Genomic DNA, 57303 nt, shown 5'->3' on the forward strand with positions numbered 1-57303 from the left:
TCGATGGGCGCGATCGGCGCCGCCTCGGCGAGCGGCGTGCCGGCGATCGGAATCAGCATGTTGATCGGAACGCTTTCCGGCGGCTCGGCGAGGTTCGCAAGCGTGACCAGCATTTCGACGCGGTCGGTTTCTTCCTCGCCCATGCCGAGGATGCCGCCGCAACACACTTTCATGCCGGATTGCCTCACATTCTCCAGCGTGTCGAGACGATCGGCAAACGTTCGCGTCGAGGTGACCCGCGGGTAATAGCGCGCCGACGTATCGATATTGTGATTGTAGTAGTCAAGCCCCGCCGCGCCGAGGCGATCCGACTGATCGCGGTCCAGCATGCCCAGCGTCATGCAGGTCTCGAGCCCGAGCGCTTTCACTGCGCCGACCATTTCAACGATGGCATCCATGTCTCTCGGCTTCGGATTGCGCCACGCCGCGCCCATGCAGTAGCGCGTTGCGCCGCCGGCTTTGGCTTTGCGTGCCTCGGCGACGACCTTTTCGACGTCCATCAGCTTCGAGGCGGCGAGCCCCGTCGAATGATGCGAGGACTGGCTGCAATAGCCGCAATCTTCCGGGCATCCGCCGGTCTTGATGTTGAGCAGCTTGCTGAGCTGCACGCGGTTGGGATCGAAATGCCGGCGGTGAATCGATTGCGCCTTGAACAGCAGATCGTTGAACGGCAGCCGGTAGAGCGACCAGGCCGCCTCGCTCGTCCACTCCACGGCGTCCGCAAGCGGCGCCGTCACAGCCAATTCATCTCGCACTTCGAGCATCCTTCAATTCTCCCGATCCTGATTGCCCCGCGCGGCCGTCATCGCATGCTGGCGAAGCGACCACCAGCGCCCCGCGCGTGCTTGCAAAAAATTGATCGCCGGCATTGACCGCGCAGCGCGCGTCGTATCACTCTCGACCCTATCCAAGAAAAAGAAACCAGGCGGGAACCGAACATGCATGTCAAAGGCAAGGTTTGTGTCGTCACGGGAGCTGCGAGCGGCATCGGCGAGGCGGTGGCGCGCGCCTATGCGGAGGCCGGTGCGCGCGGCGTCGTCATCGCCGACCTCAAGACCTCGCGCGACAGACTGGCAAAGGTCGCTGGCGACATCGACGGCTTGCCGATCACGGCCGACGTCGGGCTGGAGGAAGACATCAAGGCGCTGATCGCCGCGGCCGAAGACAAGTATGGCCCGGTCGACGTGTTCTTTTCCAACGCCGGCCTCTCACGCAAGGGACAAGAGACCGCCTCCGATGCCGATTGGGACGTGAGCTGGCGTGTCCACGTCATGAGCCATGTGTTCGCGGCGCGTGCGCTGGTGCCGGGCATGCTCGCGCGCCGCTCCGGCTATCTCCTCAACACCGCTTCCGCGGCCGGCCTGTTGGCTTCGCTTAACGCGATGCCTTACGGCGTGACGAAAAATGCGGCGGTCGCACTCGCCGAACATCTCGCCATTCAATATGGCGACCGCGGCATCCGCGTGTCCGTGCTCTGCCCGCAATCGGTGCAAACCGGCATGACGACGCCCGGCCCGAGCGCCGCGCGGGTCGACGGCGTGCTGCAGCCGCCGGAAGTGGCGCGCATGGTGATGGAGGCGATGGAGGAAGAACGCTTTCTCATTCTGTCGCACCCGCAAGTCGCCGAATACATGCAGCGCAAGGCGTCCAGCCGCGACCGCTGGCTCACCGGCATGCGGCGGCTGCGCGACAAGATCTATGGCGCGCCGCAATCAGCCTGAGGCTTTTGGCGCGAACGACGCCAATATGCCGTCGTATTTTTTCGCGCCGGGTGACGCGTAAGAGCCACGCCTGGACGTCGTGAGCTTGAGTCCAGCCAGCGCCTCAGCCTGCTTCACCGCGGCCGCCACGCCATCGACGACGGGAACGTCGAATTTACGCGACAGTTTCTGCGCAAGATCGGCCATGCCCGCGCAGCCCAGCACGATCGCTTCCGCACCCTTGTCGAGCGCGCGGGAAATCTCGGCTTCCAGCTTCGCTTCCGCACCCGAGCCGGGCTTGTCGAGATCGAGCACCGCGACGTCGCAGGCGGTGACCTGCGCCCTTTCGGCAAAGCCGTAGCGGCGCACCAGCTCTTCGAGCGGCACGATCGAGCGCGGCAGCGTGGTGACGACTGCGATGCGCTTTGCGATCTGGCCAGCCGTCACCAGCGCGGCCTCGCAGATGCCGACCACCGGAAAACGCGCGGCGGTCCGCGCAGCGTCGAGGCCGGTATCGTCGAAACATGCAACAATCGCCGCGTCGGCGTCCGGCGCATTCATCAGCACCTGGATCAGGCCCGGCACGGCGAACGCCTCGTCGTAATATCCCTCGATCGAGACAGGCCCCATCGCTGACGTCACTGCGGATATTTCGGTGCCAGGCGCAGCGACGGCGCGGGCGGCGGCGCCAATCGTTTCGGTCATCGAGTTAGTCGTATTCGGATTGACGATCAGGATTTTTGTCATGAGTGCATCGTAGCCGGGATGCAACGAAGCGCAACTCCATCTATCGTCCCAGCCTAGTGCGCAATTGCGCACTAGGCTGGGACGACGCCTGAGCTAGCCTACGATCCCATCCACCCACCCCACGAACGCATCCAGCGCCTCATCCATCACCTCGCGATCACTCCGTCCCGAGCTCTTCAGCACATGGAAGGAATGATCAGCGCCATCCAGCAAACGGAGCGTCGCCCGCGATCCCAGGCCTTTGACGACCGGCTCGAGCAGACTCAACTCCGCCAGTGCGTCGCGCGTGCCCTGTAGAAACAGCATGGGGATCTTGACATCGGCGAGATGTTTGGCGCGGTCGCTGGAAGGCTTTCCAGCCGGATGCAGGGGGAAACCGAGAAACGCCAGCCCTCGCACGCCAGGCAAGGGTGAAAGCGCCTGCGCCTGTGAGGTCATGCGTCCGCCGAACGATCGGCCGCCCGCGATCAGCGGCAGCGAGGGGCAGCAGCGTCCGGCTTCCGCCACCGCGGCGCGAACGGCGGCGTGCGCGACCGCGGGCGCATCGGGCCGCTTGCTGCCTTTTTCCATGTAGGGAAATTGAAAACGCAGCGTCGCAATGCCGCGGTGGCTGAGGCCGGCCGCAACCGTTTCCATCGACGCATGGGCCATGCCGGCGCCGGCCCCGTGTGCGAACACGTAACACGCGCGCGCCTGCGGCGGCTGGATCAGCCGCGCGGAGACCGCTTCATCGGGCCCAGTCTCGATTCGGATCGATTGCGCCTCGTCGGCACTCATGTGATCTACCCAATATTCAACTGCATGATCGAGACTCTATACTGGAAACAGCCTGGCGAAAGCCGAGCCGGCCGGAATCCTCCTGGTCCGGAAATCGGATTTATGGACAGGTGTTTAGCGCCACTATAAGATGGCATCATATTGAACCGCACGCCGAGGGTGATTCGCCTTCCGGCGTTTTTTGATAGCAGACGGATATTGCGCGCAACTGGCGCAGTTTTGGGAGGGGGCAGTCGATGCGTGGCAAGACGATTGTGAAAATTGTGGCCGTGCTGGCGATCGTCGCCATCGGTTACAGCGCCTTCAAGGACGATATCGCCAAGCTCTGGCAGGATTTTCACGTGAAGATCGTGGAGCATCCCACACCGAAGAAAACCGTCTGGCTGGACCAAGGCATCAGCAAGGACAAACTGAGCTGGTTCTATCATGCTGACCAGGGAACGCGAACCTTCGGTTTCCCCTATGATTGGTTCATGGCGCTGGAGCAGCCGACTATTTCGTGGGTGCCGTTCAGCAAGGTGGGTCTGTTCAGCGACCCCGCCTATCTCGACCGCTATGGCTTCATCCGCGATACCATCATTCCCGGCAAGGAGGAGCTTCCGATCGGGTTCGCGAAAGGCACCGCGATGCTCGATTCGACGGGCGCGGTATGGCGTAACCCGCGCAACAAGAAGGAGATGATCGGTATCGGTCTGACCTGCGCGGCCTGCCACACCGGCAGCTTCACCTACAAGGACACAGCCGTCGTCATCGACGGCGGACCGGCGCTCACCAATCTCTTCACGATGAAGCAGGGCATGGGCATCTCGCTCTTTCTGACGCGCTACTGGCCCGGCCGGTTCGACCGCTTCGCCGACCGCATCCTGGGATCGGACTCGAGCATCGACGACCGCGCAACGCTGAAGAACCAACTCGACCAGGTTCTTGCTCAGTACAAGCAGGTCAAGATGCTGGAGGAACGCGTCGCCTCCCAGAGTATCCTGGAAGGTTATGGACGGCTCGACGCCCTGAACCGGATCGGCAACCAGGTGTTTTCAATCGACCTCAAGAAGCCGGAAAACTACGCAGGCTCCTCCGCGCCGGTGCATTTTCCCCGGATCTGGAACACGCCGTGGTTCGATTGGGTGCAGTACAACGGCTCCATCATGCAGCCGATGGTCCGCAACGCCGGTGAATCGCTCGGCGTATCGGCGGAGCTCAACCTGACCGATCCGGTGAAGGGCCTCTACAAATCGAGCGTCGACGTGAAGTCGCTCGACGACATGGAGCAAATGATCAAAGGCATGAAACCGCCGAACGCGAAGGACGGGTTCTCGGGCCTGAAATCTCCGAAATGGCCAGGCGACATTCTGCCGCCGTACGACCAGAAACTCGCCGACAAGGGCGCCGAACTCTACAAGGCCCATTGTCAGGAATGTCACCGCCCGCCGGTGACGAGCGAGGCATTCTACGACTTCAGTAACGAGAAGTGGTGGACCAAGAACCAGGTCGGCGAAGCGATCCTCGTGGTCGAAAACGTCCCGATCTCGCATATCGGCACCGACCCCGCGCAAGCGGAAGACATGGCCAACCGGAAAGTTGCGCTCCCCGAAAATCTCGGAATCAAGGACAACAGGTTCGGATTCGCCCTCAAATACCTGGTCGAGAACACCGTCAATCTCATCTACAAGGAGCACAATCCGCCGTTGGACGACAAGGAACGACGGCGCATGGACGGAAACATGCCCAACGACATCCGGGCTGATCTTGCCTACAAGGTCCGTCCGCTCAACGGTGTCTGGGCGACACCGCCCTATCTCCACAATGGCTCGGTGCCGACCATAGAACATCTGCTCGGAGATCCCAAGGACCGACCGAAGAAATTCTATCTCGGCAACCGCGAGTACGATCCGGAGAAGCTCGGTTACAAATTCGACACGATCGAGAACGGCTTCGAATTTGACACCACGATCCGTGGCAACTGGAATACGGGCCACGAATTCAGGAAAGAATACAGCAAGGACAAGGAAATCAAGGGCGTGATCGGACCGGAGCTCTCGGAGGGAGATCGAAAGGCGCTGATCGAATATCTCAAGACGCTCTGAATTCTGACGTCCTCTGAATCGAGAACATTCTAAGCCCAAAGGGCAAGTTTTTCAGCAATCGCCAACAGGTCGAGTTTCGCTATTCTACTCGTATAATTAGGGACTGGCATGGGCCGTATTTTCATCTGCTATCGCCGGGAGGACAGCCAGTTCGTAACCGATCGCATTTTCGAGCACCTCATCCGCCGCTTCTCCCGCAAAGCCGTGTTCAAGGATGTCGACGACATTCCGCCCGGAGTCGACTTCCGCACTCACATCGACAATGCCATCAAGCGCTCCGCGGTGATGCTGGCAATCATCGGTCCGGGCTGGCTATCGGCGAAGAACGCCGCCGATCAACGCCGGCTCGACGACCCTGCCGATCCCGTGCACGTCGAGCTTTCATCCGCGCTTCGGCTGAAGCGGTCGATTGTCCCCGTGCTGGTCGGTGGTGCCGGCATGCCAACGGCGGACGAACTGCCGCCGGCACTCAAGCCTCTCGCCTACATCCATGCCGTTCAGGTGCGTCGCGATCCCGATTTCGCGGGCGACATTACACGGCTCCTCCGGACTTTGGAGCCGACCGTCGGCCGCCGGTACGGGCGCTGGATCGCTCGAATGGCCATCGCCGCGGTGGCTCTCGGTGCCGTCGTCTCGTACGCGGTTCCGATACTGCCCTGGGCAACAATCTTGTGGAGTCAACTTCGCGTCAAGATCGTGGAGTATCCGCAACCGAAGAAAACCGTCTGGCTCGACCAAGGCATCAGCAAGGAAAAACTGAGCTGGTTCTATCACGCCGATCAGGGCACGCGGACCTTCAGCATTCCCTACGAATGGTTCATGGCGCTGGAGCAGCCGACGATTCCGTGGCTGATTTTCAACAAGGTCGACGACTTTAGCGAGACCGCCTATCTCGACCGCTATGGCTTCATTCCGGACACCATCATCCCGGGCAAGAAGGCGCTTCCGATCGGCTTCGCCAAGGGCGGTCCGATGCTGGACCCCTCGGGCGCGCCGTGGAAGAACCCGCGCACCAAGGAGGCCATGACCGGAATAGGCCTGACCTGCGCAGCCTGTCATACCGGACGCTTCACCTACAAGGACACGGCGGTCGTCATCGACGGTGGACCGGCACTCACCCATCTCTTTGCGATGAAGCAGGGCATGGGCGTCTCCCTGCTGCTGACACGCTTCATCCCAACCCGATTCAACCGTTTCGCCGAGAATATCCTGGGACCGGATCCCACGTTCACCGATCAAGAGGTGCTCAAGGACCAGCTCAGCCAGGTCCTGAAGCAGTACGGCGAAGTCCAGGCGCTGGAAAATCGCGTCGCTTCGCAGAGCATCCTTGAAGGTTACGGACGGCTGGATGCGTTGAACCGGATCGGCAACCAGGTGTTTTCGATCGACCTCAAGAGGCCGGAAAACTACGCCGGCTCCTCGGCGCCGGTGCATTACCCCCGGATCTGGAACACGCCGTGGTTCGACTGGGTGCAGTATAACGGCTCCATCATGCAGCCCATGGTCCGTAACGCCGGCGAATCGCTCGGCGTGTCGGCCGAGCTCAACCTGACCGACCCGTCAAAGGGCCTCTACAAATCGAGCGTGAACGTGGAGTCGCTGTTCGAGATGGAGCAGATGATCAAGGGCAACACGCAGCCGAACGCGAAGGACGGATTCCCGGGCCTGAGGTCTCCGAAATGGCCGAACGATATTCTGCCGCCGATCGACCAGAAACTGGCGGACAAGGGTGCCGAACTCTACAAGACCCATTGTCAGGAATGTCACCGCCCGCCGGTGTCGAGCGCAGCGTTCTGGGATTTCAACAACAAGGACTGGTGGACGAAGAACGAGGCCGGTGAACCTATCCTGAAGGTCGAGAACGTTCCGATCTCGCATATCGGGACCGACCCCGCGCAGGCCGCCGACATGATCAGCCGGACGGTTGCGCTCCCCGCAAATCTCGGCATCGACAAGAGCGGCTTCGCCGACGCTCTCGGCGCTGTGGTCGCCAAGACGGTCAATTATGTCTTCGACCAGAAAAAGCCGCCGGTGGGCCCCGCCGAGCGGAAGCGGATCGACGGCTATATGCCGAACGAGCTTCGCGGCGAACTGGCCTACAAGGTTCGCCCGCTCAACGGTGTCTGGGCGACGCCGCCCTACCTGCACAACGGCTCGGTTCCGACCGTCGAGGCCCTGCTGGGCCCGCCCGAAGACCGTCCGAAGAAATTCTATCTCGGCAACCGCGAATACGATCCCGTGAACCTCGGTTACAAGTTCGACAAGATCGACAACGGGTTTGAATTCGACACCTCCATTCGCGGCAACTCGAACAGAGGCCACGAATTCAGGAAGGACTACAACAAGGACAAGGAAATCAAGGGCGTGATCGGGCCGGCGCTGTCGGCGGACGATCGAAAGGCGCTGATCGAATATCTCAAGACGCTCTAGGGATTTCCGCAGGCAACGATCCCGGCGCCCCGCGCGCATGTCAGGCCCGCGTAACCGCGGGGCCAGGATCGTGCCGGCACGATTGACCGCCAATACGCTTTACGCTGTTCTAGCAGGCATGATCGCGAGCCAATGAAAGCGCCGCCGGCAAAAGGAGCGGCGCGGGCGCGCGACTGGAAACGGTTCATTCTGGGAAACCCGCATGCCGCCTGCGACGCAAGACCAGCCGCAACGTGCGCCGGAAGCCGGCGCGGCCTTTGACGCCATCATTGTCGGTGCCGGCTTCGCCGGAATGTACATGCTGCACCGCCTTCGCGGACTCGGTTTCACCGCCCGGGTCTATGAGGCCGGTGGGGGCGTCGGCGGCACCTGGTACTGGAACCGCTATCCCGGCGCGCGCTGCGACGTCGAAAGCATGCAATATTCGTTCTCGTTCTCCGAAGAGATCGACCAGCAATGGGACTGGTCGGAAAAATACGCACCTCAGCCGGAGATTCTAGCTTACGCCAATCACGTCGCCGACCGCTTCGACCTGCGCCGGCATATCCTGTTCGACACGCGCGTCACGGCGGCGACCTTCGACGAGACCGGCAAATGCTGGCGCATCGAGACCGATCGCGGCGACAAGGTGTCGGCCAAATTCTGCATCATGGCCGTCGGATGTCTCTCGGCCGCCAACCACGTCCCTTTCAGGGGCCGCGAGGATTTTCAGGGCCCGATCTACCACACCGGCGAATGGCCGCATGAAGGGGTGGATTTCACCGGACTTCGCGTCGGCGTCATCGGCACCGGGTCGTCGGCGATCCAGTCGATCCCGATCATTGCCCAACAGGCATCTGCGCTGACAGTATTTCAGCGCACCGCGACCTACTCCGTGCCGGCCTGGAACACGAAGTTGACGCCGGAGTACCGCAACGCGATCAAGGCCGACTACCCGGCGCTGCGTGCCAAAGCCCGCGCACGGCCGACCGGCTTCTATTTCCCGTTCAACATGAAGCCCACGCTCGAAGCCGAACCTGAAGAACGCGCGCGGCAATATGAAGAAGCCTGGCAACGCGGCGGGCTGCCCTTCCTGGGTGCCTTTGGCGACCTGCTGTTCGAGAAAGCCGCCAACGACACCATCGCCGAATTCGCGCGCGACAAGATCCGCGCCATCGTCAAGGATCCAACCGCCGCCGAGCTGCTGTGCCCCCATAACGTGTTCGGCTGCAAGCGCCTGTGCGTCGATACCGGATATTTCGAGACCTACAATTTGCCTCATGTGAAGCTGGTCGATGTGTCGAAGACACCGATCGAGCGCTTCACATCCGACGGCATCGAAGTGAACGGCACGGAATATCCGTTCGACGCCATCGTCTGCGCGACCGGCTTTGCGGCGATGACGGGATCGTTCGACAGGATTGCGATCACGGGCCGCCACGGCAGGACGCTCGCGGAGAAATGGCGGGCCGGCCCCCGCACCTATCTCGGCGTGGCGACGGCGGGCTTTCCCAATCTCTTCACCATCACCGGGCCCGGCAGTCCGTCGGTGCTGGCGAGCATGATCCAGGCGATCGAACAGCATGTCGACTGGATGGCGGACTGCATGGCGCACATGCGCGACGTCGGCGCTGTGACCGTCGAACCGTTGCAGGCCTACGAAGATGAATGGGTCGAGCATGTCAACGAGGTATCGAAGATCTCGCTGCGCTCGACCTGTAGCTCGTGGTATGTCGGCGCCAATATCCCCGGACGCCCGCGCGTCTTCATGCCCTATATCGGCGGCTTCCCGATCTATGTTCAGAAGTGCAACGAGGTCATGACCAACGGCTTCGAGGGCTTCGTCATGGAAGGCGCCGATACCGGCAACGAAGCGCCGCGCGTGCGGCTCACCGAGCGATGGCGCGTACCGCTCGACATCGAGGTGATCTCGCCCGCCGCAGTCACCGCGCGGCGCGTGCCTGTCGTGTGAAGGCTTTGGTCTGGTTACCGGCTGGCGACCAGCCGCAAATGCGGCTTGATCGTCTCTTCCAGTTCGACCTTGAGCTGCTGCACGCGCGGATCGTCCGAGCGCGCCGCGCACACCGAATATTGGTTGACCGAGCATGCCAGCGCGTGCCGCTCTTCGGGCGTCCGCGTCACTTCCGGGCTGGACAGCCTCAACACCATTCCGCCGAGCTGCACCAGTATTTCGTCGAGCGCCCGATCCACTCTGGCTAACTGATTCATGGCACCACTCCCTCAGGAAGTAGTAATGAGCGGCGCGCCCGCCCGTTCCCCATGCACGCCTGCTTAGGGATAACGAGAAGTAAACGGAGCACGCTTCTATCAACGCGTGGCCGGCGCATCTGCTTGCAGGACTCATTATCAATTGAAGGAAATCGGTCGGTCTGCCCTGCAAATTGGCGCGATTGCGGCGGCCCCGCCCGTTACCTATGCTGCCATCTTGTTCCGGAATGAGGCACCCCGCATGATCACGCCGCTCGATCCCGTCGTCGCCCAGATCATTCCGCTGCTGCCGCTGCGCGATGCCACGACGATGACGCCGCAGAGCGCGCGCGAGGCACTACGCGCGCTGGCGGCTTCGCGCGCGGCCGTCCCGCCACCACCGGTGATGAGCGCGGAAGACGTCAAGGTGAAAGGCGCCGCCGGCTTCCTGAACGCGCGGGCCTACCGGAACGCGAGCGAGAAATCGCCGACGGTGGTGTTCTTCCACGGCGGCGGCTGGGTCGCCGGCGATCTCGACACCCATGACCGGCAGGCGCGCTGGCTTGCGATCGAGACCGGCGCGGTCGTCGTCTCGGTTGACTATCGCCGCCCGCCCGAAGTGCGCTTTCCCGGCGCCTTCGAGGATGCCTTTGCGGCGACAAAGGACATCATCGTCCGCATCGCCGAATTCGGCGGCGATGAGAAGCGCGTCGGCGTGGCCGGCGACAGCGCCGGCGGCAATCTGGCGGCCACCACCGCGATCGCCTGCCGCGACGCCGGCATAAGACTGACGGCGCAACTGCTGGTCTATCCCGTCACCGACGTCTTCGGCAATTTCGCGGATGCCAAAGAAAACGCGCGCTTTCCCTCGCGCAGCGAGAACGCGGAAGGTTATTTCCTGACCCGCGCCACCATGGAATGGTTTTGCGGCCATTATCTCGCCGACAAGACCCATGGCACTGATTGGCGCGTATCGCCGCTACGCGCCAAAGACCTCGCTGGCGTAGCACCGGCGATCGTCGCGACCGCCTGGTTCGATCCGCTCCGCGACGAGGGCAAGGCCTACGCCGACGCGCTTGCCGCCGCCGGCGTTCCGACCAGCTATTACGACGGCCCAGGCCTCATCCACGGTTATTTCGGCCTCGGCGAGGCGTCGGAAACTGCAAAGCGCGAAGCGCAACGCGCGCGGGCGGATTTCAGGGCGCTGCTGGAAAAGGGCGCGTAGGCTGCGACATCGCGAGCCGCAGCAAGCGAAGCTGACGCATGCCGAAAACTATTTCGAAACCTGCCCGGCCGGGCTCCAGCCGCGAAGCCAAAGGGCGCCTGCGACAATGGCGGCGGAAACGATCGAGCCGGCGGCGCCTGCCATGAACAGCTCCCGCAATCCACCGCTGAGATCGACGACAATGATCCAGCCGATGCCGGCCGCGATGAACAGCCGAACGGTCCCACCGAGAACCGGCCACATCACGCGGCCCGCGCCCTGACCCGCGAAATACAGCAGCATCCCGAGACCTGATATTCCGTAGAACGGCGCCACGGTACGAAAATAGAGCGAGCCGGCGGCAAGAACCTCGGCATTGGTGCTGAACATCGTCAGCCAGGCGTGGGGAAACAGTGCCATGAAAAGCCCGAGGATCCCGGTGACACCGGCCGCGAAAAACGCGGCAACCCACGCGATGCGTTCCGCCCTCGTGACCTGGCCGGCCCCGATATTCACTCCGACCATGGTGAGCGCCGCGCTGCCAAGCGCGAACAGCAGCGGAATCTGGATGTAATCGAGTCGCGAAGCGATTCCGTATCCTGCGATGGCGTCCGTGCCGAACAGCCCCACCGCGCCCGTGACCAGCACCACCGTCAAATTGGCCTGAATGGTGCCGATGGCTGACAATCCGCCGACGCGAAGGATATCGCCGAGCAGCCGCCTCTTGATGAGCCGCGCGTCGAAGGGTAAATGCAACGAGGTTCTGGCCGAACGCATGTAGGCGATCAACACAATCGCGGCGACGAGATAATAGAAGACGACAGCGAGCCCGGCTCCCATAACTCCCAGTCGGGGGAAAGGGCCCCAGCCGAAAATCAGCGCCGGCGAAAGCGGAAGCAGCACGAACACGCCCAGCAGAATGACGGCCGCCGGCGCGACCGTGTTGCCCGCGCCGCGAAGGGCCGCCGCCAGCAGGCTGACGATCCAGACAAAGACCGCCCCGGAAAAGATGACGTGGCCATATGCGAGGGCCGCGCCGAGGGCTCCCGCCCGGCCACCGAGCAAGCCGTAAACAGCCTCGCCAAACAGCCATTCGGCGCCGGCAAAGATCACCCCGAAGACAATAGCAAGAGCCAGGGCGTTCAGCGCGAGCGCCTCGGCCTCCGCCACTTTGCCTGCGCCCATCGCGCGCGCGATCGACGATGCGACGCCGCCGCCGATGCCGCCGTTCGACATCATCTGCATCAGCATGAATACGGGAAACACCAGGCTGACCCCGGCCAAGGCCTCCGTTCCGAGAAAGCTGACGAAATAGGTCTCCGCCACCCCGACTAGTGTTTGCACGACCAGCACCACGACGGTCGGCAACGCGAGCTTCAGGAGCGTGGGCAGGATCGGGCCGCCGAGCATCGCGCTCTGTTTGATCGTGGTCGCTTGATTTCCCGGCGACGAGGATTGGGATGTCAGCGTCGTCATGAGCGGCTCGGCAGCGCTCGAATGAATTCGACGAGCGCGGCACTGACTTCGTTCGGCCGCTCCTGCTGGGTCCAGTGTCCGCAGCCGGGGAGCATCTGGATCTTGCGCAAGCCGGGAACGAAGGTCTTCAGGTTTGCGAGCAACTGGTCCATGCCGGGGAAGGACACCACAAAGTCGCGATCGCCCGCGACGTAGAGCGCCGGCACAGATACCTGCAGGCCGGCCATCGCGCCCGTGATTTCCCAGTTGCGATCGATGTTCCGGTAGTAGTTGAGCGCGCCGCGGAAGCCGCTGCGCTTGAATTCCTCGCCGTAAAAGTCGATGTCGCTTTCGCTGATCCATGACGGCAGGGTTTCGGGGGCGCCGGGGCCTTGCAGAAAGCCGCCGCCCCTCGGCACCATGCCAAGGTTAGGCGCGGGCCCGCCGGCAGCGATGGCCGCACGCGCCGCGGCGACGCCATCGCCGGACGCTCCGAACAGCATGTTGCGAATGGTCGCGCTTGGATCGCGCCCGAGTTCCGCCTCCGCCGGCCCCGGCTCCTGGAAATAGAGCTGATAGAATTGCGCATTCTCGTTACGGGGCATCAGGCTTGTCGGCGGCGCCTTGCTGCGCGGCCGGAACGGCACGCTGAGCGCTGCGACCGCGCTGAAACGGTCGGGCCGCATGAGCGCCGCCTGCCAGGCGACGCTGGCGCCCCAATCATGCCCGACGATGACCGCGGTCGCCGCGCCCAGCGCATCGAGAATGCCGACCATGTCGCCGACAAGATGCAGGATCGTGTACTGGTCGATTGCCTGCGGCGCATCGCTCTTGCCGTAGCCGCGCATGTCGGGAGCGACAACGCGGAAGCCGGCGGCAGCAAGCGCGTCGATCTGATGCCGCCACGAGAACCAGGATTCAGGAAAACCGTGCGCCAGCAGCACCAGCGGTCCCTCGCCCTGCTCGGCGATGTTGATGCGGATTCCGTTGCATTCGATGATGCGTTGCGTTGTCTTGCTCATCTTTCCATCCCGCTCCGAAGTTGCCGCAAATGCCTTTGATGAGAGCGCGTCAGGGGCAGCTCGCCATGCAAGCGGCGCCAGCGCAGCAGCCAATAGTTGGCGTCTGTTCATGATCTCCCATCCTTTACATCCGGTTTCAGTTTGGTACGATCCGGTACCGGATAAATCGAAATACGGTACTGATTGGTACCAAGTCAAGCGGAAAATCAGGCGATGAGTCCAAGGATGAAGGCGCGTGAGGAGGAACCCGGCGGGACCGAGGTTCGGAAGCGGATTCTCGGCGCGGCCCTTTCGGCGTTCATGGAGGGCGGCTATGCGCAGACCAGCACGCTGGAGATAGCGACGCGCGCGCGCGTTTCGAAACGCGAGCTTTACGCGCTGTTCGGCAACAAGGAAGCGATGCTCGTCGCCTGCATCACCGAGCGCGCCCAACGGTTGAAAGCACCGGCCGATCTCCCCGAACTGCGCGACAGGAAAATTCTGGCCGAGGTGCTTACCGCCTTTGGAACAAGGCTTCTGACGGAATCGACCGATCCGGTCGTCGTCGCGGTATTTCGCCTGGCAATATCCGAAACCGTGCACGCGCCAAAGGTCGCGCAAGCGCTGGAAACGATCGCGCGCAAGCCCACGCGCGATGCATTGCGCGCGATCATGGCGAATGCCAAATCAGCCGGGCTTGTCATTGGCGATCCCGACACGATGACCGAAAAATTCTTGGGGTTGCTCTCGGGCGACCTGATGACCAGCCTGTTGCTTCAGGTGGCCGATCGTCCGAGCGCCCGCGAAATCGCGCGACGGGCGCGGGACACAACGATGGCATTCCTGCAAATCTATCCGGAGCCGGGTTAGGGGCGGCCGTAGTTGGCTTTTGCCCGTGACGACCGAAGCCTTTCCCGAAGCCGATCCTGAGATCGCTGAGCTTCAAAAAAGCAAGCTGCTCGGGACGACCGATCCGGAACGCATGAACCAAATGCTCGAACTCGCCAAGCAAATCTACGGCTGAGACTGGCGACGGCGCCGGTGATTGTCTGCTGCGAAGGATCTATTGCGCCCTCTCCGCTTTTTCGACCACCGCCCAGGCGGCCCGCTGCGGAACCACGACAGTCACATTGTCCCCAACCTCGTGAATGCCAAACGGCGGCGCGTCGACGTTCAGACGACCATCGTCAGTTTGCACGACGATCGACCTGATCGGCCCGCGGAAGATTGTGTGCGCGATTCGTCCCGACCAAGTCAGCTCATCTGCGCCGGCTTTGGAGCCGGCCGGAGCGAGGCGAGCGTCCTCCGGGCGCGCCATGACCGTGACAGCCTGGCCCGGCTGTACCTCGCTTGCCGCCTCGCACGGCCCTCGCCATCCCCGCCCAACGACCTCCAGCCGAAAGCGACGCTCGTCCACGCGCGCACACGACTCGACGCTGGCCTCGAGCAGATTCGGCGTCCCGAAGAAGGCCGCCACGATCCGGTTAGCGGGGTATCGGTAGATGTCTTCGGGTGCTCCGATCTGCTGAATTCTGCCTCGGTCCATCACGACCACGCGATCCGATAGCGCCATCGCTTCAGACTGGTCATGCGTGACGTAGAGGCTCGTCATGCCCAACCGTTTCTGTATTGAGCGAAATTCGTCGCCCATCTGCAAGCGCAGCTTGGCATCGAGATTGCTCAGGGGCTCATCAAGCAACAGCACCGTCGGCTCGAACACAAGCGCCCGTGCGATTGCGACCCGCTGCTGCTGCCCGCCTGAGAGCGCGGGCGCTGGCCGCTGGGCGAACCCTTCCATCTCGACGAGCTGTAGTGCCTTTGTGACGCGGTCGAGGATTTCGGCAGCCGGCCGGCGACGAACCCGCAGCGGATAGGCGACGTTGTCGAAGACCGTCATATGGGGCCAGATGGCATAGGACTGGAATACCATTCCGAGCCTGCGGCGCTCCGATGGGACGAAAATGCCGCGCGCCGCGTCGCTGACGATTTCATTGCCGATGCTGATGCGCCCCCCGGTGTTCTGCTCGAGCCCCGCCACCATGCGCAGCGTCGTCGTCTTGCCGCACCCCGAGGGGCCGAGCAACGTGACGAATTCACCCTCGTTCACGCGGAGATCGACACCGTCGACCGCGACGAACTGACCGAAATTCCGGCTAACCTTCTCGAGAATGACATTCGACATGACGTTACCCGATTCGTTCACAAGGCATTGATGCGGCTCTTGATGACCTTGAGCTGAACCCATCTGAACAGGATCACCATGCCCATCATGATCAGCCCGATCACGCTGACCTGTTCGGCATTGCCGTTGGCCCAGAGCTTCAGCAGCACGACGGACAGCACTTCCGAACCGACGGAATACAGCAGGACGGAGGCACTGAGCTCGCGCATGATCCCGAAAAACAACAAGACCCAGCCGACCGCGAAGGACGGCCAGGCCAGCGCAATCACGATGCGCCCCATCGTCTGCAGCCAGCTCCCGCCGTGCACGCGGGAGCACTCCTCGAGATCGAACGAGAGCTGGGCATAGGCGCTGGACATGATCCGCACGGAGAGTGGCGTCCCCAGGGAGATATAGGCCAGCAATAGCGCCCAGATCGTGCCGTAGATCGGGATCGCATGAGGCAGCAGCGCAAAGCCCCACAGAAAGCCGACGCCAAGAACAATGCCCGGCATCATCCACGGCAACCAGGCCATTGCGTCAATGAGACGGCGCCCGCGCCACTTGGTGCGAACGGAGATGTAAGCGACCGCCCCACCGAGCAGCATGGTCAAAGTGGCTCCGACAAAGCCCAGCAGCATCGTGTTGCTGAAACCTCGCCAGAAGTCGCCGCTGCCGAAGACCGCCCTGTAATGTTCGAGCGTCAGCATGTCCTGCTGATAGAAGCCGAAGAACTTGAAGAAGGATCCGATCAGGAGCTGTCCTACCGGCAGAATGACGGTTACGAAGAAGAACAGAAGGCAGAAAGCGAAGGTGACCCATCGCCATTTTCCCAGCTTCATGACTGTCGGCGAATAGCCCTTGCCGGTCACGGTCTGGAAGCTGCGGCCGCGCAAAATGCGCCATTGCAGCAGCACGATCAGGAACAATAGCGCCATGATGACGAAGCTGACGGCGGTTGCATACTGGTATTCCGGCGGCGATCTCTGATTGATCGAGTCGTAGATATCCGTGGTAATGACCCGGATGCCGGCCGGCGTCCCAAAAAACAGCGGGGATTCGAAATTCTCGATTCCGCGAATGAAGCTCAGGATCGCAGCTCCGGTGAGCGCCGGCAACATGAGTTGCAGCGTCACGGTGCAGAACGTCCGCAGTCGCGACGCGCCACACATCCGCGCCGCCTCCTCGAGGCTCTGATCCATCGCACGGAACGCATCGACGATGAGCAGGAAGAGAAATGGCACGGAATACTGCATCATGTGCCAGACCACGCCACCATACGAGTAGACGTTAATCGGCGCGGTATTCGATCCTGTTACCCATTGGTAGACTTGGTTGAGCAAGCCGACCTGAGGATTGCCGAGCATGCCCCACGCCATCGCGGTGAGAATCGGCGGGATGAAGAACGGCAGCGTGATGAGCGCCTCCAGCGTGCCGCGCATTGGTGTGTCGGTCCGCGCAAGAATCCAGGCCAATAGAACGGCCAGCACGAGCGAGGGGATGGTCTTGGCGAACGCTATGCCGACGGTATTGAGCAGCGTCACCGCGTTCTGCTGCGTGAGGATCTGGAGATAGCCATCCAGATTGAACGTGCCCGCCATGCCGGGCGGAGTCGAATGCAGGCTCCCGTAAAGCAGCATCGACAGCGGATAGACGGAGAGAAAGGTCAGAAGCACCACAAGAAAGGTGACGGCAACGACTCGCCCTGCCGAGGTCGTCTGCAGCAGTCGCCCAATCCAGGACAGGCCCGGCGTCGCGGGCATTGCCCTGAGATTGTCCGCTCGATCTTCCGCTGAAATGCTCATGCCATGGATTCAGGGATAGAGCTTTTTCGCCAGCCCCATCATCGAAGGCCGTTCGGACAGTGTCGCGGGACCAATCAGTTTGGCGTTCACGAACGGCTGCGCCTCGGGATCGGCACGTTCGGCGGCGCCGGCTACCACGGGCAGCATCCACGCATTGGCGTAGATCAACTGCGAATCGACGCTGAGAAAATGCTGGATAAACAACCGGGCTGCGTTCGGGTGCGGCGCATTCTTCAAGACCGCGAGGTCCATCCGGGCGTAAGGCGCCCCTTCCTTGGGGATAACGATCTTGACCGGGAGCCCCTTGAGATCCGATGCAAAAGCGAAAATCTGCGGGATGTAGATCGGGTATTCCCCGCGAGCCACGCGGCGGGCGTCATTGCGCATGTCGCGGCTGAAAACCGGCTTTTGTTCGGCCAACTTCGCGTTGAAGTCGGCGTCCATGCTCTTCTGCAGAATCGAAAACATCGCGTTACCGCTGCCGAGCGGTCGCATGTCGTCGGACAGGATCTTGCCCTTCCACTTTGGACTGGTGAGATCGTCCCAGCTCCTGGGAACGTCCTCATCTTTGACCAGCCTGGTATTGATCAGAATACCCATGGGTTGGACGAAAGCGGGTACGCTGTGCTCGTCGGCCTTGAACGGAGGCCGCAGGTTGGCGGTGTTCGGGATCGGCGGCAGCTTCTGGATGAAATCGCCGTTCTTGAGCTGCTCCTCGATCATCGTCGAGGAGATCATTTCGGCATCGCCCAAATAACGGCCGGCTGCCTGTTCGGTCCGGATGCGCTCGGCGAGTTCGCTCGCGCGCAGATCAAGGCTCTCGACAGAGATTCCGTACTTCGTCTCGAATGACTTCAAAACCTCCTTAAAGTACGGCGCGCCAAGCGTCATATTGTAGACGACGACCTTGCCTTCCTTCTTTGCGGCACTGACGACCGCATCCCACGACGCGTCTTCAGCGTGCGCGGGCACGACGAGAGCGGCAAGGCAAGCGACCAACGCAGCTTTGGCTATCCCTGGCTTGACCAACACTTCACTCCTCCCTCGGATTGTCATCTTTTTTGTCAACTACCGGTGCGATCAGCCTAGACTTCGACCACGATATATTGCTTTTCGATCGAGACCGGGAACGTCTCGGCCCGAAGCTCCCCTTCGACGAGCGCCCCACCCGGTTCCACCTTCAGTTCGTAGCTCCGCACCTTGGTGCGATCGGGTTCGCACCATGACCTCCCTGTTCTCAGATCGAATTCCCAGCCATGCCAGGGACAACGAATGAGTTCGCCCCGCCGGCTGTACCGATAGGCGCCCGGCTCGCTGGCTTCGACGAGGCCGACGACGCGTCCTTTGCACAGCGACGCCCCCTCATGAGGGCAGCGGTTGCCGACGGCGAAATATTCTCCGTCGACATTGAAGATGCCGATTTCGCGACCGTTCACACTCACCACTCTGCGCTGGCCCGGCGCTATCTCATCGACGGTTGCAACGATATGCCGCGCCATCACCCCAGCCCGTAGAATTTGCTTGAGTTGGCGTAAAGGAGCTGATCGCGTTGTGCCTCGCTGAGGTTGGCTTTGAAGGCGTAGCGCGGATCGTCGAAATCCCAATGAGGATAATCCGTCGAGAACAGCAGGCGGTCCCAGCCGATCCGATCAAACAGGTCGATCAGTTCGGCAGCGCTTCCCGGCTCCTCCATCGGCTGCGTGCTGAACCACACGTTCTCGCGAACATATTCCGAGGGCGGCCGCTTCAAATGCGGCACCTCGCTGCGCAAGCGGGACCAGTGCTTGTCCATCCGCGCGCTCAGCGACGGAATCCAGCCCAACCCGCCCTCCATGATGACGACGCGCAGCTTCGGAAATCGCTCGAAGACGCCCTCGAATACCAGGCTGGTCAGGACCGCTTGCATGGTCTGTGCGACGGCGTGATGTTCCTCCATGTAGTAGGACGGCCAGCCGCCGCCGGTGGACGGGTGACCATTGGTGCCACCGACATGAATCGTGATCGGCAGATTGTTACGCACCGCCGCTTCATAGATCGGCCAGTAGCGACGGCGTCCGAGAGGCTCGTCGGTTCGCGGAAGGATCAGAATCTGCGTAAAGTTCGGATCGCCTCCCCGCGCATCGATTTCCGCTACAGCGGCTTCGGTGTCTTCCTGCGCGACAAGGACCGAGGCCCGCAGCCGAGCCTCCTGTTTCACCCAGCGCTCCACCTGCCATGTGTTCATCGCCCGTGTGAGCGCCGCGCCGAAATCAAGATTCCTCTGGCTGCCCGGATTCCAGCGCAGCGGTATCAGCATTCCAACCTGAACCCCGTTCGGATCGAGATGCTGTTTCCTCATCAGTTCAAGGCTCGATCCGGGAGGGCCGCCTTCGTCGGGATAGGCGTCGATCCTCGCCGCGTCCGGCGACATGCGCGGATGCGACAGCGCTTCGGAAAAGGCGTGACGCAGATGACTGCCATAGACGGAAAGATGTTCGATCCACCGCTTCTCCAAATAGGGATGAACCTCGGTCCATGATGTCATCGCGGGGTGAATATCGCAATCGATCACCCGCAACCGGTATTTGGCGGGTGGACTGCGCTCCATCTCGATGGTGCTCATTCGGCAAGCTCCAGAGCATGATCGGCCTTGGCCAAACGGGGATAGGTAGCGAGCGCGTTTTCGCAAAGGATCTTGCGAAATAATGGAACGGGCAGCCCGTCCGGCAACGCGGCATCGCCGTCGAACTGCCAGTGTGGATAGTCCGTCGAAAACAGGAACAGCTCATCTGACTTCAGATGATCGGTCAGCCGCAGGATCGCGTCCCTTTCGTCCGCCGCATCGATCGGCTGCACCGTAAAGCGGACGTGGTTGCGAATGATTTCCGATGGCGCACGAGTCACCCACGGAACTTCCGCTCGCACGCCCTTCCACGTCTTGTCCGCACGCCAGATAAATCCGCTAAGCCATGTCAGGCCGGACTCGATCGCAACGACCTTCAGGTTCGGAAACTTCGCGAACACGCCCTCGGAAATCATGCTTTGCAACTGACTTTCGAAGGCGCAGGACTGAGCGATGTAGTCTTCGACATAATAGGAAGACCAGCCTGCGGCGGTCGGCGCATAGCGGTAAGCGCTACCCGCGTGAATGCCGATAGCGAGCCCCAGGCGCTCCGCCAGCCGGTAGATCGGCCAGAGCTGCCGCCGGCCGAGCGTTACTTCCCCGGACGCCAGCATCAGCACCTGTACAAAACGGAGGTCGCCGGCGCGCCGCTCGATTTCCGCGACCGCAAGGTCGGTGTTGTGGGCCGCGATCGTGATGGAAGCGCGCAATCGCGAATCGCGATTGAGCCATTCATCGCAAATCCAGTCGTTGGTGGCTCGGCAGAATGCAGCAGCCATGTCCTCGCTGTGAAAGACCTGGGCTCCGTACAGGCAGTTGAGAATGCCGTAGCGCGACCGAAAGGGATTCAGGACATGCGCTTGCATCGCTTCGAGCGACGACCCTGGCTTTCTTCCCTGATCGAGCGCCCAGTCGGGACGGCATGACAGCGGCGTGTTCTGGGGATAGCTGGTGAGGCTCAGGTTCAGACGGTCGAGTGCACGCACCGAGACCATCTCGCGCCAATAGTCGTCGAGATAGGGCATGAGCGCGCCCATCCCGGGCACGGCGGAATGAAGATCGCAGTCAATCGCACCGGCATATGTCATGACACGTCCGGGGGACGCGTCGAGGCGATTTCCTACCATGCACTCTCCAGGGCATTGTTATTGGCAGTTCGGAGATTGCCTTTATGTTGATCAATCAATAAATGATCTGTCAAGAAACATTTGATCTGAATCAATGCGAACCGAATAGACCTTCTTCTCGCAGGGATCGGACTTTTCAGGAGACCAGGTATGCCCCCGAGCAAGGGATTTCCGGTTAGGGAGATTGCGCCCGGCCGCTCGCGTGTCGCCGGGATGCTGGCGCGCGACCACGTCGCGGTACTTATGTCCACGATCGGCATGCGCCTGAGCCGAGGTGCCATGGCGTACTACCGCGCCGCCTGGAACATCAGCACTGTGGAATGGCGCCTGCTGATGACGCTCAACAGCATCGAATCTCTCAATGTGAGCGAGCTGTCCGACGCTGCCGATGTCGACAAGGCGGCCGCGAGTCGTAGCCTTGCACTTCTCCAGGAGCGGAAGCTCGTTTCAGTTGAACAGACCCGATCCCGCGGTCGGGCCGCGATTGCAAAATTGACGGCGGAGGGACGCAAGTTCACGGCAAAGCTGGCACAGGTCTCACGCGAGCGGGAAGCGCGCCTGTTCAAGGATTTTGCCGCCGCCGACAAAGACCGCTTGAACGCCCTTCTGCACCAATTGTCACAGGCGCTGGATGGCGCGGACTGGGATCACTAGAGCACCGCTGCGTCGCAGGGATCGACAGCGTCGGGGCCGCAACAATGATGGACGCCATCACAATCTTCATGGTCCCTGCTTTTCTCTTGCGTCTATGAGGACTGACTTACCGATCAACGGAGAGCCCCGCTGAACGCGACCGGCGTGATGACGTGATACGTGCAGCCCATACTTCCGATCCGCGAGGCCGCTGTTGCTGGCGTTACTTGTAGATGTCCTTTGCCAGCGCCATCATCGCATCCTGAGTGTCGACGTCGGTGGTGCCGAGTAATTTCGCATTGGTCATCGTCTTCATTTCTTCCTTCACCGGCCCGTCAAGCTTGTCGACGACCGGGATCAGGCCGGCGTTCGCATAGATCAGCTGCACCTCGTCGCTCAAATAGTGGTTGATGAACAGCCGCGCTGCGTTGCGGTGTGGAGCGTTTCTCAACAGCGCCATATCGAAGCGGATATAGGGAACCCCCTCTTGGGGGAGCACGAATTTGACTGGCAAGCCCTTGAGCATGGCCATGTTGGAGAACAGCTGGGGCACACGCAATGGATACTCCCCGCGCGCCACCCGCCGCTCGTCGTTGCCGACATCGCGACTGAAGATCGGTTGCTGGGCGGCGAGTTTCTCGTGATAGTCGCGTCCGAACGCGTCCTCGAGCACCGAGAACATCACCTGCCCGCCACCAAGCGCGCGCATGTCATCGGACTGGATTTTCCCTTTCCAACGTTGATCCAGCAAATCCTTCCAGCTTTGCGGCTCATCGGCAGGCTTGACCTGCATGGTGTTGACGAGAATGCCGTAAGCGAGGATGTAGCTTGGGACTATAACGTCAGTCGCCGGCTGCCGCGGCGACAGACGTCGCGCATTTGGAATGCCGCCGTGCGGCTGCAATTCGCCATCGCGCAGCGAGCGGACCATGGTCGCCGCACCGGTCTGGACGACGTCGCCGATGAAACGCCCGGCAGCCTGTTCGGTCCGCAACCGCTCGCGGAGCTCGCTGGCCCTGACGTCCAACAATTCGACCGCAATGCCGTATTTCTTCTCGAAGCTCTTGATCGCGCTCATGTGAAATGGCGCGCCGAGGAACGAGGTGTAGAGCGTCAGCTTGCCTTCCCCTTTTGCAGCGGCGACCAGGGCAGCGTCGTCGGCTTCCAGACTCCACGCCACCGACGCAGCCACAAAACACGCGATGACCGTCGTCGTGAAATGTAAGGCAACTCTGAACATTTCTCCCCTCCTTTGCGCGATACACCCTCTTCCGGAGGCACTGCTGCGCGATACCGGCAAGACCGGCCCAAACCCCTAAGCGCGCTTCTTGGTGATCTCCACGATGCCGCGATCGGCATCGACCTTGACCCAGTCACCGGTCTCGATGATCGACAGCGGGTCGCGATCGAAGTCAGTCAGCGCCGGCACCCGCATGACCACTGCGCCGAGCGCAACCTTGGTCGTGGTCCGGTTGTAGAGCACGGCCTTTGGCGCAGTACCGGCGAGTCGCGCCAGGTGAAAATATTGCGACCATCCGGACGAACCTTTGGCGCCTGGAAACACCAGGATCTTGTCCTTGAACGAGACGCCGCATAGCTCATGCCTCGTCTCGACCACCTTGCCGGTGCGCGGATCGATGCCGCCCCATCCCGAAATGGTCTCGCGGGTCACCAGGGCTTCGCCTTCCGAGATGCCGCCCACCACCTTGCGGCCGTGCAGAACGATCGCGGTCATCGCAGTCCTCCCGTCCAGCGTCCGGCGACTGCCGCTTCGACACAATCCGCCACCGAGCCGAACCAGGCCTGAACGCCAGTGATGGCCGGGAGGTAATGCGCCTGCTTCGCCGAGTCGGTCGCGACGACCCTGGTGCCTTTCGGCATGATGCGCGAGATCGCCGGGCAGGTGTCACTCAGGACATGTCCTCCGGCAGCCTTGATCACATCGGTATAGCCGCTGCGGTCGGCGACTTCCTTCAAGGCGCGCGGGGTAAATACCCAGAGCGATGTATTGGGGCTGATTCGCCGGCCCTCCAGCAGGCGAGCGACCTGCCACACCTGCTCGATGGAGTTGTGCGGACAACCAAGCATGATGAAATCGACGTCGGACGAGTTCGCCGTCGAATTCAGTTTTTCGTAGGCCGTGCGTCGCTCGTGCGGCCCGTAAACCCAGGTAGCGCGCGGCGGTCGACCGCCGAAGGCACCTTCCTCCGATCGCGTCTCGGGCGTGACGCCCGGCATATGATACATTTCGACCCCACCGGATGAGGCCGCGGCGGCGCCAAAATGCTTCAGCTTGATCTGACTGGGCTGGGCCGCGAGGCCGCGAAATGCCGGAATATCCTCTTCGACCATCTCGCCGATCGCGTAGCCCAACAGCCCCCAGTCCATCATGTCATCGACGGGAATCTGAACGTCGATGAGGTGGCTGGCCGCGCGGTTCTCCGGAATATGGAGGCCGAAATAGGGAATGCGCCCGGTAATGCTGGCGGCGCCCGTGCTCTCGCGTCCCTCGGTGTTGGTGCGAGCGCCGAGCACCGAGTTGCAGTAGATCACTGCAGAGGACTCCATCCAGGCACAATGCTCGCCCATCAACGGTACGTTGCCGACCTGATAGGGCGTGCAGGTTGAAAGCATGTTGACGCCCTTTGCGCCGAAGAACTGCTCACCTTCCTTTTGCACGCGAATTGCGTCTTCGGAGGCCTGACGCATCTCGGGATGTTCGCTGTCGATGCCCATTACGAGATGGCAGGTGTAAGCCTTCACCGGTGGCATCGCGACGCGTTCGGTGCTGTCCAGATTGAACTCGGAGAAGATCGCATCGCTGCCCTGGCTGGCGAACTCGCGAATCATCGGTCCGGCAGCGACAAAGGTCCCGCAGACATTGTTGGTCTCCACCAGCCGCTCGGCGCCAAGCGCCTCGCCGTAGCGGACCAGCAGGTCCATGGCCTTCTGGACCGCCGCGCCCTCGGCGCCGTCCAGCATCTTCTGCTCGACATCGGTAAGCTTCATGTCAGGCGCTCGCCTTGTTGAAGGGACGGATAGTGCGCGCCACCTCGTGGCCACTGTCAGCACGTTCGAGATTGTCCCGCAGGCGGTGACGAAGCTCGGACATGTCGATCTGATGCACGCTTCCGGTGCCGGCGAGGTCAAGCGCATGGGCCGCGGCAGCCCCCATGGCGATGCACGGCCCCATCACCCGGACGCTGGAGAGCGCAGCATTGTCCGCATCGATACAGCGCCCCGCCGCCACCACATTGTCCGCATCCGCAGGCGTGAGGCAGCCGAATGGCACGTAATGCATATGGTCCGCGCCGAACGGCCGCCAGACGTGGTCGATGCCGGAATCGTGCAACTCGATCGGCCAGGCCGTGCGCGCGATCGCATCATCAAATTTTCGGCCGTTGACGACGTCCTCAACGGTGAGCTGTTGGCGACCGCAAATCCAGCGGGTCTGGCGGATGCCCGGAAAACCATAGGCACGCACGCGTGCCTCGCCGAAGGCTTTCGGGAACTCGTTCTTCAGGAACACTACGGCACGGTCAGCCTGATCGCGGCCTTCCAGCGTCTTGTTCGACATCTCGAACGGATCGAGCGGCGTTTCGATGTGCGTCATGTTCATGGCAGCGATACCGCGGCCAGGAATGATGAAGCTCAATCCCTCCCGGCGCACGAGGCCGTAATGCTCGGCGCGGTCGCGCATCCGCGCCGGCAGTTCCTCGCGGCTCGGCACATTGGCCTCGTCGATTCCTTCCAGCACGACCATCTGGGTGCCGAACACCGGGCCATCGGCCGGCTCCCGGCAGGGAAAGCCAGCCTGCCAGACCAGGGCGGCGTCGCCGCTGGCATCGACGAAGCCCGTGGCTTCGACACGGACATCGCCGTACCGCGTCGCCAGATTGAGCGCGCTGATGCGGCGATCGCGGACCTCTACCTCGCGCAATACGGCGCCGAGCAGGACATCGACGCCGGCCTCGTGAATGGTCTTCTCGATCCATCGACCGAGCGCGACTTCGTCATAGATGATGATGTTGTTGACGCCCTGCCGGTAATGGATCGCGCCGGTCCCGGACAGATCGCGGATGATGTCTTCGGCAATGCCGTAGGTCACCTGGTAACCATCATTGCCGTTGGAAAACATGCCGCAGATGGTGCCGACGATCGAGTTGACGGCCTGACCTCCGAGTACCGGGAGACCGTCGATCAGCAGCACTTTTCTGCCGAGCCTCGCCGCCTCGATGGCAGCCGAAACACCGGCGATGCCGGAGCCCACCACACAGATGTCGGCCGATCGTTGCAGCGGCCGCGAACCGCTTCGCACGACCGTGCGCGTCGCCGTCGAGGCCTTGGTGCGAAACGAAGTGGATGAAGCGCCCATGCAATGGAAATCCTTGGACCGGTCCGGTCAGAAGTCTTCTTGCCGGATTGACCGGCCGCTTCGTTTTGCGCTTTCGGAACCGGGAAATAAATCTGCTATTTTGTGGTACAGTTTTCTCGATTTGCGAATAATACCGGTATCGCCACTGTGCGCGTCCTCGGAGCCATCCATGGATACAGTATTGAATATCAAGGCCTTTCTGCTGGTCGCGCAAACCGGCAGCCTGACTGCCGCAGCCCGACAGCTTGGTGTCGTGCCCTCGGTCATCAGCAAGCGCATCGATCGCCTGGAAGATCAGATGCATGTGCGGCTGTTGCAGCGCTCCACCCGCCGGGTCAGCCTGACACCCGAAGGCGAGATCCGGCTGGCGCGGCTGCGAGCGGCGGTGGGCCAACTCGACGATATCTTCCTGGAATCGGGGCTTTCGTCGCAGGAAATCGAAGGACATCTGCGTATCAAGTCGCCTACGACGATCGCCATCGTCAGCCTAGGCGACGTACTCACTAGCTTCCAGCTTGCCAATCCGAAGATCAGCGTCGAACTGGTCATGCTCGATCGCTCGGTTAACCCGGTAGAAGAAGGCTTCGACATCGCAATTGGCGCCTTGCCGACCTCTTATCCAGGGGTCATCGACGACCCGCTCTGCGCGTATCCTCGCGTGCTGTGCGCCGCGCCGTCCTATCTTGCTCGCTGCGGCGAGCCCAACCACCCGCGCGATCTGGTCCAGCACGACTGCCTCACCTTCGCAACGACCGGATTGAGTTGGGGGTTCGAGAGCCGCCGCGGCCAGATCAATGTCGAGATCAAGGCCCGGCTGAGTGCGAACGACAGCCAGTTGCTGTTGCGCGCGGCGCTCGCCGGGATGGGCATCGCGCGGCTCGCCAGGCATATCGCCCAGCCTGCATTGTCGAGTGGGCAGCTCGTACCCGTCCTCGCCGACTACCCTGTCCCGGAATTCTGGGTCAAGGCGCTGGTACCGCGAAACCGTCTGGACCGCCCGGCGGTCCGCAGCTTCGTTGACGCCCTGAAGGCACACTTTGGTCAGTCGCTGGGGAGGCCGCACGACTGACCTGCCGCCGCGGCACATCAATTCGCCGCGAGATACGCGCTATGAAGAATATCCGGATTCTGCCGTAACTCTTCGGGTTCGCCGGAGAAGCGAATACATCCCCGCTCCATGACATGGACGCGATGAGAAATTCGCAACGCGATATGCGTAAACTGTTCGATCAGCAATACGCCGACGCCATCTGCGGCGAGCTGAATGATCGCCGGAACCAGCCGGGCTACGATCCCGGGAGCAAGGCCGAACGACAATTCATCCGCAAGGATATAGCGCGGGCGATCGACGATGGCCTGGGCAAGTACGACCATTTGCTGCTGAGCGCCGGAGAGCGATCCCGCACGTGCGTCAAGCTTTTGGCGAAGCTCGGGAAACGTATCGAGCGCCGCCTCAATGCCGTCCTCGCGCTTGCGACCCGGCAGATGATGACTGGCGACCCGAAGATTATCGATGACCGATAGTTCGCCAAGTGCGTGGTGGCCTTCAGGAACCGCCGCCACGCCGAGGCGGCGAACCTGCTCGGGCCTGAGGCCCGCAATCGGCCTGCCGTCGATCAGCACATCGCCGGACGCGACGGGCAACGCGCCAGCCGTGGCAAGAACCAGCGAACGCCGGGCGATTGAACCGCAACGGACAGGCGCGGAAACTTCTGCGTTCAGCACACTACTTGATCGTCCCCTTCCGAATTAGGAAGCAGCCGAAACTGCGTGTGTCGCCGACCTGCACGACGCCGAAGCTGCGTTTGGCGCTATCATAGAATGCAAACCGCCCGATCTCTCCGAACACAATGGTCTGGTCCGAACCGCGGTTGATCTCCCGCAGTACAGCGCCATGAACCTCCGGCGTTTTGTCGGGCTCGCGCGTATCAATCATGACACGGATCGGATCCGGCTCCGACGCATCGAGCGGAAGAACTCCCAGAATCGCGCCGATCACCTGCGGCAGGTGCAGGCCGGGCAGCCGAATCAGGCGGCCGGTGACCGACGCGCGGGCGATGCGCTCGGCCGGATGGTTAGCATCGACCACGGCCAGGTCATCGCCGTGCCCCATCGACGCCATCAGCCACAACAGGTCGGGCGTCAGGATCGGATCGATTCCCTTCAGCATGCGATGGCCTTTCCACGATGAGACAGGTACATGCCGACGGCGTTGCCGCCGAACACCCGCGATTGCGCGGACGTGTCGAGTCCGACCATCAATTGCTCGGCAGTCGAGATCCAGCGGCCATAGTCCGCGGCGAGATTGACCACCGGCCAGTCGCTGCCCCAGATCAGCCGCTCGGCGCCGAAGCAGGTCAGGAGGTGTTCGGCATAGGGCCTCAGGTCGTCGACAGTCCAGTTGGCCGGCGCCTCGGTGACAAGGCCGGAGAGTTTGCAGGCGATCTTCGGGAATTGCGCGACGGCGGTGATGTCGCTCCGCCATGCGGCACCAGCGCCACCCCCGATAGCGGGCTTGGCCGCATGATCGATAACGACACGCAGCTGCGGGTGCCGTTCGAGCACGGGAATGAGCCGTAGCAAATGCCGGGGCTTGAGCAGCGCATCGAACACCAGTTGATGCGCGATCATGGCGTCGAACGCGGGCGCGAGCTGCGCGCGCGTGAGCCAATCATCGTCGGCTATGTCCTGCACCATCGGACGCAGACCGACGAGCAGCGGATCGGCGGCGAGTCTTGCGATCGTGGCATCGGCGTCGGGTGCGGTAAATTCGGTCCAGCCGACCACGCCGGCAACGAACGCGGTCTTGTGCGCGAGATCGAGCAGGAAGGTGGTCTCGGCATGCGTCGGTGCGGCCTGCACCAGTATGCTGGCTGCAATTCCATGCGCGGCGAGATGTGGCGCCAGATCCTCAGGATTGAAGTCGCGATAGATCGCGCCGAGCGCGGGCGTCAGCCACGCGTAGTCGCCGCGGGCCACGTGCCAGAAATGCTGATGCGCGTCGATCCGTGGTGTCATGGCGAAACCGGAACCGGAACGTGGGGCTCGAGCAATCCTTCCGCCTTGAGATCGGACCACAAGCCGGACGGAATTTTGCGCGACAGCGAGGCGATATTCCGGCGCACCTCTTCGGCCGACGTTGCCCCCAGCACGATGCTCGAGACAGCGGGATGGGCGAGCGGAAACTGCAGCGCCGCGTCGGCGAGCTTGGTGCCGTGCGCATGACATACCGCTTCGATCCGTTCGACGCGGGCCATGATCGCCGGCGGTGCCACGGCATAATTGTAGTGCGCCCCGGGGCGCGCGCCGGTTGCGAGAATGCCGGAATTGAACACGCCTCCGAGCAGCACGCCCAAGCCCTTGCGCTCGGCGGTGGGCAGGAAACTCTGCAGCGCCGGCTGCTCCAGCAACGAATAGCGCCCCGCCAGCAGCATGACGTCGAAGTCGCCGGCCTCAGCGAAGCGCTCACACATCTCGGCTTCATTGACGCCGACGCCGATGGCCGAAATCACCTTCGCGCTGCGAAGCTGGTCGAGAGCGCGATAGGCTCCGTCCATGGCCTCCTTGAAACGCCGCTCGATCGCGGCCGCGCCATGGGTCCAGACATCGACGTCATGAATGAGAAGAATGTCGATGCGGTCAAGGCCGAGCCGCAGCAGCGACTGCTCGAACGAACGCATGGTTCCGTCATAGGAGTAATCGATCACCGCGGCGTGCGGCAGGCCGCCGACATATCCTGAACGATCGCCCTGCCCTTTCGACGGATCCATCCAGCGGCCTACTTTGGTGGACAGCACGAAGCCGCCGCGCGGGTGACTGCGCAACGCGGTGCCGCAACGATGTTCGGCCAGGCCGTGGCCGTAGAGCGGGGCTGCATCGAACAGGGTGATGCCGGAATCGATAGCCGTTGCCGCCGCGCCGATGGCCTCGCTCTCATCGAGACACGCATAGAGGTCGCCGATCGGGGCCGCGCCGAACCCGATCGCGCTGACATTCAGCCCGGTGCGGCCAAGCGGCCGTATCGGCAAGCAGGTATTGCCAGTAGTAGCCGGTGTTACAGTCAAATCCCCATCATCCCTGATTGTGTTCGCTTCGAGGATCGCGGATCGATCGGCACACGGGACAGCCCGATTTCGCGCTCGATCCAGGCGGCAAGATGAAAGAGATCGGCCTCGCGACGCGGATGGGCGAGAATCTGGATGCCGATCGGAAGGCCGTCCTTGGAGAAGCCGACCGGAACTGAAATCGCCGGACAGCCGGTCAGCGACCAGATCGCCGTGATCGAGATCCAGTCGAGATAGGTCGACAGCTTGCGCCCCTCGAGCTCTGCCAGGAACAGGGTCTCGACCGGAAACGGCATGGCTTGGGTCGCGGGACAGACCAGGAAGCGGTGCGTATCGAGAAAGTCGATGGTGCGGCGGAACAGCTCGGCGCGATAACGCTCGGCAGCGGCAAGCGCGGCGCCGGCTTGATGCCGGCCGCGCTCAATATCCTCCATCACCGGCTTGGGAAACTGGCTGCGGTATTCCGCCATGAACGGATCCCATGCGGCGAGGAAGCTCGACCCGCGCAACGCCAGAAAAGCGTCCATGGCGCCCGCGACATCGGGCGAATCCGTTGCAACCGTGATGCCGGCGCGTTCGAACAGGCGCATCAGCTCGGCCATGGCGATGCGGATATCATCGCCGATCGGCAGTTCGCCGAGATCGACCGACACCGCGAGCCGGTCCGGCTTATACGGCGATGCCGCCGCATCGAGAAATGGCGGCTCAGAGTTTGGCGAGGTCAGCGGATCGCCCGGATCGAAGCCGACCATGGCATCGAACATCAAGGCGAGATCGGCGACATCGCGGGCCATCGGGCCTTCGACCGCCATGGTATCGAACGGATTGGCGAGACGCTTGCGCGGCACCCGGCCTGGCGTCGGGCGCAGCCCGGTGACATTGCAGAACGCCGCCGGAATCCGCAGGCTGCCGCCGAGATCATTGCCGTGCGCGAGCCACGTCTCGCCGGTGGCAAGGGCTACCGCCGCACCGCCAGATGATCCGCCGCACGTGAGACGGGTGTCGTAGGGATTCCGTGTGGTGCCGTGCACAGCGTTGGTAGTCTGGGCGCCGCCGAGTTCCGACAGATTGGATTTGCCGAGCACGATAGCGCCGTTGGACTCGAGTATCGCGATGGTGCGATCCGAAACCTCGGCGATCCGCGTCCTGAAGATCGGCGTCCCGCCGGTGGTTCGGACGCCGCCGACGTCATTGTTGTCCTTGACGACGATCGGCAGTCCGCCCAGCAGTGTTTTTTGCCCTGCCTGACGCGCCCTGTCGGCGGCCTGCGCCTGCGCGCGGGCGCGCTCCAGGCATAGCGTGGGCAGCGCGTTGACCGCAGGCTCGACGGTGGCGATCCGCCGTGCCGCGGCGCTGACGAGTTCGACCGACGTCACCTCGCCGCTGGCGAGCAGCCGATGCGCGGCCAGCGCGCCGAGCTTGATGAGATCTTCAGACATCGGCATCCTCGGCGTTGGGCATTGACGCAGGAGCGGCGCAGGACTTTCGGACCATCAACCGCGGCTCCATCACGGTGGTGGTTCCAGGGCCGAGACGAGTGCCGGCAATGCGATGGGCCAGCAGCTCGAGCGCGGTCTCGCCCATGGCGCGAACCGGTTGCGCGACCATGGTGAGACGCGGGGCGACGGCCTCCGCCCAGGGAAGATCGTCGATGCCGATAATCGAAAGATCGTCGGGACAACTGAGCCCGAGTTCAGCGATGGCGCGCAGCACGCCGATGGTCATCAGATTATTGGCCGTGAAGATCGCGGTTGGTCTTTGGTCGCTGCGCAACAGCTGAAGCGCGGCTTCATAAGCGGACTGCTCGCGAAAGCCGGCGTCCATCACCAAGGCGCGATCGAGCGCAAGGCCGGCCGCCAGCAGCGCTTCCCGGTAGCCCTGCAAACGATCGGCGGCGGTGCGGACCGTCTTCGGGCCATTGATCAGCGCGATGCGCCGATGGCCGCAGCCGATCGCATAGGACGTCGCCTCATAAGCGGCGCGGTGATTGTTGAGCACCACGGCGTCGTAGCCGAGCCCTTCCATGGCGCGGTCGATCAGCACGACCGGAATTTCGAGCGCGGCGAGCAAGGCCGCGCGATTCATTGATGCGGTTCCCGTCGGTGCAAGGATGAGGCCGTCGATGCGCTGCGAGCGCAGCATCCGCAAATGGGTTTCCTCGCGTTCGGTGGTCTCGTTCGAATTGCAAAGGATGACGGAGAAGCCGCGCGCCGCGGCGGCGAGCTCAATGGCTTCGAACAGCTCGGAAAAAAACGGATTGGTAATGTCGCCGACGATCAGGCCCAGCAGCCCGCTGGATCGCTTGCGCAGGCTGCGCGCGGCCGCATGGGGTGCGTAGCCGAGCTTGTCGACCGCGGCCCGTACCCGCGCCAGGAGCTCGGGGCTAACCTTGTTCGGATTGTTGAGGACGTTGGAGACGGTGGTCACTGACACGTTTGCGAGCTGGGCAACGTCGCGGATAGTCGCCATCGGCGCCTCTTTGAAACGATAAAATTCAAAGATCACATTCCTTCAAGAGACTCAATTCTGCAAGCAAAATATGCGCTTGATACCATTTCGGATTTGTGGAACATTAAATTGAAACGATACAATAAGGAAGAGGAGGGGGCATTGGCTCACAGCAGCCGCACGGGTGCGATAGCGGTGGGGCGGTCATGACCGGCTACGCGCTTCGCCGTGTGCTCTCTACCGTGCCGGTCTTTATCTTCGTGGCGCTGTTCGTATTTTTCCTGCTGCGCATTACACCCGGCGATCCCGCCATCATGATTGCCGGCGACCAGGCGACCTCGGCACAGATCGAAACCGTTCGCGAACAGCTCGGGCTCAATCGGCCCATGGTCGACCAGTTGCTCGTATGGGCCGGCCAGTTGCTAAGGGGCGATCTCGGCCGCTCGGTGTTTTCCGATATCCCGGTCACTCGCCTGATCGGCCAACGGCTGGAGCCGACAGCGATGCTGGCGCTGGTTGCGATCGTGTTTGCAATCGCGATCGCGCTGCCGCTCGGCACGCTGGCTGCAGTGCGTGCCGGCGGTGTTGCCGATCGTGTCGTGATGGCCTTCGCGGTGCTCGGGTTTTCCTCGCCGGTGTTCGTGATCGCGTTTCTGCTGGTCTACGTGTTCGCACTCAGTCTCGGCTGGTTTCCGACCCAGGGCTACGTGCCGCTATCGCAAGGCGCCCTTGCCTGCCTGCACAGCCTGATCCTCCCGGGCGTCGCCCTGGCGCTGCTGTATGCCTCGCTGCTGGCGCGAGTAACGCGCGCGAGCCTGCTCGAAGTGTTGTCGGAAGATTACATTCGCACTGCGAACGCCAAAGGGCTGACGCCGGCGCGCATCACCATCCGCCACGCGCTAAGCAATGCCGCGGTCCCGATCGTCACGGTGATCGGCATCGGGATGGCCGCGCTGCTCGGCGGCGTGGTCGTGACCGAAACCGTGTTCAATATTCCGGGACTTGGACGGCTCGCCACCGACGCCATTCAGCGCCGCGACTATCCGGTGGTTCAGGGTCTGATCCTGGTGTTCTCCTCGGTGTATGTCGTGATCAATCTCCTGGTCGATCTCAGCTACGTGCTGTTCGATCCGCGGGTCCGGTACTGATGTCGATGGCAGGCACCATGACCGATACGGCCGCCGCCGTGCGCAATCGCTCCAGTGTCGTTCGCAGGATCGCATCGTTCCTCGCGAAACACCCGGTGATCCTGATCGGGGGCGCGGTGCTGCTGCTGTTCATCGTCATTGCGCTGCTGGCGCCGTTGGTGCTGCCGGATCCGACGCGGCTCAATCCAGTGCAGCGTCTGCGCACGCCGAGCCTGCAGCACCTGTTCGGCACCGATCAATTCGGACGCTCGACGTTATCGCGGACGCTGAACGGCACGCGGATCTCGCTGACCGTCGGCATTCTCGTGGCAGTAGTGACGACGGCGGCCGGTCTTCTGTTCGGTCTGTTTGCGGGTTTTTTGCGTCGGATCGATAATGTCATCATGCGGTTGATGGACGGCATCATGGCGATCCCCGGCATTCTGCTGGCGATCGCTTTGATGTCATTGTTCGGCTCCAGCATCCAGAATGTGGTGGTAGCGATCAGCATCGCCGAAATCCCGCGCATGGCCCGCATCGTGCGCAGCTCGGCGCTGGTGATTCGCGAGCAGCCCTATGTTGAAGCCGCCGTCACCAACGGGACCAAACTGTCCCGTCTGCTGTGGCGGCACGTGCTACCCAATATCGCCGCGCCGGTCATCGTGCAGGCGACTTATGTATTCGCCTCCGCCATGATCGTCGAATCGGTGCTGTCGTTCCTCGGCGCCGGCACGCCGCCAACGATCCCGAGCTGGGGCAACATGCTGGCGGAGGGCCGTCAGTATCTGCAGCGTGGGCCATGGATGATCGCATTCCCCGGCGCGTGTCTCGCGCTGCTGGTGCTCACCGTCAATGTGCTCGGCGACGCCTTGCGCGACGCGCTCGACCCGCGCCTGTCGCGGTCACGGCGCTAGGAGATGGCGATGCAGCAGCCGGTGCTCTCGGTGGAACAGCTCAACGTCTCGGTCCAGACCGCCAACGGCTGGTGCCCGATCGTCCGCGATCTGTCGATCGAGGTGGCGGCCGGCGAAACGCTATGCCTCGTCGGCGAATCCGGCTGCGGCAAGAGTCTGACCGCGCTTGCGATCATGCGGCTGCTGCCGCGTGGCGCGCGCATCGACAGCGGGCGGATAAGTCTTGGCGGCGTCGACCTTGCCGCGCTGGACGAGCCTGCGCTGCGCAACGTGCGCGGACGAGACCTCGCGATGATCTTCCAGGAGCCGATGACGTCGCTCAATCCGGTCATGACGATCGGTGATCAGATTACCGAAGGCGTCCAACGCCATGAAGGCGTGTCGTCCGCTGCGGCACGCGCCCGCGCGCTCGAACTGTTCAACAAGGTGCGGATTCCCGATCCGCAACGCAGGCTTGCCGCCTATCCGCATCAGTTGTCCGGCGGTATGCGCCAGCGCGTGATGATCGCCATGGCGCTGGCCTGCCGGCCCAGGCTGTTGCTTGCCGACGAGCCGACGACGGCGCTCGACGTGACCATTCAGGCGCAGATCCTGGAAATGATGGCGGAGCTGCGTGCCGAGATCGGGACCGCGATCGTCTTCATCACTCACGATCTCGGCGTCGTGGCCGAGATCGCCGATCGCGTCGCCGTACTCTATGCCGGCAAGATCGTCGAGCAGACCGACGTGGTGTCACTGTTCGACAATGCCTGCCATCCCTATACGCGCGGCCTGATGCGCTCGATCCCGCGGTTGTCCCGGCAGGCAGGCGGCGCGGTGGTCGAACGCCTGACCGAGATCAAGGGCACCGTGCCGGCGCCGATTGCGGTTCCGGCCGGCTGCGCCTTCTCGCCACGTTGCGCATTGGCAACCGAGCAGTGCGCCGCGGAGCCGTTAGCTGAGCCGCTTGCACCGTCGCATCTGGTGGCCTGCTGGCATCCGGAGATCGCTGCCGTCGCGGCAAATGCCGGGCGCGCGCGATGACAGCTGTGCTCGAGGTCGATCGGCTGACAAAGCATTTTACATTTCGCCGCGGTCTGTTCGGCGGCGAAGGGGCGGTTCGCGCCGTCGATGGCGTCACGTTTTCGCTGGCGCAGGGCGAGACGTTGGCGCTGGTCGGCGAATCCGGCTGCGGCAAGTCCACGGTGGCGCGGCTGGTGCTTCGGCTGACCGATCCGACGTCGGGCACTATCCATTTGAGGGGTCAAGACGTCACGCATATGGCAGGCGAAAGCCTGCGCCGGGCTCGCCGCAACGTGCAACTGGTGTTTCAGGATCCGTTCGCCTCGCTCAACCCGCGCATGACCGCGCGCCAGATCGTCGCCGAGCCCCTGATCAACTTCGGTGCGGTCGATGATGCCGCGTTCAGCCGCCGGATCGAAACGCTGTTCGATTGCGTCGGGCTGGCGCGACATCAATGGGACCGCTTCCCGCACGAATTTTCCGGCGGGCAGCGACAGCGCCTCGGCATCGCGCGCGCGCTGGCACTCAATCCTGCGGTGCTGGTCGCCGACGAGCCGGTCGCGGCGCTCGACGTGTCGATCCAGGCGCAGATCCTCAACCTGCTGGCCGACCTCAAGCGCGACCTGGGGCTGGCCTACCTGTTCATCAGCCACGACCTGAGCGTCGTGGAATTCATCAGCACGACGGTTGCGGTGATGTATCTCGGCACCATCGTCGAAATTGCCTCCCGCGATGCGTTCTTCAAAAATCCGCGGCATCCTTATGCACGGGCCCTGCTGGACTCCGTTCCGGTCACGCATCCGAGCCGGCGCGGCCGGCGCGCATTGCTGCAGGGTGAGATTCCGAGCGCCAGCGCGCTGCCGTCCGGGTGCCGGTTTCGAACGAGGTGTCCGATGGCGACGGCGATCTGTGCCGAGCGGCCGCCGCCGCTCGAGGAGAAAGCCGACGGTCATCGGGTAGCTTGCCACCATGTCGAGCGACAGACATCCGCACTAGCCGATCAATGAAAACGACAAAGTCGTGTGAAGGGAGAAACCACAATGAACAGAACTCTGGGAGTGATCGTCGCGGCGGCATTGGCCGTCACGGCCGTGCCGGCATGGGCACAAACCGTCCTGAAGGTGCGGTCCTTCGGTGATCTCAAGACCATCGATCCGATGGTGACGTCGGACTACATGGTCCGCAATCACGGCTACATGATCTACGACACGCTGTTTGCTCAGGACGAGAAGGGCACCATCAAGCCACAGATGGTGGAGAGCTTCGCTACCGCACCGGACGGTCTGACCTGGACGTTCGTGCTGCGCGACGATCTGAAATTTCATGACGGTGCAGCCGTCACCGCCGCCGACGTCGTCGCCTCACTCAAGCGCTGGGGCCAACTAGATGGCCTCGGCCAGCAACTGACGGCGCACACCGCCTCGCTGGAGGCCGTCGACGCCAGGACCGTCAAGCTCACGCTCAAAGATCGCTGGGGACTGGTGCTGGAAGCGCTCGGCAAGCCGAGTTCCATGGTGCCGTTCATCATGCCCGAGCGGATCGCTAAAACGCCGACGAACGAGGCGGTGAAGGATCCGATCGGATCCGGTCCGTTCATGATGAAACGTGACGAGTGGTCACCGGGTTCGAGGGTGGTCTATGTCAAGGCGCCGACCTACGTACCGCGCCGGGAGCCGCCGAGCGGTCTGGCCGGCGGCAAGGTGGCGAATGTCGACCGCGTCGAATGGGTGATCATTCCTGACGCGCAAACCGCGCTCAATGCGCTGCAAGCCGGCGAAATCGACATCTTTGAAGAGATTCCTCCGGACATGATGACGCTACTGAAAGGCAATGCCAAGGTGGGCATCGCCAGGCTCGCCGCGTTGCAGGGCGTGATGCGGCTCAACCAGGCGATCCCGCCGTTCAACAATGCCAAACTGCGCCAGGCGATCCTCCATCTGGTGGATCAGGAGCAGACGCTGCGCGCCTATGTCGACGACGCCTCGCTCTATACCAGCTGCCCCTCCTTCTACATGTGCGATTCGCCCTACTTCACCGACGCCGGCTGGCCGAAGCCGGATGCGGCCAAAGCGAAGCAACTGGTGAAGGAAAGCGGCTATGACGGGTCGCCGATCGTGCTGCTCGATGCCACCGAAACTGCGCTGCATCCGCAGACTCTCGTGGTGGCGCAGGCGATGCGTGATATCGGGCTGAACGTCGACTATCAAGCGATGGACTGGCCGACGCTGTCGACGCGGCGCGCCAACAAGAACCCGATCGCGCAAGGCGGCTGGTCCGCCTTCATGTCAGGGCCCGCGGCGCCGGACATGTTCGAGCCGGTCGGCCATTTGGCGCTGCGTTCGAACTGCGAAAAGGCCTGGTTCGGCTGGCCGTGCGACGAGGCCATCGAGAAGCTGCGGGCGGAATTCACGATGATTCCGGATCTCGACGGCCGCAAGGCCAATGCGCGTGCGGTCCAACTGCGGGCCGTCGAGACGGTGCCCTATGTCCCGGTCGGACAGTTTTATCTGGTCCGCGGCTACCGCAAGGATCTCACCGGATTGCTCAGTGCGGGCATTCCAGTCTACTGGAGCGTCGGCCGCGGCAGGTGATCGGCGGCACGTCGAAGGTGGCATCGCCGCTGCGTCGGGCAGGAGCCTGTGAACAAAGCTCCGGCCGTTTTGTCCCACCTCAGCGGTCATGACCAGCCAGAAGCGGACATTCTTTTATCGAACGTACTTGGAATTTTCGCCCGCGCATCAGGCGTGCCGCCATCAATGAATACTAAATGACCGGGCACGCGATGCAGACACGATATTATCATCCGGATACCGCCCCCGGCGGCTTATCCGGGGTCGGTCTCGCTTGAAAACTCGCTGCCACCTACGGATATCCCTTCGACCTCAGAGACAACGACAAGGAAGCCCTAAGGAGAATCGAAAGCCGCGTCATGAGCGGAGTGGACGAACCCAGCAAGAACGCGGCGCGTGTTGCATCGGTGTTGCATGGAGCAGGCGGTACGCTGCGTAACCCCTCGTGACTACACGGAGCCAGCGGAGCGTACGGAATCAGCGATGCAACGCGAATTTTCGATTAAGAACAAATTGAGGACCGACAAGAAGCCGTTGATTTTATTGCGTTAAGCGCAGCACCAGCGCTGGCGATCCCGGGAAGACTCGAACTTCCGACCTACGGTTTAGGAAACCGTCGCTCTATCCGGCTGAGCTACGGGACCGCGGACCCGCTGCGTAGGCGGGTACTTGACCGCTTCATACCAAAGCGGGCGCGTCATCGCCAGCCCTCCGGACCGTTCTCGGGCCACATTGAACAAGGCCGGGTTCCTCCGTCGGAGGACGCTCGGGATATTTGATCGCGAAAATCAAAAGGAGCCGTCCACCGACGGCTCCAGCTTGCATGCCGGGCTTCGCCTAGCGGCCTTACGCCTTGATATTATTCTCCCGCACGACCTGGCCCCAGATGCTGACCTGTTTGGCGAAGAACGTCGAGAACTCCTTGCCGTCGGCGAGCAGCAGCGTCATCTGTTGCGTCTCCTGCAATTGCGTCGCCACCGCCGGCTCGCTCAGAATCTCCTTTACCGATTTCGCCATGCCGGCGATGACATCGGGCGGCGTGTCCTTTGGGGCGAAAACGCCCCACCAGGCCAGCGTCTCGAAATCGGGGAAGCCTGCCTCGATCGCGGTCTGCGTGTCCTTGAGCACAGCCATCCGCTCGCGTCCCATTTGCAGGATGGGCCGCAGCCTGTTGGTGCCCAGTTGCGCCGTGACCAGCGCCGCCGACCCGATGATCATGTCGACATGGCCGCCGAGCACGTCGTTCATCGCCGGGCCGCCGCCGCGGTAAGGCACATGCGTGATCTCCACGCCGGCCTTCTTGCCCAGCACCGTCATCGCGAGATGGCCGAGCGTGCCGATGCCGACAGAGGCGTATTTCACCGCGCCGGGGCTTGCCTTGCACGCCGCGACCACGTCGGCAAAGGTCTTGTACGGCCGCTCGGCGTTTGCGGCGAGGACGTACGGCGCGGTGCCCACGAGAAACACCGGCACCAGATCCTTCTCGACATCCAGCCCCGGCTTTTCGAGGATCGAGGGAATGACCGCGTGCGAGTCGAAGGTCACCAGGAACGTCGCGCCGTCAGGCGCGCTCTTGGCGACCTGCACGGCGCCGAGCGAGCCGGCCGCGCCGGATTTGTTCTCCACCAGCACGGTCCGGCCGAGCTTCGTCTGCAGGTGAGACTGCAGCAAGCGCGCCAGCGCGTCGGTGGAGCCTCCCGGCGGGAACGGCACCACCAGCGTCATGTTCTTGGCCGGCTGCGCCAATGCCGGCGTCACCGCGAACGCGGCCGAAGCCGCAAGCAGATTGCGTCTGGTAATCTTCACCAAGTGTCTCCTCCCGATTGTGGCTGCGCTTTTTTTGTTTTTCGCAGACTTTGTCTTAAGTGCCGAACCTTAAGTGCCGAAGCCGGACCCGGCCTTTTTGTACTCGGGCCGCGGCGGGCTGAAGATGTCAAGCACGCGCGCGCCGTCCGGTCCAGCCCGCATGGTGTGCGGCACATTTCCCGGCGTGCGCCAGAAATCGCCCTTCTTGACCGGAATTTCCTCACCGCCCTGAACCCGGATGGCCGAGCCATCGAGCAGCACGCCCCATTGTTCCTCGGGGTGATGATGCAGGGTGCCTTGCGCGTGCGGCGCCAGCGTCACCACCGACAGCATCGCATGCTCGCCGGAGAAGATCCGCGTCGTGACGCCGGACGCGAGTTCGCGCAACAGGCCATCATGCGGATTGTCGAGATTATGAAATTCGTCCTTCTGACTCATCGTTTCTCCTTGAAGTGCTTCTTGAAGTGCTCCTTGGCGCCTTCGCGCAGCGATCAGGACTTATCCGTCAAGATTTGCCGTAGCTGCCCTGGTAGCGGCCTTCGCGGATCGAGATGATGGTTTGCTCCTCGCGCGCGATCTGGGCGCGAACCGCTTCCAGCACGGTGGCTGCCGTCGCGGCGGGAAACGACACCACGCCGTCCTCGTCGCCGACCACGATGTCGCCGGGGGAGATCACCGAGCCCCCGATGGATACCGGCACGTTGATTTCGCCCGGACCGCTCTTGTAGGGCCCGCGATGGATCGCGGCGCGCGCAAAGCAGGGAAAGTCTGATGCAGCGAAAGCCGAGACGTCGCGGATCGCGCCGTCGATCACGTAACCCGCAGCGCCGCGATACTCAGCGATGGTCTTCATGATCTCGCCGACCAGCGCCCGCGTCTCGTCGCCGCCGCCATCGACTACGATCACGTCCCCGGGCCCGACCAGTTCGAGCGCCCGGTGGATCGCAAGATTGTCGCCCGGCCGCGTGCGCACGGTGAACGCGACGCCCACCAGCTTGCTGCCGCGATGGAACGGCCGCAGGCCTACGGCGCCCGGCAGCCGGGCAAGGTTGTCGCTGATCACAGAGGTCGGCGCGCCCCTGAGCGCTTCGATCAGCTCGGGCGCAGGCTTCGGCACGCTCGTCATGGCCGTGGTGATGCTCATTAAGACTGTTTCCCCCCTTGTGTTTAGGCCGGGCTTTTTTCTGCCATTCCGACCGCCGGCGCAACATCGGCAGCCGGCTCCGCGTTACGCGAAGTGCGCGCTGAACCGATTGCGTCGGGTCACCGCATGGCACAACACCATGAAGTCCTCCGTTGCCGCACAACAAATAGCATTCCGCATGAGCAGCTATAATGGATTTGCAACACCTCGCCCCGGACCCGGACCGGCGGGTGCGGCCGTCGGCCTCGCCGCCGGCTAAGTCCTTCGAATTCCTCGGTAGTTTTTTCCCGCCTACGGTATCGAACGCGCGGCCATGCTCACGCAGCCGGGCCGCAATCGCAACTTCCACCGGCCACACTTGTTAACACGAAGTTAACCAGAGCGTTCGAGGTTAAAGACCGGATTCGACGATTCAGGCGCCGGTAACCTCAAAATGCTGTTCCAGAACCTTTCGCCTTCACCGGCGCTTTCGATCACGCAATTTTCCGACATCGACGCCTTCCGGCCGGTCGAATTCGTCGCCGACGCGCGCAGCATCCCGCTGAACCTGGCGAATTTCCATACCGCGCGCGCGATGGTGCAGTTGCCGGGCTGCCAGATCGCCGTGCTCACCTCGTTTCCCCGCATCGTCGATGTCAGCTACCGCGCGCCGCATGGCGTCGTCATCTTCCAGATCGAGGACGCCTACGAGGTCTCCGTCAACGGCATGTCCGTGAATCGTCCGGCCTTTATCGGCATGCGCGGCAATCTGGATTTGCAGTTCGTCGAACCCCGTGGATCGCTGCACGCGATCGTCACCCTTGGCGCCGGCCTGCGGGATCGCGAATGGTTCGATACGCCGGACGAGCTGTGCCCGTTCACGCCGGACCCAGACGCGCTGGCGACGGTCAGATCCGTCACAACAGGTATTTTGCAGGCGGCTTCCGCCAGACCGGACCTGTTGCAGGCGCCGCGCTCGGCGCTTGCAATGCAGGAGGGCCTGCTGCTCGCTATCGACGAAATGTTCCGCAGCGGCAGAGCGCCGGAATTGGCGGGCCGGCTTGCAAGCAGGAGCTATTGCCGCCTCGTTCGCAGGATCGACGACTATGTAGCCTTTCATGCCGCCTCGGCGATCTACAGCGCCGACCTCGCCGAACAATGCGGCGTCTCGGTCAGAACCCTGGGCACGGCGGTGGCAAGCGTCCGCGGCATGAGCTTGCATCGTTATTTGCGTCTCAAGCAGCTTTGGTCGGCCCGCGCGCAACTCGTGAAAGGGTCCGACGCCATCACCGTGACGTCGTGCGCCCGAGCCAACGGCTTCCATCACATGGGCGAATTCGCCAGGCTCTATCGCGCTACGTTCCATGAAACGGCATCGCGCACCTTGGCCCGCGCGCGAGGAACCGACTGATTCTTGCCACAATGTGTCGCACTTATCCGCTCGCTCTCAGATGGTGCGCCTGGAATCGCTGCAGCATCGTGCGCGCCTCGTGCCTTGCCGTTGAATTTCTTTGATAATTTTCAATGACATAGCACTGTGTTCCATCGGTCACATCTACCGGATAGAGTCACAACGACAGCGGGAAAATCGCGCAATTTCGGGGTGACAGCGCTGCCAAAATGATGACAATCGGCTCAATCAAAGTTCCCTAGAGAATTCGACTGGAGAGTACCGTCCGTGATCGCCTCACGTGCATCTTCGTTTGTTGTTGCCACCATCGGGAGCCTCGTCGTGCTGGCCCCGGTGCGCTGCGACGCGCAGTGGTGGCGCAGCGCGCCTGTCGATTTCGAATCCTGCGCCGATGTAGCCGAGAAGGCGAAGACCAAGGAAGAAAAGACGGCGAGGCTCGCCGAATGCAACGCGAAGTACGCCGGCCGCCGCAAGCTCGGCGGCGGCTATACCTATTACGACTTCATGCAGGACCGGACCTTCGACATCGCAGGCCCCAACCCGACGCCGGAAGAGCAGAAGAAAATCGACGAGCAATATACCGCCTACCTCGAGCGCGAGCGGCGCAACCACATCGCCGCGGCACTGGCGGCCAAGCAGCAACAGCCGGAGCCGCCGCAGGGGCAGGCGCAGGAGTGGCAGCAGGTTTCGCTGCGCACCGAATTGATATCTCCTCCACCGGCTGAAACCGAAAAGGTGCCGGTGCCGGTGGCAAGTCCGGTCAAGCAGGCGGCACGCATCAGGGCTGCCCAATGCGCCAAGAACCAATTCTCTTGCGAATGGCCGCGGCTTTCAGAGAAAGTCAACGAGCTTAAGAAGCTGTTCAACCCGCAGCAACAGCAGCAAGCGGCGGCCAAACAGAAGAAGGGCTAGATACCTTCTGTCGTGTTTCTGTCGTCCCTGCGAACGCAGGACGACGTGGAGCAGCGGGTCTGCTCACCACGGGAGTTTCGTGTTACCGTGATCATCATCGCCCAGAACTTCCGGTAGGGCGACTTCGGCATCAATGCGCGGGTGCTTTCTTGCCGCGGTGCTTTGGGGCAGGCTTGAGCGCGGGCTCGACATGCCTGCGCTGCGCCGCCCGCTGTTCCTGCAACCGCGCGTCATAGCCCGGTGACGGTGTCGCGGTCGGTGGCACGGCATAAGCAGGAGCAGGCGCCCCCCAGACAGCCAGGGCGGCCACCGCCATTAGCGCCAGAACTGTTCGTTTCATCCGTTTCTCCCCGGCGCGCCCTGAAATCGCGCAACCGGCCCATTTCAAGCAAGTCGAGCGCGCTCTGCCAAATCAATTCGCAGCGCGAATCTGCTCCGGCGTCAGGCCGGGCGAGCCCTTGGCCTCGCGCTCGGCCTGCCGGATCAGTTCCACGATCCGGCGCGACAGCGGCGCTTCCAGGCCGCGACGTTCGGCGATCCCGGTGATGACGCCTTGCAGATAATCGATCTCGGTGCGCCGGCCGTGCTTCAGATCTTCCCACATCGACGAGCGCGCCTCGGGATCGATTTTCATCGTCCGTCCCAGCATCGCCTCGAAGATCGGGTCTGGCAGCCGCAGCAGCGGCGGCATCCATGCAGCTGGAAGCGGCGTCGGCGAGACCGGTTTGATGCCCTCGGCGCGGATCGCAGCCAAACCTTCCGCCATCTGATCGGCGAACAAGCGCCGCCATGGCCGCGAGCTGAGTTGCCGGCGCAGCGGCAGATCGCCCAGCGCGTTAAGCGCATTGATGAAGATTGAGCAACAGCTTGCCCCACTGCACACCGTCGATGTTTTCGGTCGACCGTATCGTCAGGCCCGGCACCGACAGCTTCCCGGCAGGCAGCGTCTCGTCCTGCTCGATGACAATGCCGCCGGAAGTGGCGCGATGAAACCGCCCGTTGCCGAGCGCAATCACGTTGAATCCCACCATGCCGCCGAGCACGCGCCGTCCCGGCAGGCGGTTGCGCAGGACGGCAGTGTTGCCGACACCATTCTGCAGGCTGACGATGACGACATCGGATGGTGCGTGCCTCGCGATGATGTCGGCCATGGCAGCGGTATCTGCGCTCTTGACCGTGACCAGCACGATGCCGGCGTCCTCAAAAACGGAAGGATTTTCCGACAATGCGAACCGATCGCGCATGATAGTCTGGTCAAAACCTTCAAAACTCGTCGGCCGCAAGCCGTGGGCTTCGATTTCAGCGATCACGCGCGGACGCCCCAGCAGCGCAACGCGGCGGCCACCGGCCGCAAGCATGCCGCCGACGAAGCAGCCGATGCTGCCCGCCCCTGCAATACCGATCGTTTGGCCTGAAACCATTTCGCCACCCACCGCGTTGCACCGGGTTTCAAATAGCAGAGCGCGCGGACCGTGCCTATCGCAGGCGCCGGCCGCCCGCTCCTTGTAACCGTCATACGCCACCGTTATGTTTCACGCGGGGCTACGCGGAGGAGACGACCATGGGTTTACTCGACGTACTCAACGGCATGCAGAACGGCCCACGCGGCCCGAGCACCCCCAGCGCAAAGGATGAAGGCGGCGGGATGTCGCCCCTCACCATGGCGATCCTGGCGCTACTGGCCTGGAAAGGCATCAAGCATTTCAGCGGCAACCAGACCGGCTCCGCGCCGCGCCCCACACCCGGCAATGTGACTGCCGGCATGCCCGGCGGCGGCGCGGGCGGTATGAGCGACATGCTCAAGGGCGGATTGGGCGGTCTACTCGCGGGCGGCGCGGCCGGTACCATCCTGAGCGGCGGCCTCGGCGATCTCCTGAAACAGTTCCAGCAGAACGGACTGGGCGATCAGGCCGACTCGTGGGTCAGCAACGGCCCCAACAAGCAGGTCTCACCCGGCGACCTCGCCAACGCGCTCGGCGCTGACCAGATCGAGTCCCTCGCCTCCCAAAGCGGCCTCTCGCGCAACGATTTGCTGCAGGGCCTCAGCCAGTTCTTGCCCGACGTCGTCAATCACTTGACGCCGGACGGACGCCTGCCGAACGAGAACGAACTGTCGGAACGGATCTGACGCCGTTTAAGCGGCGCGCGGTCCGCGCCGCTCTGCTTCATCATCGACGCATCGGAGAGGAACAGCCATGGGCGGCATCATCTGGATCATCGTCGTCGGCTTCGTCGCCGGCATCATCGCGCGCATCCTTTCGCCGGGCCAGAACAACCCGACCGGCTTTATCCTGACCACGGTGCTCGGCATCGCCGGCGCGTTTCTGGCGACCTGGATCGGCCAGGCCGTCGGCCATTACGGCCCCGATCAGGGCGCCGGCTTCATCACCGCCACCATCGGCGCGCTGGTGGTCCTGTTCATCTGGAACCGGCTGGTGGCGAGGGGCATGATCTCGGATCCGGGTAACAGGTAAGTACTTGTAGGGTGGGCAAAGGCGCACTTACGCCGTGCCCACCATTCTCTCCCGGACGCTTCACTTTGCCCACCCTACCGATACGATCTCGCAATGACGGTTAGACCGTAGCCCCTCACAACACCAGATGCATCCCCGCATCCATGCGCACGAACTCGCCGGTCATGTTGCTCGATGCCGGCGACGCCAGGAAGCACACCAGTTGCGCGATGTCTTCGGCCGTTGAGGCGACCTTCAGCGGCACCTTCGCCACCACGGCGTCGCGCACCGCCTTGGCGCCGGCTTCGCCGCGGCCCTTGGTGAACCAGGGCGTATCGATATAGCCGGGGCACACCGTGTTGACGCGGATCAGAGGCGCCAGCGCGCGCGCCAGCGACTGCGTCATGGTGTTGAGCGCGCCCTTGCTGGCGGCATAGGCGACCGAGGAGCCGCCGCCGGAAATGCCGGCGACCGACGACACGTTGACGACAGCGGACGGCAGGCCTGAGGCCTTCGCGCCGGCTTCGAGCTGGGCACGCGCCGCGCGGATCATCTGGAACGGCCCGATCGTATTCACGGCGTAGATGCGCTGAAAATCCTCGGCCGAAAGCCCCTCGAGATCGTGATGCGGCACATGCTTGGTGGTGCCGGCATTGTTGACCAGCACGTCGAGACGGCCCCACGGCGCAGCCGCTGCCGCAATCTTCCTGCAATCCTCGTCGCGCGATACGTCGCCCTGCACCACGACGACTTCGGCGCCGGCGCTGCGGCAGAGATCGGCGGTCGCTTCAGCTTCCGCCTTGCTGTTGGAATAGTTGACGACGATGCGCGCGCCGCCCTTTGCCAGAATGGCGGCGGTGGCAGCCCCGAGGCCCGAGGCAGAACCGGTGACAATCGCGCACAAACCATCCTTCGACATCCGCATTTCCTCTTGTTGCTTTTGGCTGGGTTTCGAACCGCCCGTGGACAGGCTTCACCGCTACCATATCCCGCGATGACCGGTGTGCAAACTCGGGAAATCCGTTGCGCGGAATTTATTCTTTGCCTGATGACCTTCATGCCACCGCCGCAGGCCGCCCTGCGGACAGCGCTTGTCACGGCCTTGTCATGGCTATGGCTTTTGCCCATCATAAAGCGCAAGAAAAGACCGCAGCCGACCCCGGCATAACCGTCGGGATTGGCATGCCAATTTCAAAATCGGGGAACGCTGTGGCGGAGAGTGAGAACATCGTTGCCGAGACCGCGGAGAAAATCTTCGCCGATCTCGCCGACGCCCAAACCATCAATCGCGACAACAAGGGCGAGTGGAAAGCGCCGCTCTGGCAGGCGCTGACGGACGCCGGCCTGCCGCTGTCGTGGGTGGACGAAGATTGCGGCGGCTCGGGCGCCTCGCTCGCCGAAGGTTTCAGCGTGCTCAGCGCGGCCGGACGCTTCGCGATCGCGATACCGCTTGCCGAGACCATGCTGGCAGGCTGGCTGTTGGCGCAGGCCAAAATTACCTCGCCCGATGGCGAGATGACGGTGGTGCCCGCGAGCCCGAAAGACCGGATGACCGTCAATGCCGATGGCAGCCTTTCCGGCAAGGCGCGCAGCGTGCCGTTTGCCAAGGCGGCAAAGCATTTTGCGGTGCTCGCAAGCGATGCGAAGGGCGGCGTCTCCATCGCACTGGTCGATGCCACCAAGGGCCGGATCGAGACCGGGCTCAATCTCGGCGGCGACAATTCGGACACCGTAACGCTGGACAAGGTGCAGCCGGTCACAATCAAGCCGGCGCCAAAAGGTTTCGACCAGACCCGGCTGATGCTGATGGGCGGCGTCGCGCGGTCCCTGCAGATCGCAGGCGCGCTGGAATCGATGCTGGAAATTTCCGTGCGCTATTCCAACGAGCGCATAGCCTTCGAAAAGAAGATCTCGAAATTCCAGGCGGTGCAGCACAATCTGGCGCGGCTCGCCGGCGAGTCGGCGGCGGCACTTGCCGCGGCCACCTCGGCCGCCGACGCCATTGCCAACGCGACGTCCTTCAACGACGAAGTGTTTCTCGAAGCAGCGGCGGCAAAGATCCGCTGCGCGGAAGCGGCAGAGAAAGGCGGCGCCATTGCCCATCAGGTGCATGGCGCGATCGGCTTCACCAACGAGCACATCCTGCATCGCTATTCGCTGCGCGCGCTGGCCTGGCGCGACGATTTCGGTTCCGAAAGTTATTGGGCGGTCGAGCTCGGCAAGCTCGTCTGCAACCGCGGCGCCGATGAATTGTGGCCGCTGGTGGCCTCGCGCTGACACCACCGATTTGCCAGATACCAGATAGAAGTCGAGACACAGAATGACCGCAGCCCTCCGTTTCGATCCGATTCGCCTGCCGAGCGAATGCGAGCAGTTGCGCAAGGAAGTGCGCGCCTTCCTCGCCGAAGAAATCGCCGCCGGCACCTTCGATCCGCACAAGCCGAACCGCGAAGACACCGACGTGCCGGAATTTTCCCGCAAGGTCGGCGCCCGCGGCTGGCTCGGCATGACCTGGCCGAAGAAATACGGCGGCCACGAGCGCTCGTTCCTCGAGCGTTATGTCGTGACCGAGGAAATGCGCGTGGCGAACGCGCCGACGCGACGCTTCTTCGTCGCCGACCGCCAGAGCGGCCCGGTGCTTTTGAAATACGCGCCCGAGAACATCAAGATGGACATCCTGCCGCGCATCTGCCGCGGTGAGGTATGTTTCGCGATCGGCATGAGCGAGCCGAATTCGGGCTCCGATCTGTTTGCGGCAAAAACCCGTGCGACAAAAACCGACGGCGGCTATCTGATCAACGGCACCAAGATCTGGACCTCCTCGGCCCACATCGCCGACTACATGATCGCGATCTTCCGGACGTCGCCGCCGACGAAGGAGAACCGCCGCCATGGCCTGACGCAGTTTCTGGTCAAGATGAAGCAGCCGGGCATCCAGGTGAACCCGATCGGCCAGATCACCGGGCAGTACGAATTCAACGAGGTGGTTTTCACGGACTTCTTCGTTCCCGACGATCATGTGCTCGGTGAAATCGACGGCGCCTGGAAGCAGGCGACCAGCGAACTCGCCTATGAACGGTCGGGTCCGGAACGTTTTCTCGAAACCTATTACGTGCTGACCGAACTGGTCCGCGCCGTCGGCACCAACCCGGATACCCGCAGCGCCGAAGGCATCGGGCGGCTGGTGGCGCAGGTGCACACCATGCGGCGGATGTCGGTCTCGGTCGCCGGCATGCTGCAGGCCGGCAAGGAGCCGGTGGTCGAGGCTTCCATCGTGAAGGACATCGGCACGGTGTGGGAGCAGCAATTGCCGCACCGCGTGCGCGATCTCGCCGCCTTTGTCGAGGAGACCGCTACCAACCGCGAGACGCTGGAAAAGCAGCTCGACTTCGCCATCAAGACCGCGCCCAAGCTGACGATCCAGGGCGGCACCACCGAAGTGCTGCGCGGCATCATCGCGCGCGGGCTTGGTCTGCGCTAATTCAAGAAGGAAACCTTTATGACCAAATACACTGATATCGGCGTCGAGAAGCACGGCCATGTCGGCCTGATCGAAATCCGCAAGCCGCCCTTGAACTTCTTCGACGTCTCCCTGATCAACCAGATCGCGGATGCGCTGGAAGAGTTCGACAAGGACATCGAAATCCGCGCCTCGGTGCTGGCCGCGCAAGGCAAGGCGTTCTGCGCCGGCGCCGATTTTTCCGATCCGAGGCGGCAGGAGCAGGAAGCCAGCGCGCAAAAGGATCCGGCGGCGAACCTGCCGATCAACCATCTCTATGTTCAGGCCGTGCGCATCTTCCGCAACAAGAAGCCCGTCGTCGCCGCCATCCATGGCGCCGCCATCGGCGGCGGGCTTGGACTGGCGGTCTCAGCGGATTTCCGCGTCACCTGTCCTGAAGCGCGCTTCGCCGCCAATTTCACAAAACTCGGCTTTCATCCCGGCTTCGGCCTGACCGCGACGCTTCCCGAACTGGTCGGCAAGAACAACGCAGAACTGATCTTCTACACCAGCCGCCGCGTCACCGGCGAGGAAGCTACCCGGATGGGCCTCGCCAATCTCTGCGTGCCGCAGGATCAGGTGCGAGCTGAGGCGATGAAGCTCGCCGCCGAAATCGCCGAATGCTCGCCGCTCGGCCTGATCTCAACCCGCGCCACCATGCGCGCCGGCCTCGCCGACCGCGTAATGGCCGCCACCAACCACGAGCTCGCCGAGCAGACCAAGCTCCGCGCGACGGAGGATTTCAAGGAAGGCGTCAAGGCCACTGCTGAGCGCCGGGTGGCGAATTTCAAGGGGCGGTAAGACCGCGCCGCTTGCGCCTCTTCCCTTCTCCCCTTGTGGGAGAAGGGAAGTGCGGCCCTCACGCCAGCAGGCCGAACGTCACCCCGCAAAGATCGAACGTATCGCCTGACACCTTGCAGCCCTTGGCCTTCGCCGCGTCGCGCACCTTGGCGACGTCGGCAACCCTGAACGTCAACCCGCTCATCAAATCGCTTGCGCCCTTGACGAAACGGAAGCCGGCATTGGGCAGTTTCAGTTCGGGCTCACCGTTTGCATTCTTGCTGACGGCAACACCCAAAATCTTCCCCCAATGCTCCGCCAGCCCTTGCGGATCCGGGCTCTGCATCTCGACTTCCGTCAGCGCCAGCGTCACATCCTTCCGAATCGACTTCTGCCAATCCGGCCCCGCCGGCGGGTACGGCCCCAGCACATCGTCGCTGCCATCGGTGTGGTTGAACTCGATGAACGCCGCACGGCAATCGCGCGGGTGCAGTTGCACGCCGTGATAGGGCGCGTGCGTGATTACGTTGGCGGTGCGCACGCCGATGCCATTGGCGTGCCTGCCGCGCGCATCGGGATCGTCGCAGCAGAAGATCGCCATGTAGCCGCCGCGGCCGCCGGTCTTGTCGAGAAAACGCCCTGCCGCGGTGCCCGGCTGGGTCGGCGCCACGACTTCCAGCAAAATGGTGTCGACCGGCAGCAGCGCATTCTCCAGCCCGTATTTGGCGACGTTACCGTCACGGTAACAAACGTTGAGGCCCATGATCGCGGAAATATCCGGGATCACCGGCGCCAGATGCGGCGCCACCAGGCAGATCTGCCGGAGCCTCAGATATTCAGCCATCTCAATGTCCCTGAAATACCGGCTTGCGCTTCTCGACAAAGGCTTTCGCCGCTTCCTTGTGATCGGCGGTGTCGCCGGAACGCGAGTGGTGGATCGCTTCGGCGTCGAAGCAGGCTTCCAGCGACATCGTCTCGGCGTTGTTGATGTTGCGCTTGATGTAGCCCAGCGTCACCGACGGCCCCTGCGCCAGCGACATCGCGAGATCATGCGCCTCGGCGTCGATGTCGGCGTCCGGCACCACTTTCGTCACCATGCCGAGATTATAGGCCTCCGTCGCGCTCAGCACCGGCGAGGTCAGATACAATTCGCGCGCTTTCGCACTGCCCAGCATCTGGGTCAGGAAATAGGTGCCGCCGTAGTCGCCTGACAGGCCGACCTTGGCAAACGCGGTCGTGATCTTGCAGGACCCGCTGGCGACGCGCAGGTCGCAGGACAGCGCGATCGAGAGGCCGGCGCCGGCGGCAGCACCATCGAGCTGCGCCACCACGGGCTTCGGCATCTGGTGCAGGATGCGCGACACTTCCATGCCGCGGCGCAGATTGGCCATCTTGGCCTCGAAGCCGAGCGACGCCCTGCCCTCCGCCATCGACTTGACGTCGCCGCCGACGCAGAACGTGCCGCCCGCGCCCTTGATCAGCACCGCGCGCACCTCGTGATCCTCCGCCGCGCGCCGCGCCGCCTCCACCAGCCCGCGCGTCATCTCCGGATTGAGCGCGTTGCGCCGGTCGGGACGGTTCATGGTGATGGTGAGCAAGCCCTGTTCGAGCTTCTGGAGGACCATTTCGTTTGCGCTCATGGATCGGTGCTTTCGTTGTTGTTGGTTGCATCGTCATTCCGGAGCGATGCGCAGCATCGAACCCGGAATCTCGAGATTCCGGGTCTGGTGCTAGCGCACCATCCCGGAATGACGGCCTTCGGCCGTCACTTCTTCACCAGCGGGCAGCGCGAGGCTTCCAGCGGCTGGAATGCCTCGCTGCCGGGGATCGTCGCCAGCAGCTTGTAATAGTCCCAGCGCGCCTTCGACTCTTGTGGCTTCTTGACCTCGAACAGGTACATGTCGTGCACCATGCGGCCATCCTCGCGAATCCGGCCGTTCCTGGCGAACATGTCGTTGACCGGCGTCTCCTTCATCACCTTCATGACCGCGGCCGCGTCCGTGGTGCCGGCGGCCTTCACGGCTTTCAGGTAATGGCCGACGGAAGAGTAAACGCTGGCCTGCGCCGCGGTAGGCGGCCGCTTGACGCGCTCCACGAAGCGCTTTGAGAACGCCCGGGTATCGTCATTGAGATCCCAGTAGAACGCCTCCGCCAGCAACAGGCCCTGCGCCGTCTCCAGGCCCACGCTGTCGATGTCGGTCACGAAGGCGAGCAGCGGCGAGAGTTTCTGGCCGCCGCTCTTGGTCAGCCCGAATTCCGCCGCCTGCTTGATCGCGTTGATGGTGTCGCCGCCGGCATTCGCTAACCCCACGACCTTCGCCTTCGAACTCTGCGCCTGTAGCAGGAACGAGGAGAAGTCCGACGTGTTGAGCGGATGCTTGACGCCGCCGAGCACCTTGCCGCCGGCCTTCACCACCACATTGGTGGTGTCCTTTTCCAGGTCCTGGCCGAAAGCATAGTCTGCGGTGAGAAAGAACCAGGTCTCAAAACCTGATTTGACGGTGGCGAGCCCGGTGACGTTGGCCTGTCCAAACGTGTCGTAGGAATAATGCACGGTGTAGGGACCACAGGCCTCGTTGCTGAGGCGAATCGAGGCCGGGCCGCTATACATCACAATCTTGTTGCGCGCTTTTGCAATCTCGCCGGCGGCCAAGGCAGTCGCAGACGCCGCCACGTCGTACAGCATCTCGACACCCTGGTTGTCGAGCATGTCGCGCGCGATGCTGGCGGCAAGGTCAGCCTTGTTGAGATGATCGGCCGCAACGATCTCGACCCTGCGTCCCAGCACCTCGCCGCCAAAGTCCTCCACCGCCATCTTCGCGGCGGTCTCGCTGCCGGGGCCGGTGATATCGGCGTAAAGCCCGGACATGTCGAGGATGCCGCCGAGCTTGAGCGGCGGCTTGCCTTGCGCCAATGCCACCGTCGTCGACAGCGCCAGTACCGCGGCGACAATGCCTGTTGTTGCTCTTTTCACGAAGGCCTCCCTGCTCACACGCCACATTGCCTGCGGCTTTGAAATTTGCTCGCCGCGATCATGCCGCATGGCATCATCAGCAGCAAGGCGCTGACGTTTTCCGCTAAACGGAATGACTAGCCGAGCGACTACGCACTGGCTCGACAGCAACGCTCACCAGTTGCCGGGCCGGGCCACTTGTCCACGCCTGAGCAAGCTTTCCGCTTCTTCGATTTCGGGCAGATCTCGCTGCGTGTCGAAATCAACAAGAACGGGTGCGAGCACCTCTTGTATTGCCTCGGCTCGTCCATCTGCACAATAGAGGTGTGCAAGTCCGATTGCGCTGCGCAGCTCGAAAGTCCTCGTCTGTTGGGTGCGGGCGATGTCCAGGGCGCGACGGAACGTGTCTTCGGCCATCGAAACATCAGGCGGATCAAGACGCAACAACAGCTCCCCCTGGCTGCGATGGAGTTCGGCATCGAGCCAATGCTGGCCGGATTGTTCTGTCGAGGCGATCAACTCCCGCAGGATTTCCAGCCCGGTCTCCGTTTGCCCCGCCTCCGCATTCGCCAAAGCAACCTGCATTCCCCAGAACGGTTCACAGAGGTAGCAGTCATTCTCGTGAAGCAGTGTCCAGCCCCGGCGCATTTCCGCCAGTCCACCCGTCCGGTCGCCGGCGCGCCACTGTGCCAGGCCGTTCAGGTAGCTGCCAGCAGCCACATACAGCGGCATCGTATGCTCGCGGGCGAGGCCGAGCGCGAGGATCGTCTCCGTTTCCTGCAACATGCCGCCGCATAGTCCGTCGAAGACCGCCTTGTGAACGAGTGCATTGGCTTGAGAAAGCGCTGGCTTGTCTCCGGTGGCGCGCACCGCTTCGGCGGCGAGCCGGCGCGATCGATCAATTTTGCCGAGCGGCCAAAGCACCAGCGCAAGAAATCTCATGATGACGAAAGGCAGGTCCAGCGCCGACGCCCTGAAGGTCGCCGGGTTGCGTTCGGCCTCATAGGTCGCGAGCGCTCGCTCAAGATGCAGTTGCGCGTTCAGGTAATCGCCCCCGAACCAGGAGGTTACGCCGGTCGTACAATGTGCGACGACTGCAGCCACCGGCGACTCCGGCCGCTGCCTGGCGACGCCCATGATGGCCTCCGTCAACTCCCGCATCGGCGCGATCTCGCCATGGGTCAGGCAGGCATTGAACAGGCCCGAATGGATCGGCGCCAGTTCGACCGGGTCGTCGATGTCGGCGGCGAACTGTCGGGCGCGCTTCCATGCGGCCACCGTTTCGGGGGCGCTGTGACCAAGGCTGCCCCGCAGGGCGCGGCCATAGGCGATTTGAAGCTGCAGCCGGTTCATGGTCCGGCCCGGCTCATCGGGCAGCGCATCGGCGATGGCGACCGCCTTGCCGAGATGTGCGATGGCCTCGGTATAGGCTGAGCGTTTCAATGCCTGCTGCCCGGCCTTGCGCCACCATTCGAGGGCTACACCGCTCAGCCCCGCTTCAGTGAAGTGATACGCCAGGACTTCCGGCTCGGTCTCGGCGATGATTGGAAACTTGTCGCGCAGAACGTCGCCGATGTGCTTGTGGAGCAGTTGCCGCCGGCTCTTGAGCAGGCTCTCGTAAGCCGTTTCCTGAACGAGCGCATGCTTGAAGCTATAGGTCGCTTCCGGCGGCGTCCCGCGGCGCACCAGCAGTTCGGCTTCCTCGAGTTGCGCCAGCGCGGCGCTCAGCGTCTGGTCGTCGCGCCCCGCCACGGATCGCAGCAACGTATATGAGAAGTCGCGGCCAATGGCGGCGCCGATCTGCGCCACCTCCTTGACCGGCGCCAGCCGGTCAAGCCGCGCCATCAGCGAGTCCTGCAGGGTCGCGGGAATGGCGAGCGGCGGCAGCGGACTATCGAGGCGGTAGCGCCCGCCATGTTCCACGAGCAATCCCGACTCCAGCACCATCTTGGTCAGTTCTTCCACGAACAGCGGGATGCCGTCCGTCTTGTCGATGATCTGGGTCATCATCTCGCCCGGCAGCTTCCGGCCGACGGTCACCTGCTCGATCAGAGCGCGCGTGTCCTGCCGGTCAAGCCGATCGAGCCGCAGCAGGCTGACATTGGCGAGACCCACCCAGGGCGGCTCGAACTCGGGCCGGAATGTCGCGAGCGCGAGTACCGGCAGTCGCCTTATCCGATCGACCGCGAGGTCGAACAGCTCGAGCGTCGTGGCATCCGCCCAGTGCATGTCCTCGCAGACAAACAGCAGCGGCTGTTGCCGTGCCAGGCCTTCAAACTGGTCGAGAAGGGCAGCGAAAGTCTGTCGCCGCTGCTGCACGGGATTCAAGCCTAGCGGCGGATACCGATCGCCGGTCGGGATCGACAGCAGCGCGGCAATGAGCGGCGCCGTGTTGGCCACCTGCTGCGTTCCAAGCGCAAGCATTGCCTCGAGCTTGTCGAGTTTCCGCTCAGGGCTATCCTGTAGCTCGATGCCGGCGGCGCGCTCAAGCTGGGCGATAAAGGGATGAAGCGCACTGTTGGCGTGATAGGGCGAGCACTGATACCGCAGCCGGCGCGGCGACCCCAACGCAGGGCTCTCGGATAGCGCTGCCACCAGGCGCGACTTGCCGATCCCGGCCTCACCGGAAATCAGCACCACCTGACCTTCGCCCTGCCATGCCCGTTGCTGGCGCGAGAGCACGAATCCGATCTCTGCCTTGCGACCGACAAAGCCGATGGACCGCGCCGTACGCACCGCCTCGAAGCGGCTCTCCGATGCAGCTCCACCTTCGACCGCCCAGACCGCGATGGGTTCGGAGATGCCCTTGACCTCGCGGTGGCCGAGATTTCGAAACGTGAAGAGATCGCCAAGCAATGCGCGCGTCGAAGCCGCAACGACGACCGCTCCCGGCTCTGCCAGGCCCTGCAGCCGGGCAGCGATGTTCGGTGCATCGCCGACCATTGCCTGCTGCTCTGACGCGCCGCCGCTGATGAGGTCGCCTACCACCACCAGCCCGGTCGCAATCGCTATCCGCACCTCGACCCGTTCCGCGCGCGTTTCGAGCGGTCCTACTGCGGCGATGATGTCGAGCCCCGCTCGCACTGCGCGCTCCGCGTCATCCTCGTGCGCGCGGGGATAGCCAAAATAAGCAAGTATGCCGTCGCCCACAAACCTGGCGATAATGCCGTCGTAAGTTGCAATCGCCCTCGCGCAGGCGGCCCGATAGGCGCCGATCACCTCCCACATGTCCTCGGGATCAAGGCGAGCCGAGAGCGCGGTCGAGCCCACAAGATCACAGAACATGACGGTGAGGTGGCGTCGCTCGGCATCGTGCCGATGAACCTGCGCGGCGACCAATTCTGTCTGACTGAGTTCGGCGATCGCGCGCAACATCTTGCGTCGATGGCCGAGCAGGACACCGAGCCTGTCGAGGTCCTGGTCCGTCAGTTCGGGAAGGACACCAAGATCAATCCCGTTCTCGGCAAAACGCAGCGCGTATTGCCCCATGCCGAGATTCTCGAGCCAGTCTGAAATCTGCTGCATGGGATCCACCGGATGTGTGGTTGACAGCAGGCCGAATGGGCCACGGCGAAGAAAAACCTATCCCAATGTCCTGGCGATGGCACGCCTTGATGCAGCAATTCGGCGGCGGCTAGTCCTTTATTTCTTACGAAGCGGTGCTCGGCTACAGTGCTCACTACCAAGCAGCGCATGACACGATGCCAACAACTGGATTTGATGCGCGCGCGATTTTGCAGCAAGCAGCATCGTACAACCAGCGCGCAGGACAGAGTATGCCGATACGTTCACGTGGCAGTTCGTAATGCGTGGAGCGCAGCGAAACCCATCAATCATTGCGCGGAGGCACGATGGGTTTCGCTTCGCTCTACCCATCCACGCAGCGCGCTACCCCAACAGGCCCTTCCCCGGCACATGATTGAGTTCCAGCAGGTCGGGGTCCTCGAACAAAA

At 62.9% G+C, this 57303-nt stretch carries 52 protein-coding genes, 1 tRNA gene and 1 pseudogene (1 of these 54 running past the window's edge); 21 read left to right on the top strand and 33 right to left on the bottom strand.

The features are described 5' to 3' along the window. Positions 1 to 764, bottom strand: partial view of a biotin synthase BioB gene (gene bioB / locus V1294_RS01150; protein ID WP_334494634.1) — the 5' portion only. Its footprint begins 217 nt before the window's first position; only the first 764 of its 981 coding nucleotides appear in the window; its start codon is at positions 762 to 764; its stop codon lies off the left edge, out of view. 174 nt (positions 765 to 938) lie between these two features. Between bioB and V1294_RS01155 the strand changes: the two genes are divergently transcribed. Further along, positions 939 to 1721, top strand: coding sequence for an SDR family oxidoreductase (locus V1294_RS01155; protein ID WP_334494635.1), 783 nt, complete (start codon positions 939 to 941; stop codon positions 1719 to 1721). Here the strand turns inward: V1294_RS01155 and V1294_RS01160 are convergent. Both V1294_RS01160 and V1294_RS01165 read right to left on the bottom strand, forming a co-directional pair. Then, a complete protein-coding gene (locus V1294_RS01160; RefSeq protein ID WP_334494636.1) occupies positions 1713 to 2447 on the bottom strand; it encodes an aspartate/glutamate racemase family protein in 735 nt (244 codons plus the stop codon). The genes V1294_RS01155 and V1294_RS01160 overlap by 9 nt on opposite strands. A gap of 93 nt (positions 2448 to 2540) precedes the next feature. After that, a complete protein-coding gene (locus V1294_RS01165; RefSeq protein WP_334494638.1) occupies positions 2541 to 3224 on the bottom strand; it encodes an alpha/beta hydrolase family protein in 684 nt (227 codons plus the stop codon). A 236-nt stretch (positions 3225 to 3460) separates the two neighbouring features. Between V1294_RS01165 and V1294_RS01170 the strand changes: the two genes are divergently transcribed. The 3 genes from V1294_RS01170 (at position 3461) to V1294_RS01180 (ending at position 9689) form a co-directional block, all read left to right on the top strand. Then, on the top strand, positions 3461 to 5308 hold the full coding sequence (locus V1294_RS01170) for a di-heme-cytochrome C peroxidase (protein WP_334494640.1): 1848 nt from the start codon (positions 3461 to 3463) through the stop codon (positions 5306 to 5308). Between the two features lie 108 nt (positions 5309 to 5416). Then, positions 5417 to 7738 (top strand): toll/interleukin-1 receptor domain-containing protein, encoded by a 2322-nt coding sequence (locus tag V1294_RS01175; RefSeq protein ID WP_334494641.1) that lies wholly within the window; start codon positions 5417 to 5419, stop codon positions 7736 to 7738. A 202-nt stretch (positions 7739 to 7940) separates the two neighbouring features. After that, on the top strand, positions 7941 to 9689 hold the full coding sequence (locus tag V1294_RS01180; RefSeq protein ID WP_334494642.1) for a flavin-containing monooxygenase: 1749 nt from the start codon (positions 7941 to 7943) through the stop codon (positions 9687 to 9689). 14 nt (positions 9690 to 9703) lie between these two features. On the opposite strand, the gene V1294_RS01185 is transcribed toward V1294_RS01180, so the two are convergent. After that, positions 9704 to 9946 (bottom strand): hypothetical protein, encoded by a 243-nt coding sequence (locus tag V1294_RS01185; protein ID WP_334486784.1) that lies wholly within the window; start codon positions 9944 to 9946, stop codon positions 9704 to 9706. A gap of 241 nt (positions 9947 to 10187) precedes the next feature. Here V1294_RS01185 and V1294_RS01190 point away from each other — a divergent pair, with 241 nt between their 5' ends. Beyond that, positions 10188 to 11150 carry an alpha/beta hydrolase gene (locus V1294_RS01190; RefSeq protein WP_334494643.1) on the top strand — a complete coding sequence of 321 codons (963 nt, stop codon included), beginning with the start codon at positions 10188 to 10190 and terminating at the stop codon, positions 11148 to 11150. A gap of 48 nt (positions 11151 to 11198) precedes the next feature. Here V1294_RS01190 and V1294_RS01195 read toward each other — a convergent pair whose 3' ends face one another. Together V1294_RS01195 and V1294_RS01200 are read right to left on the bottom strand one after the other, a co-directional pair. Next, positions 11199 to 12605 (bottom strand): MATE family efflux transporter, encoded by a 1407-nt coding sequence (locus tag V1294_RS01195; RefSeq protein WP_334486788.1) that lies wholly within the window; start codon positions 12603 to 12605, stop codon positions 11199 to 11201. After that, on the bottom strand, positions 12602 to 13606 hold the full coding sequence (locus V1294_RS01200; RefSeq protein ID WP_334486790.1) for an alpha/beta fold hydrolase: 1005 nt from the start codon (positions 13604 to 13606) through the stop codon (positions 12602 to 12604). The genes V1294_RS01195 and V1294_RS01200 overlap by 4 nt, the downstream gene beginning before the upstream one ends. Before the next feature lie 213 nt (positions 13607 to 13819). On the opposite strand from V1294_RS01200, the gene V1294_RS01205 reads away from it, so the two are divergent. After that, a complete protein-coding gene (locus V1294_RS01205; RefSeq protein ID WP_334486793.1) occupies positions 13820 to 14455 on the top strand; it encodes a TetR/AcrR family transcriptional regulator in 636 nt (211 codons plus the stop codon). Positions 14456 to 14480: 25 nt separating this feature from the next. Further along, positions 14481 to 14609 carry a hypothetical protein gene (locus tag V1294_RS01210; RefSeq protein WP_334494645.1) on the top strand — a complete coding sequence of 43 codons (129 nt, stop codon included), beginning with the start codon at positions 14481 to 14483 and terminating at the stop codon, positions 14607 to 14609. A 39-nt stretch (positions 14610 to 14648) separates the two neighbouring features. On the opposite strand, the gene V1294_RS01215 is transcribed toward V1294_RS01210, so the two are convergent. From V1294_RS01215 to V1294_RS01240, 6 genes are read right to left on the bottom strand one after another with little or no spacing between them, the layout of a single operon-like run. Then, a complete protein-coding gene (locus V1294_RS01215; RefSeq protein ID WP_334494647.1) occupies positions 14649 to 15767 on the bottom strand; it encodes an ABC transporter ATP-binding protein in 1119 nt (372 codons plus the stop codon). A 17-nt stretch (positions 15768 to 15784) separates the two neighbouring features. After that, entirely contained in the window at positions 15785 to 17551 is a 1767-nt protein-coding gene (locus tag V1294_RS01220; protein WP_334494649.1) for an ABC transporter permease, read from the bottom strand. Between the two features lie 9 nt (positions 17552 to 17560). Then, entirely contained in the window at positions 17561 to 18583 is a 1023-nt protein-coding gene (locus V1294_RS01225; protein WP_334494651.1) for an ABC transporter substrate-binding protein, read from the bottom strand. Positions 18584 to 18636: 53 nt separating this feature from the next. Next, positions 18637 to 19050 (bottom strand): Rieske (2Fe-2S) protein, encoded by a 414-nt coding sequence (locus V1294_RS01230; RefSeq protein ID WP_334494653.1) that lies wholly within the window; start codon positions 19048 to 19050, stop codon positions 18637 to 18639. Then, on the bottom strand, positions 19050 to 20153 hold the full coding sequence (locus V1294_RS01235) for an amidohydrolase family protein (RefSeq protein WP_334486805.1): 1104 nt from the start codon (positions 20151 to 20153) through the stop codon (positions 19050 to 19052). Before V1294_RS01235 ends, V1294_RS01230 begins: the two co-directional genes overlap by 1 nt. Continuing rightward, a complete protein-coding gene (locus V1294_RS01240; RefSeq protein ID WP_334494655.1) occupies positions 20150 to 21241 on the bottom strand; it encodes an amidohydrolase family protein in 1092 nt (363 codons plus the stop codon). The genes V1294_RS01235 and V1294_RS01240 overlap by 4 nt, the downstream gene beginning before the upstream one ends. 189 nt (positions 21242 to 21430) lie before the next feature. Between V1294_RS01240 and V1294_RS01245 the strand changes: the two genes are divergently transcribed. Then, positions 21431 to 21934 carry a MarR family winged helix-turn-helix transcriptional regulator gene (locus tag V1294_RS01245; protein ID WP_334494657.1) on the top strand — a complete coding sequence of 168 codons (504 nt, stop codon included), beginning with the start codon at positions 21431 to 21433 and terminating at the stop codon, positions 21932 to 21934. Between the two features lie 202 nt (positions 21935 to 22136). Here the strand turns inward: V1294_RS01245 and V1294_RS01250 are convergent, their stop codons facing one another. Genes V1294_RS01250 through V1294_RS01265 form a run of 4 tightly spaced genes read right to left on the bottom strand, consistent with a single transcriptional unit; the run spans position 22137 to position 26288 of the window. Then, positions 22137 to 23213: an ABC transporter substrate-binding protein gene (locus tag V1294_RS01250; protein ID WP_334494659.1), complete on the bottom strand. Its 1077-nt coding sequence runs from the start codon at positions 23211 to 23213 to the stop codon at positions 22137 to 22139. A 15-nt stretch (positions 23214 to 23228) separates the two neighbouring features. Continuing rightward, positions 23229 to 23648 carry an aconitase X swivel domain-containing protein gene (locus V1294_RS01255; protein WP_334486814.1) on the bottom strand — a complete coding sequence of 140 codons (420 nt, stop codon included), beginning with the start codon at positions 23646 to 23648 and terminating at the stop codon, positions 23229 to 23231. Further along, positions 23645 to 24922, bottom strand: coding sequence for an aconitase X catalytic domain-containing protein (locus V1294_RS01260; RefSeq protein ID WP_334494661.1), 1278 nt, complete (start codon positions 24920 to 24922; stop codon positions 23645 to 23647). The genes V1294_RS01255 and V1294_RS01260 overlap by 4 nt, the downstream gene beginning before the upstream one ends. Position 24923: 1 nt before the next feature. After that, complete coding sequence (locus V1294_RS01265; protein ID WP_334486820.1) at positions 24924 to 26288, bottom strand: FAD-dependent oxidoreductase; 1365 nt, start codon at positions 26286 to 26288, stop codon at positions 24924 to 24926. A 169-nt stretch (positions 26289 to 26457) separates the two neighbouring features. Here V1294_RS01265 and V1294_RS01270 point away from each other — a divergent pair, with 169 nt between their 5' ends. Further along, positions 26458 to 27357, top strand: a complete 900-nt coding sequence (locus V1294_RS01270) for a LysR family transcriptional regulator (RefSeq protein WP_334494662.1) — start codon at positions 26458 to 26460, stop codon at positions 27355 to 27357. 17 nt (positions 27358 to 27374) lie between these two features. On the opposite strand, the gene V1294_RS01275 is transcribed toward V1294_RS01270, so the two are convergent. The 6 genes from V1294_RS01275 to V1294_RS01300 are packed head-to-tail and all read right to left on the bottom strand — an operon-like array spanning position 27375 to position 32821. Further along, positions 27375 to 28013, bottom strand: coding sequence for an ABC transporter ATP-binding protein (locus tag V1294_RS01275; RefSeq protein WP_334494663.1), 639 nt, complete (start codon positions 28011 to 28013; stop codon positions 27375 to 27377). Position 28014: 1 nt separating this feature from the next. Continuing rightward, positions 28015 to 28458, bottom strand: a complete 444-nt coding sequence (locus tag V1294_RS01280; RefSeq protein ID WP_334494664.1) for an RbsD/FucU family protein — start codon at positions 28456 to 28458, stop codon at positions 28015 to 28017. Beyond that, positions 28452 to 29306: an amidohydrolase family protein gene (locus tag V1294_RS01285; protein ID WP_334494665.1), complete on the bottom strand. Its 855-nt coding sequence runs from the start codon at positions 29304 to 29306 to the stop codon at positions 28452 to 28454. Before V1294_RS01285 ends, V1294_RS01280 begins: the two co-directional genes overlap by 7 nt. Next, the gene (locus V1294_RS01290; RefSeq protein WP_334494666.1) at positions 29303 to 30316 is read right to left on the bottom strand and encodes an aldo/keto reductase; all 1014 of its coding nucleotides are present in this window, start codon (positions 30314 to 30316) and stop codon (positions 29303 to 29305) included. Before V1294_RS01290 ends, V1294_RS01285 begins: the two co-directional genes overlap by 4 nt. Before the next feature lie 32 nt (positions 30317 to 30348). After that, positions 30349 to 31791 (bottom strand): amidase, encoded by a 1443-nt coding sequence (locus tag V1294_RS01295; protein ID WP_334494668.1) that lies wholly within the window; start codon positions 31789 to 31791, stop codon positions 30349 to 30351. Further along, positions 31784 to 32821 carry a LacI family DNA-binding transcriptional regulator gene (locus tag V1294_RS01300; RefSeq protein WP_334494669.1) on the bottom strand — a complete coding sequence of 346 codons (1038 nt, stop codon included), beginning with the start codon at positions 32819 to 32821 and terminating at the stop codon, positions 31784 to 31786. Before V1294_RS01300 ends, V1294_RS01295 begins: the two co-directional genes overlap by 8 nt. 185 nt (positions 32822 to 33006) lie before the next feature. Between V1294_RS01300 and V1294_RS01305 the strand changes: the two genes are divergently transcribed. From V1294_RS01305 to V1294_RS01325, 5 genes are read left to right on the top strand one after another with little or no spacing between them, the layout of a single operon-like run. Beyond that, on the top strand, positions 33007 to 33948 hold the full coding sequence (locus V1294_RS01305; protein ID WP_334494672.1) for an ABC transporter permease: 942 nt from the start codon (positions 33007 to 33009) through the stop codon (positions 33946 to 33948). A gap of 17 nt (positions 33949 to 33965) precedes the next feature. Continuing rightward, positions 33966 to 34841: an ABC transporter permease gene (locus V1294_RS01310; RefSeq protein ID WP_334494673.1), complete on the top strand. Its 876-nt coding sequence runs from the start codon at positions 33966 to 33968 to the stop codon at positions 34839 to 34841. A gap of 9 nt (positions 34842 to 34850) precedes the next feature. Continuing rightward, a complete protein-coding gene (locus V1294_RS01315; RefSeq protein WP_442895305.1) occupies positions 34851 to 35864 on the top strand; it encodes an ABC transporter ATP-binding protein in 1014 nt (337 codons plus the stop codon). Continuing rightward, the gene (locus V1294_RS01320; protein ID WP_334494676.1) at positions 35861 to 36850 is read left to right on the top strand and encodes an ABC transporter ATP-binding protein; all 990 of its coding nucleotides are present in this window, start codon (positions 35861 to 35863) and stop codon (positions 36848 to 36850) included. The genes V1294_RS01315 and V1294_RS01320 overlap by 4 nt, the downstream gene beginning before the upstream one ends. A gap of 33 nt (positions 36851 to 36883) precedes the next feature. Then, positions 36884 to 38434 carry an ABC transporter substrate-binding protein gene (locus V1294_RS01325; RefSeq protein WP_334494677.1) on the top strand — a complete coding sequence of 517 codons (1551 nt, stop codon included), beginning with the start codon at positions 36884 to 36886 and terminating at the stop codon, positions 38432 to 38434. Positions 38435 to 38980: 546 nt separating this feature from the next. Here the strand turns inward: V1294_RS01325 and V1294_RS01330 are convergent. From V1294_RS01330 to V1294_RS01345, 4 genes are all read right to left on the bottom strand, one after another. Continuing rightward, positions 38981 to 39057 (bottom strand) — tRNA-Arg (locus V1294_RS01330). 202 nt (positions 39058 to 39259) lie between these two features. Next, a complete protein-coding gene (locus V1294_RS01335; RefSeq protein ID WP_334494678.1) occupies positions 39260 to 40219 on the bottom strand; it encodes a Bug family tripartite tricarboxylate transporter substrate binding protein in 960 nt (319 codons plus the stop codon). A 69-nt stretch (positions 40220 to 40288) separates the two neighbouring features. Next, entirely contained in the window at positions 40289 to 40657 is a 369-nt protein-coding gene (locus V1294_RS01340) for a dimethylsulfonioproprionate lyase family protein (protein ID WP_334486857.1), read from the bottom strand. A 67-nt stretch (positions 40658 to 40724) separates the two neighbouring features. Then, entirely contained in the window at positions 40725 to 41363 is a 639-nt protein-coding gene (locus V1294_RS01345; RefSeq protein ID WP_334486860.1) for an RraA family protein, read from the bottom strand. 433 nt (positions 41364 to 41796) lie between these two features. Here V1294_RS01345 and V1294_RS01350 point away from each other — a divergent pair, with 433 nt between their 5' ends. Both V1294_RS01350 and V1294_RS01355 read left to right on the top strand, forming a co-directional pair. After that, entirely contained in the window at positions 41797 to 42753 is a 957-nt protein-coding gene (locus tag V1294_RS01350) for a helix-turn-helix domain-containing protein (RefSeq protein ID WP_334494680.1), read from the top strand. Between the two features lie 267 nt (positions 42754 to 43020). Continuing rightward, positions 43021 to 43665 (top strand): hypothetical protein, encoded by a 645-nt coding sequence (locus V1294_RS01355; RefSeq protein WP_334494682.1) that lies wholly within the window; start codon positions 43021 to 43023, stop codon positions 43663 to 43665. 130 nt (positions 43666 to 43795) lie between these two features. On the opposite strand, the gene V1294_RS01360 is transcribed toward V1294_RS01355, so the two are convergent. Together V1294_RS01360 and V1294_RS01365 are read right to left on the bottom strand one after the other, a co-directional pair. Further along, positions 43796 to 44005, bottom strand: coding sequence for a hypothetical protein (locus V1294_RS01360; RefSeq protein WP_334486868.1), 210 nt, complete (start codon positions 44003 to 44005; stop codon positions 43796 to 43798). A 72-nt stretch (positions 44006 to 44077) separates the two neighbouring features. Then, positions 44078 to 45086, bottom strand: a pseudogene (locus tag V1294_RS01365) (2-dehydropantoate 2-reductase). 140 nt (positions 45087 to 45226) lie between these two features. On the opposite strand from V1294_RS01365, the gene V1294_RS01370 reads away from it, so the two are divergent. Together V1294_RS01370 and V1294_RS01375 are read left to right on the top strand one after the other, a co-directional pair. After that, entirely contained in the window at positions 45227 to 45793 is a 567-nt protein-coding gene (locus tag V1294_RS01370) for a YidB family protein (RefSeq protein ID WP_334494683.1), read from the top strand. Positions 45794 to 45860: 67 nt separating this feature from the next. Continuing rightward, positions 45861 to 46139, top strand: coding sequence for a GlsB/YeaQ/YmgE family stress response membrane protein (locus V1294_RS01375; RefSeq protein ID WP_334494684.1), 279 nt, complete (start codon positions 45861 to 45863; stop codon positions 46137 to 46139). 115 nt (positions 46140 to 46254) lie between these two features. Here the strand turns inward: V1294_RS01375 and V1294_RS01380 are convergent, their stop codons facing one another. After that, positions 46255 to 47037 carry an SDR family NAD(P)-dependent oxidoreductase gene (locus tag V1294_RS01380; protein ID WP_108512440.1) on the bottom strand — a complete coding sequence of 261 codons (783 nt, stop codon included), beginning with the start codon at positions 47035 to 47037 and terminating at the stop codon, positions 46255 to 46257. Positions 47038 to 47327: 290 nt separating this feature from the next. Between V1294_RS01380 and V1294_RS01385 the strand changes: the two genes are divergently transcribed. The 3 genes from V1294_RS01385 to V1294_RS01395 are packed head-to-tail and all read left to right on the top strand — an operon-like array spanning position 47328 to position 50418. Beyond that, a complete protein-coding gene (locus tag V1294_RS01385) occupies positions 47328 to 48395 on the top strand; it encodes an acyl-CoA dehydrogenase family protein (protein WP_334494685.1) in 1068 nt (355 codons plus the stop codon). A gap of 43 nt (positions 48396 to 48438) precedes the next feature. Then, positions 48439 to 49599 (top strand): acyl-CoA dehydrogenase family protein, encoded by a 1161-nt coding sequence (locus tag V1294_RS01390; RefSeq protein ID WP_108512442.1) that lies wholly within the window; start codon positions 48439 to 48441, stop codon positions 49597 to 49599. Positions 49600 to 49617: 18 nt separating this feature from the next. Further along, positions 49618 to 50418, top strand: a complete 801-nt coding sequence (locus V1294_RS01395) for an enoyl-CoA hydratase/isomerase family protein (protein WP_334494686.1) — start codon at positions 49618 to 49620, stop codon at positions 50416 to 50418. A 58-nt stretch (positions 50419 to 50476) separates the two neighbouring features. On the opposite strand, the gene V1294_RS01400 is transcribed toward V1294_RS01395, so the two are convergent. From V1294_RS01400 to V1294_RS01415, 4 genes are all read right to left on the bottom strand, one after another. Further along, positions 50477 to 51241 (bottom strand): hypothetical protein, encoded by a 765-nt coding sequence (locus tag V1294_RS01400; RefSeq protein ID WP_334486886.1) that lies wholly within the window; start codon positions 51239 to 51241, stop codon positions 50477 to 50479. A 1-nt stretch (position 51242) separates the two neighbouring features. After that, the gene (locus tag V1294_RS01405; protein ID WP_334486889.1) at positions 51243 to 52037 is read right to left on the bottom strand and encodes an enoyl-CoA hydratase; all 795 of its coding nucleotides are present in this window, start codon (positions 52035 to 52037) and stop codon (positions 51243 to 51245) included. Positions 52038 to 52162: 125 nt separating this feature from the next. After that, the gene (locus tag V1294_RS01410) at positions 52163 to 53371 is read right to left on the bottom strand and encodes an ABC transporter substrate-binding protein (RefSeq protein WP_334494687.1); all 1209 of its coding nucleotides are present in this window, start codon (positions 53369 to 53371) and stop codon (positions 52163 to 52165) included. Positions 53372 to 53524: 153 nt separating this feature from the next. Then, on the bottom strand, positions 53525 to 56875 hold the full coding sequence (locus tag V1294_RS01415) for an AAA family ATPase (protein ID WP_334494689.1): 3351 nt from the start codon (positions 56873 to 56875) through the stop codon (positions 53525 to 53527). Positions 56876 to 57303: the final 428 nt, after the last annotated feature.

The sequence above is a fragment of the Bradyrhizobium sp. AZCC 1678 genome (genome assembly GCF_036924765.1).
GTDB lineage: Bacteria > Pseudomonadota > Alphaproteobacteria > Rhizobiales > Xanthobacteraceae > Bradyrhizobium > Bradyrhizobium algeriense.

Excerpts from the sequence above, each read along its gene's own strand:
- V1294_RS01155 (WP_334494635.1), top strand. The coding sequence starts at position 939 with ATGCATGTCAAAGGCAAGGTTTGTGTCGTCACGGGAGCTGCGAGCGGC.
- V1294_RS01160 (WP_334494636.1), bottom strand. The coding sequence starts at position 2,447 with ATGACAAAAATCCTGATCGTCAATCCGAATACGACTAACTCGATGACC.
- V1294_RS01165 (WP_334494638.1), bottom strand. The coding sequence starts at position 3,224 with ATGAGTGCCGACGAGGCGCAATCGATCCGAATCGAGACTGGGCCCGAT.
- V1294_RS01170 (WP_334494640.1), top strand. The coding sequence starts at position 3,461 with ATGCGTGGCAAGACGATTGTGAAAATTGTGGCCGTGCTGGCGATCGTC.
- V1294_RS01175 (WP_334494641.1), top strand. The coding sequence starts at position 5,417 with ATGGGCCGTATTTTCATCTGCTATCGCCGGGAGGACAGCCAGTTCGTA.
- V1294_RS01180 (WP_334494642.1), top strand. The coding sequence starts at position 7,941 with ATGCCGCCTGCGACGCAAGACCAGCCGCAACGTGCGCCGGAAGCCGGC.
- V1294_RS01185 (WP_334486784.1), bottom strand. The coding sequence starts at position 9,946 with ATGAATCAGTTAGCCAGAGTGGATCGGGCGCTCGACGAAATACTGGTG.
- V1294_RS01190 (WP_334494643.1), top strand. The coding sequence starts at position 10,188 with ATGATCACGCCGCTCGATCCCGTCGTCGCCCAGATCATTCCGCTGCTG.
- V1294_RS01195 (WP_334486788.1), bottom strand. The coding sequence starts at position 12,605 with ATGACGACGCTGACATCCCAATCCTCGTCGCCGGGAAATCAAGCGACC.
- V1294_RS01200 (WP_334486790.1), bottom strand. The coding sequence starts at position 13,606 with ATGAGCAAGACAACGCAACGCATCATCGAATGCAACGGAATCCGCATC.
- V1294_RS01205 (WP_334486793.1), top strand. The coding sequence starts at position 13,820 with ATGAGTCCAAGGATGAAGGCGCGTGAGGAGGAACCCGGCGGGACCGAG.
- V1294_RS01215 (WP_334494647.1), bottom strand. The coding sequence starts at position 15,767 with ATGTCGAATGTCATTCTCGAGAAGGTTAGCCGGAATTTCGGTCAGTTC.
- V1294_RS01220 (WP_334494649.1), bottom strand. The coding sequence starts at position 17,551 with ATGAGCATTTCAGCGGAAGATCGAGCGGACAATCTCAGGGCAATGCCC.
- V1294_RS01230 (WP_334494653.1), bottom strand. The coding sequence starts at position 19,050 with ATGGCGCGGCATATCGTTGCAACCGTCGATGAGATAGCGCCGGGCCAG.
- V1294_RS01235 (WP_334486805.1), bottom strand. The coding sequence starts at position 20,153 with ATGAGCACCATCGAGATGGAGCGCAGTCCACCCGCCAAATACCGGTTG.
- V1294_RS01240 (WP_334494655.1), bottom strand. The coding sequence starts at position 21,241 with ATGACATATGCCGGTGCGATTGACTGCGATCTTCATTCCGCCGTGCCC.
- V1294_RS01245 (WP_334494657.1), top strand. The coding sequence starts at position 21,431 with ATGCCCCCGAGCAAGGGATTTCCGGTTAGGGAGATTGCGCCCGGCCGC.
- V1294_RS01255 (WP_334486814.1), bottom strand. The coding sequence starts at position 23,648 with ATGACCGCGATCGTTCTGCACGGCCGCAAGGTGGTGGGCGGCATCTCG.
- V1294_RS01260 (WP_334494661.1), bottom strand. The coding sequence starts at position 24,922 with ATGAAGCTTACCGATGTCGAGCAGAAGATGCTGGACGGCGCCGAGGGC.
- V1294_RS01265 (WP_334486820.1), bottom strand. The coding sequence starts at position 26,288 with ATGGGCGCTTCATCCACTTCGTTTCGCACCAAGGCCTCGACGGCGACG.
- V1294_RS01270 (WP_334494662.1), top strand. The coding sequence starts at position 26,458 with ATGGATACAGTATTGAATATCAAGGCCTTTCTGCTGGTCGCGCAAACC.
- V1294_RS01280 (WP_334494664.1), bottom strand. The coding sequence starts at position 28,458 with ATGCTGAAGGGAATCGATCCGATCCTGACGCCCGACCTGTTGTGGCTG.
- V1294_RS01285 (WP_334494665.1), bottom strand. The coding sequence starts at position 29,306 with ATGACACCACGGATCGACGCGCATCAGCATTTCTGGCACGTGGCCCGC.
- V1294_RS01295 (WP_334494668.1), bottom strand. The coding sequence starts at position 31,791 with ATGTCTGAAGATCTCATCAAGCTCGGCGCGCTGGCCGCGCATCGGCTG.
- V1294_RS01300 (WP_334494669.1), bottom strand. The coding sequence starts at position 32,821 with ATGGCGACTATCCGCGACGTTGCCCAGCTCGCAAACGTGTCAGTGACC.
- V1294_RS01305 (WP_334494672.1), top strand. The coding sequence starts at position 33,007 with ATGACCGGCTACGCGCTTCGCCGTGTGCTCTCTACCGTGCCGGTCTTT.
- V1294_RS01310 (WP_334494673.1), top strand. The coding sequence starts at position 33,966 with ATGACCGATACGGCCGCCGCCGTGCGCAATCGCTCCAGTGTCGTTCGC.
- V1294_RS01315 (WP_442895305.1), top strand. The coding sequence starts at position 34,851 with ATGCAGCAGCCGGTGCTCTCGGTGGAACAGCTCAACGTCTCGGTCCAG.
- V1294_RS01320 (WP_334494676.1), top strand. The coding sequence starts at position 35,861 with ATGACAGCTGTGCTCGAGGTCGATCGGCTGACAAAGCATTTTACATTT.
- V1294_RS01325 (WP_334494677.1), top strand. The coding sequence starts at position 36,884 with ATGAACAGAACTCTGGGAGTGATCGTCGCGGCGGCATTGGCCGTCACG.
- V1294_RS01340 (WP_334486857.1), bottom strand. The coding sequence starts at position 40,657 with ATGAGTCAGAAGGACGAATTTCATAATCTCGACAATCCGCATGATGGC.
- V1294_RS01345 (WP_334486860.1), bottom strand. The coding sequence starts at position 41,363 with ATGAGCATCACCACGGCCATGACGAGCGTGCCGAAGCCTGCGCCCGAG.
- V1294_RS01350 (WP_334494680.1), top strand. The coding sequence starts at position 41,797 with ATGCTGTTCCAGAACCTTTCGCCTTCACCGGCGCTTTCGATCACGCAA.
- V1294_RS01360 (WP_334486868.1), bottom strand. The coding sequence starts at position 44,005 with ATGAAACGAACAGTTCTGGCGCTAATGGCGGTGGCCGCCCTGGCTGTC.
- V1294_RS01370 (WP_334494683.1), top strand. The coding sequence starts at position 45,227 with ATGGGTTTACTCGACGTACTCAACGGCATGCAGAACGGCCCACGCGGC.
- V1294_RS01375 (WP_334494684.1), top strand. The coding sequence starts at position 45,861 with ATGGGCGGCATCATCTGGATCATCGTCGTCGGCTTCGTCGCCGGCATC.
- V1294_RS01380 (WP_108512440.1), bottom strand. The coding sequence starts at position 47,037 with ATGTCGAAGGATGGTTTGTGCGCGATTGTCACCGGTTCTGCCTCGGGC.
- V1294_RS01390 (WP_108512442.1), top strand. The coding sequence starts at position 48,439 with ATGACCGCAGCCCTCCGTTTCGATCCGATTCGCCTGCCGAGCGAATGC.
- V1294_RS01395 (WP_334494686.1), top strand. The coding sequence starts at position 49,618 with ATGACCAAATACACTGATATCGGCGTCGAGAAGCACGGCCATGTCGGC.
- V1294_RS01400 (WP_334486886.1), bottom strand. The coding sequence starts at position 51,241 with ATGGCTGAATATCTGAGGCTCCGGCAGATCTGCCTGGTGGCGCCGCAT.
- V1294_RS01405 (WP_334486889.1), bottom strand. The coding sequence starts at position 52,037 with ATGAGCGCAAACGAAATGGTCCTCCAGAAGCTCGAACAGGGCTTGCTC.
- V1294_RS01415 (WP_334494689.1), bottom strand. The coding sequence starts at position 56,875 with ATGCAGCAGATTTCAGACTGGCTCGAGAATCTCGGCATGGGGCAATAC.